This window comes from Micromonospora sp. NPDC047762 (assembly GCF_043204655.1).
Taxonomy (GTDB): Bacteria; Actinomycetota; Actinomycetes; order Mycobacteriales; family Micromonosporaceae; genus Micromonospora.
In genome coordinates, this window is the sequence record NZ_JBIDCQ010000005.1 from 339,771 (window position 1) to 396,028 (window position 56,258).

Genomic DNA, 56,258 nt, shown 5'->3' on the forward strand with positions numbered 1-56,258 from the left:
CACTGTCACCGTGTCTGTGGTCATGACCGTTACGGTCCCGAACGCGGGGGGTACGGCGCGTCGTGCCGGAGCGGGCACTTTCCGGCCCTCCCCCGGGTGGATTCGCAGGCCCGGCAGCACCGGTACGTCGTCCTCGGGGATGACGGCCCACAGGCGGACGCGGTCGATCCAGCCGGTCGTTACCGTTCGACTGGTGACTGCTCTCCTGTTGACCCGACGGATGCGGCCGGTGGACCTGTACACGGTGGACGCCCTGCTGGCGGTTGCCGTCGGTGGGTTGCTCTGCCCGTACGCCGCGCTGGAGTCGCCGCTGCACGGTGGCGTACGCGAGCCGCTCTGGGTGTCGGTGCTGGTCGGGATGGCCCTCGGGCTGCCGTTGGCCGTCCGGCGACGGTGGCCGATGGCGGTGGCCGTCGTGATCAGCTCCGTCGCCACCGTCGCCCTGATCACCGGGGTGATCCCCAACTACGCCGCCGCCGCTCCGGCGCTCGCCATCGGACTGTCCTTCTACACGGTGGCCGTGGCGACGCCCACCCGCCGGTCGCTGCTCTGCGCCGCCGGTTGCCTGGCGCTGGTGAGCGTCGGCCTGGTGCTGACCGCGGGGGACCTCTGGTCGCGGACCGGCGCTGTCGCCTACGCCGCCGTCATGGTCGCGCCGGCCTGGGTGATCGGTTGGCAGATCCGGGAGCGACGAGCCCTCGCCACCCGGCAGAGTGACCAGCTCGTTCGTCAGGCCGCCACCGAGGAGCGGTTGCGGGTGGCGCGTGAGCTGCACGACGTGGTCGCGCACACGCTCAGTCTCATAGTGGTCAAGGCGGCCGTCGCCAACCACGTCGCCGAGGCCGACCCCCGTGAGGCGGGTGCCGCGCTCCGGGTCATCGAGGAGACCGGCCGCACCGCGCTGACCGACGTGCGTCGGGTGCTCGGCGTGCTGCGCGAGGACAGCCCGTACGCGCCGACGCCAGGGCTGGACGAGTTGCCCCTCCTCGCCCGGCAGGCGGCGATCGGCGGCGTCGACGTGCAGCTCGACGTGCGGCGGGACGAGCCGGCGGGCGCGGTACCGGAGTCGGTGGGCCTCGCTGTGTACCGGATCGTGCAGGAGGCGGTGACGAACGTGGTGAAGCACGCGGCGCCGGCCTCCTGCCGGGCCACGGTGACCGTCCTGCCCGACGAGGTGCGGGTGGAGGTGACCGACGACGGCCAGCGGCCGGTCCTGCTCGGCGGGGAGGGGCACGGGTTGATCGGCATGCGGGAACGGGTGGCGTTGCACGGCGGGGAGTTCCGCGCCGGGCCCCGCCCCGACGGTGGCTTCGCGGTGACCGCCAGCCTCCCCTACCGGGTGGCCGCATGATCCGCGTGCTGATCGCCGACGACCAGGCGTTGCTGCGCGGCAGTTTCCGGTTGCTGGTCGATCTCAGCCCGGACTGCACCACTGTCGGTGAGGCGGGCACCGGCGCGGAAGCCGTCGCGTTGACCGGGCAGCACCGGCCGGATGTGGTGCTGATGGACGTCCGGATGCCGGAGATGGACGGCATCGAGGCGACCCGGCGGATCTGCGCCGACCCGGCGACGGCCGACACCCGGGTCATCATCCTGACCACGTTCGACCTCGACGAGTACGTCTACGGGGCGCTGCGCGCCGGGGCCAGTGGGTTCCTGCTCAAGGACACCCCACCGGCGGATCTGCTGACCGGGATCCGGGTGGTCGCCGCCGGGGAGGGGCTGCTCGCGCCGACGGTGACCCGCCGGTTGATCGACGAGTTCGCCCGGCAGCCGGAGCCGACCCGACCGCTGCCCCGCCAGCTCGACGGGGTGACCGATCGGGAACGGGAGGTCCTCGCGCTGATCGCCCGGGGCCTGTCCAACGCGGAGTTGGCCGCGCACCTCAACCTCAGCCAGGCCACCGTCAAGACGCACGTCGGGCGGCTGCTGACCAAACTGGCGGTACGCGACAGGGCGCAACTGGTCATCGTCGCGTACGAGACGGGCCTGGTGGGTCCCCACCGGTCGGGTTAGCGAGGTCGTGCGTCGATGAGGGCGCGGGAACATCCGATCTGGACGCCCCCGCGCCAACCAAGATCAGCTGACGTACACCGACGCGCTGGTCGCCGACTGGAAGTCGGTAGAGGTGCCGGGGTAGACGACCCGCCAGAACCCAGCCGTCTTCCGGTAGACCGATGTGGCGAAGTCGTAACTGCCGCCAGCGTAGATGGTGGCCTGGGTGCCCCAGGTGTCGTCGTCGCCGGTCGCCGAGAACTGCACCTTCAGCGGCACCGTCCCCGGGGACAACCCGCCGTTGAACTCCATCTCGCCGCTGAGCGTCACAGTCGTCGCGTTCTCCCGGGCCGCCGAGAAACTGCGGAACGCGGCCGGTTGCAGCACGGAGATGTTCGTGCTGGCGATCGCGGTGCTGACGAACTCGTCGTCCATCGAGTAACCCACCTGGAGGCGGCCGGTCTCGTACGGCGAGGTGGTCAGAGAGTACCGACCGTCCGCGTCCGTGGTGGCGGAGCCGAGGTACGTGCGGCAGTAGTCGGCGCTCATGCAGAGGGAAACCCCCGGCTCCACACCAGGCACCGGCACCCAGCCCTCCGGCGTCCGCCAGGTCAGCCGACCGCTCACCGTGACGTTCTCATCCTTGAGGATCTTGGGTCGGTCCGTGTCGATGGTGATCCGCATCGGCCGCTTGGTGATCGCGATGGCGGTCTCGGCCGAACGCGACGAGCCGTGGAAGAGATGGTCGTTGTCATAGCTGTAGGCCGCGTACACCAGCACGTCCTTGCGGCCGATCGTGACCGTGCCGGTGAAGGAACCGTCGGCCCTGGTGGTGACCGCGTCCCAACTGAAGCCGGCGTTCACCGTCATGGGGAATCTCCCCAGGGACCTGATCTCGCCGCTGCCCGGCCAGCGCCCCTTGAGCCATCCCCGCACTGTCACGTTGCGGTTCTCATAGGTCACCGTGGTGCGGTTCAGCGTGACGTTGTCGAAGAACGTGACCACCGAGTAGTCCAGGTCGCCGGCATCGGTCTGGGTGACGTGGTGACCGGCCTCGTCGGTGACCTCCACGTCGACCCGGTAGTAGCCGAGCTTGTCGAGGATGATCGGGTTGGATCGCCACACGCCGTCACGCTCGGTGCCGGACTGGAGGTAGAAGTCCTCCTGGACGGCAACCTCCGCCCCGGTGTTGTACTCGCGGATGTGCGCACGGACATCGGTGACGTCGCTGGGCGACGTGATGGACACCAGCAGCGTGCCCCGATCGAGGTCGTAGTCGCTGTGGGCAGACGTGACGATCGGAATCTCGTCGGCGTGCGCGGTCGCGGGAAGCCCCACGATCGCCGTCGCCGCGGCGACGGCGATCGCCACGGCAAAGCGGGAACGGATCAAAGTTGACCTCCAGGGAAGACCGGCGATTCGCTGGGTGGCAGCCGGCGGTAGGAGCCTATCGATCCCGTCCGACAGCTCCGCCCACACCGCTAGGCTGACGCCGTACCCATGTGGACGGAGGAGCCATGACCCGCTACGTCGCCCTGCTGCGTGGGGTAAACGTCGGCAGCACCCGGCTGGCGATGGCCGACCTGCGTCGGATCGTCACCGACCTCGGGCACGAGGACGCCCGGACGTACCTGCAGAGCGGCAACGTGGTCTTCGGCAGTTCGGTGCGCGACGCGGAGAAGCTGGCCGCCGGCATCGCGCGGGCGCTGACCGACGAGCTGGCGTTGACGGTGCCGGTGCTGGTGCGCAGCGCCCGGGAGTTGGCGGCGATCGCCGGCGGTAACCCGTACGCCGACCGGGAGGACGACCCGACGCGGCTGCTGGTGGCCTTCCTCGCCACCGCTCCGCAGAAGTCCATGGTGGATGCCCTGGCCGTGCCCGGCAGCGAGAACGTGTCGTTCACGGTGACCGGCCGTGAGGTGTTCCTGCACTACGTCGACGGCGGTTACGGGCGGTCGAAGTTCACGAACGCGTACCTGGAGAAGAAGCTCGGCGTGGTGTCCACCTCCCGCAACTGGAAGTCGGTACGGGCCCTGGCGGAGATGGCCGCCTCCTGACCGGGTGGGGGTCGCGGCCCGGCGACCCCCACCGATGCTGCTCAGAAGTGGTACGCGGTCTCGTACTCGGGCACCAGCACCCGGCTGCGCGGCGAGATCCGGCGCACCGCCGCGATCATCTCGTTCAGCCGGGTCCGGTCGGTCGGGGCGACCGGTGGCGGGTTCTGCAACGCCGTCTCGAAGTTGTCGTAGTGCACCGGCACCACGACCTTCGGGTAGTCGAGGCCGGCCAGCAGCCGGGGCAGGTAGTCGCCGGTGGTGGTGGCGTTCTGCATGGCCACCATCGCCACGTCGGGCGCGAGGCCGGTGAGGTTCCGCTCGGCGACGTCACTGGCCCCGGTGAAGTAGACCGACGGTCCGCCGTCGACCCGCAGCAGGTAGCCCAGCGTGTCGCCCTCCGGCAGGTCGGCGATGGTGGCCGGCTGCGGCGGCGGGCTCACCCGCACCCCGGGAAAGGCCACCGAGTACGACGGGTTGCGGCTGTGCAGCGAGCCGACCACCTCGACGCTGTGGTCGCCGAAGTCCAGCACCTCCCCACCCTTCACGGCGCTGAGCTGCGTCGACGGCACGTCGTAGGCCAACCCCAGGTGGTACGCGGTCAGCGTGCCGAACACCCGCGCCCCGGTGCGCTTGGCGATGTACGGCACGTCCATGAAGTGGTCCCAGTGGGTGTGCGTGACGAGCACCGTCGTGGCCCGGTCGACCCGCGGGTCGATCACGTCGGTGCGCACCGTCAACTTGGTGTCGGTCTTGAACGCCCCGGTGAACAGCCCGGTGTCGATCCGGCTGAGAAACGGGTCGACGAGAACGGTGCGGTCGCCGATGTCAACGCGCCAGCCGGCGGTACCCCACCAGCGGAAGCTGACCGCGCCCTTGCGGCGAGCGGTCGGCCCGGGGGCTGCGGCGGTCGAGGGCGCGGCCTGGGCCGGGGTGGCGACGCTGGCGGTGAGGCCACCGGCGGAGACCAGGGCGGTGGTGGCGGCGGCGTCGCGCAGGAAGCGTCGGCGGTCGAGACTGGGCATGCGGATGTACTCCCCGTGGTCGGGTGATGTGTCGACCACGAGCCAATCAGCGGCACCGGGCCACAGTCCAAGATCAAGGGCCGTCGGCTTCGATACGCCGACGGATATCGGTGCTGCTCAGCAGGGGTACGGCGGCGCTCGGCGGGTCGCGAAATCAGTCGCCGCGCAGCGCTTCGACGGCAGTGCGGGCGGCCTCCCCCATCGCCAGGTCCACGTCGATGCGGCGCGGGGTCAACTGTTCGGCGCGGGCGAAGACGGCGATGGCGTACCGGCCGCCGTCGGGGTATTCGGCGACCCCGGCCTCCAGGTGGAACCCGGGCAGGGTGCCGGTCTTTCCGGAGACCCGGACGCCGGGCGGGAAACCGGCGGCCAGCCGGGTCCAGAAGATCTGCCGGGCCATCCACGTGCGGACCATCGCGCAGGCCGCCGCCGGCCCGGCCTCGTCCCGCCAGATCAGCGTGAGCAGCCGGGTGATCTCCCGGGCGGTGCTTGACGTGGTGTGCGCGGGGTCGAAGACCCGCATCGCCCGCACCCGGTCCGCCGGCAGCGTGGGGAAGATCCGGGCGAACTCCGCCTCGGTCCGGGCACCCACGTCGGCGAGCATCATCTCGACCAGTTCCCGAGGACCACCGAGGACCCGGGTACGGGTCAGCCCCAGCTCGACGGCGAGCATCGGCAGCAGGTCCGGGCCGACCCGGCGCAGCAGCAGGTCGGCGGCCGTGTTGTCGGTTACCGACATGGCGAAGTACGCGAGGTCGCGCAGCGACACCTCGGCGTCGTCGTCGCAGCCGGCCAGACCCCACCCACCGAGCCGGTCGGCGGCGGTGACCAGCACCCGCTCGGTCGGGTCCAGCTGACCGGCCTCGACCTGCCGGGCGAACTCCAACACCAGCAGGATCTTGAAGATCGAGGCGATCACCACCTGCTCGTCGGACCGTACCCCGACCTCCCGAAGCCCGCCGCCCTCGACGGCGTCCGGGTCGACGGCGTCCAGGTCCACGACGTGCAGGCTGGCCGTCACCCCGACGGCGGCGAAGATGGCCCCGATGCGTTCCTCCACGTCCACGCCAGCACGGTAACCACTGCCGCCCTGGTAGTGCTGGCGTAGGGTCCCGGCCGTGGATCTGCTCCGGCACCTGCGGCACTTCGTGGTGGTCGCACACGAACTGCACTTCGGCCGGGCCGCTGAACAGCTCGGAATGGCCCAGCCACCGCTGAGCCAGTCGATCCAGCGGCTGGAACGGGAGCTGACCGTCGAGCTGTTCGACAGGTCCCGCCGCCAGGTGCGCCTCACCACCGCCGGTGAGCTGCTGCTCGGCGAGGCGGAGGAACTGCTCGCCGGCGAGGGTCGACTCCGCAGCCTGATGGGGCAGATCCGCGCCGGTGAGCTGGGCGTACTCCGGGCCGGGGTGCCGCCGGAGACGCCCGCCGTGACGTTGCGCTCGCTGCTGGACGGGCTCGCCACCCGGGCGCCCGGCCTGGACGTGGAGCTGCACGAGCTGACCACCGCCGAGCAGGTGCGGATGCTCACCGAGCGGACCCTGGACGTGGGGCTCGTCCACCACCCGGTGGCGGCGGACGGGCTGCGCTTCGGCGCCCCTGTCGACGTACCCCTGGGGGTGCTGCTGCCGCGCACCTCGCCACTGGCCCGCGGCCGCGAGGTGACGCTCGCGTCGCTGGCCGGTCTTGATCTGGTGGCCGCTCCCCGCGCCACCGCCCCCGGCTGGCACGACCACCTGCTGGCGGTGTGCCGGCAGCACGGTTGGCGCCCGGCCCGGGTACGCCCGGCCCGCAACCCGGAGTTCCTCTGCGGGCTGGTGCTGGCCGGCGGCGGGGTGGCAGTGGAGCCGGCGGCTGTGGCCCGCCGGGAACCCCGGATGGCCTGGCGGCCGATCACCGACGCGCCGCTGGCCAAGCGCACCTCGGCGGCCTGGCCGAACCGGTCGGCGCACCCGGCGGCGGCGATGTTCGGCCAACTCGCCGCGGAGGTGCTGGCCGACGCCGAGCCCACAGTGCCCGCGCCGCCCGTGACGTCGGTGCCGGCGGCACGGCCGTGGCCGGTGCTGTTCGACACGACCGGGTGAACCGGTCCGCCGTTGCGTTCGTCACCTCCGGTTGGGCGGTGGATCGTCCAGCCGCCCGGGTATGGATGACAGGTAACGAAGACGCGAAGGAGCCGCAGTGGCAATCACGATTCCCGACATCAGCCTGAACGACGGCACCACCATTCCGCAGCTCGGCTTCGGGGTGTTCCAGATCGAGCCGAAGGACACCGCCTCGGCGGTGACCACCGCCCTCGAGGTGGGCTACCGGCACATCGACACCGCTGAGATGTACGGCAACGAGGCCGAGGTCGGCGAGGCGGTACGGAAGTCCGGCCTCGACCGGGGCTCGGTCTACGTGACCAGCAAGCTCAACAACGGCTTCCACCGCCCCGACGACGCCCGCCGGGCGTTCGACTCGACCCTCGCGGCGCTGAAGATGGACTACATCGACCTGTTCCTGATCCACTGGCCGTTGCCGACCCTGTACGACGGCGACTACGTCTCGACCTGGAAGGTGCTGGAGGAGTTCCAGCGCGACGGCCGGGCCCGCTCAATCGGCGTGTCGAACTTCCAGGTGTCGCACCTGGAGCGGCTGGCCGACGAGGCGAGCGTCGTGCCGGCGGTCAACCAGATCGAGGCGCACCCGTACTTCACCAACGACGAGGTCCGCGCCTACGGCCGTGCGCACAACATCCTCACCGAGGCGTGGTCGCCCATCGCCCAGGGCAAGGTCCTCGACGACCCGACGGTGGTCGACATCGCCGGGCAGCTCGACCGGTCCCCGGCGCAGGTGGTGCTCCGCTGGCACGTGCAGCGCGGCGACATCATCTTCCCGAAGTCGACCACCCCGAAGCGGATCGAGGAGAACACCCGGATCTTCGACTTCGAGCTGGACGACGCGGCGATGGAGCGGATCACCGCGCTGGACAAGGGCGAGGCCGGCCGGCAGGGCCCGAACCCGGACACCTTCGCCTACCTACCCAACTGACCCGAACCGCCGGCCGCCCCGCCGACCTCAGCTCACTGTCGGTGGGGCGGTCAGGTCGAACTGCCAGTCGTTGACCCGCATCATCCGCCCCGGCGGGTATTCGAAACCCGTCTCGCCGAGCAGCGTGAAGCCGGCCTTGCGGCAGACCGCGTTCGAGGCGGGATTGTCGACCGAGGGGTAGGCGTGGGCGTAGTGCCGGTCCCGTCGGGCGCGGACCACGTCGAGGGCCGCGCGCACCGCGACCGTGGCCAGCCCCTGCCCCCGGTACGCGGGCAGCACCGCCCAGCCCAGCTCGTACACCGGCTGGTCGCGCCACTCGCGGGCCCAGTAGCCGACGCTGCCCGCCCGTGCCCCGTCCGGCAGCACCAGCGTGAACATGCAACCCTGCCCGGTGTCGGCGAAGTGCACGTACCGGTCGTGGCGGGCGAGCACCTGCTCGTCGGTCTCCGGGCCACCGGTGTGCTCGCGGGTCTCCGGTGAGTTGAGCTGCCGCAGCAGGTCGAGGTCATCCTCGTGCCACGGCTCGATGCGTACCTGCGCCATTGCGCTCCCCCGTTCGTCGACCCCCAGTCAAGCCGATCCCACCGACATTTTCGCCCCCGAACCACGCCCGCTAGATCGGATCTAGCGGGCATCTGTCGTCACCTCGCGCCTTCACTGTGGAAGGGGGGTGGGCCATGGCACCGTTGCGGATCGCCGTGATCGTCGGCAGCACCCGGGAGGGGCGGGTCGGCGACCGGCTGGCGCACTGGTTCGTCGAGCAGGCCGCGCGGCACGACGACCTGACGGTGACGGTCGTTGACCTGACCGAGTACGACTTCCCGGCCACCTACCCCGCCGAGCCGACCGCGTCCATCCGGGCGTTCGTCAGCGAGGTGGGCCGGGCGGACGCGTTCGTCGTGGTCACCCCCGAGTACAACCACAGCTTCCCGGCACCCTTGAAACAAGCCATCGACTACGCGTACGACGAGTGGCAGGCCAAAGCGGTCGGCTTCGTGTCGTACGGCTGTCGGTCCACCGGCCTGCACGCGGTCGACCAGTTACGTACCGTCTTCACCGCACTGCACGCGATGACGGTGCGCGACGTCGTCGGGATCGACCTGCTGGCCGGCGAGCCGACCGCCCGGTGCACCGACGAGCTGCGACGCGACGTCGGCGTCCTGCTCGACCAGCTGCGCTGGTGGGGTCTGGCCCTGCGCGACGGCCGGGAAGCTCGACCCTACGTCTCCTGAACACGTCCGACACGAAAGGTAAGGATCATGAGTAGACGCACCACCGGTCCGGCCATCGAGGCAGAGGGGCTGACCCGCTCGTTCGGGGACACCCGGGCGCTGGCCGGCATCGACCTCCAGGTGCCCGCCGGCACCGTCTACGGTCTGCTCGGCCCGAACGGCGCGGGCAAGACCACGGCGGTCCGGGTGCTCGCCACCCTGCTGCGACCCGACGGCGGCTCGGCCCGGGTCTTCGGGCACGACGTGGTCACCGAGGCCGACAAGGTCCGTTCCCGGGTGAGCCTCACCGGCCAGTACGCCTCCGTCGACGAGGACCTGACGGGTACGGAGAACCTGGTGCTCCTGGCGCGCCTGCTCGGCCTGCGCAAGCCGGCCGCTCGGGAGCGCGCCGCGGCCCTGCTGGCCGCGTTCGGGCTGACCGAGGCGAGCGACCGCCAGGTGAAGAAGTACTCGGGCGGGATGCGGCGACGCATCGACATCGCCGCCAGCATCCTGAACACCCCGGATCTGCTCTTCCTCGACGAGCCGACGACCGGCCTCGACCCGCGCAGCCGCAACCAGGTGTGGGAGATCATCCGGGCGGTGGTGTCGCACGGCACGACGGTGCTGCTGACCACCCAGTACCTCGACGAGGCCGACCAGCTCGCCGGGCGGATCGCTGTCGTCGACAACGGCCGGGTGATCGCGGAGGGCACCCCGGGTGAGCTGAAGTCGTCGATCGGCTCCGGCACCGTCCACCTGCGACTGCGCGACCCCGCTCAGCGCCCCGAGGCGGAGCGGGTGCTCCGGGAGGCGCTCGACGTGCCGGTGCAGCTCGCCGCCGACCCGGTGGCGTTGACCGCCCGCGTCGGCGAGGCCGGCACCGACCTCGACGCCAGCTCCCAGGCCGCTCGCGTACTCGGCGACCTGGCCCGCGCCGGCATCGTGGTCGACAACTTCTCCCTCGGCCAGCCGAGCCTGGACGAGGTCTTCCTGGCCCTGACCGACCATCCCGCCGTGCCGACCGACGAGCGCGACGACGAGCTGGAGGCAGCCCGATGAGCGACACCACGACCACCACCACCGAGCGGGCGCCGACCGTCTACGTGCCGTCCGCCGAGGCGCTGGCCACTGTGCTCGCGCCCGGTTCCCGACCGCCCCGACCGAGCGCGCTGAGCGCGTCGCTCACCTTCGGCTGGCGGGCCATGCTGAAGATCAAGCACGTGCCCGAGCAGCTCTTCGACGTGACCGCGTTCCCGATCATCATGGTGCTGATGTTCACGTACCTGTTCGGTGGCGCCCTCGCCGGCAGCCCGCGTGACTACCTGCAGTTCTTCCTGCCCGGCATCATGGTGACCAGCGTCGTCATGATCACCATGTACACCGGCGTCGGCCTCAACACCGACATCGAGAAGGGCATCTTCGACAGGTTCCGGACGCTGCCCATCTGGCGTCCGGCCGCCCTGGTCGGCATGATCTTCGGCGACGTGCTGCGCTACATCCTCGCCGCCGTGGTGATCCTGAGTCTCGGGCTGGTGCTCGGGTTCCGCCCCGAGGGCGGGGTGGTCGGGGCTGTTACCGGGATCGGGCTGCTGGTGGTCTTCTCGTTCGCGTTCTCCTGGGTGTGGACGTTCTTCGGGCTGATCCTGCGCAGCGAGAAGTCGGTGATGGGGGTCAGCATGATGGTGCTGTTCCCGCTGACGTTCCTGAGCAACGTCTTCGTCGAGCCGAGCACCATGCCCGGTTGGCTCCAGGCGTTCGTGAAGGTCAACCCGGTGACGCAACTGGTGGCCGCGATCCGGGGAGCGATGAGCGGCGACTCGGACCCGTCGGCGACGATGTGGCTGCTGCTGTGGAGCGCCGGCTTCGTCCTGGTCTTCGGCACCCTGACCATGTACAAGTACAACCGCCGCTAACCCCCACCCCGCCCCGCCCCCGCGATCTTGCACTTTCTGTCCCGACAAGGGTGACGAATCCACCTGAACCGGCGACCGAAAGTGCAAGATCGCGGAGGACTGGGGTGAGGTCAGAGCTGCCAGGGCAGCGCGTTGGGCGGTTGGTAGCGGCAGGTCGTTCCGGTGGAGACTGTTGCGCGCAGGTGGCTCGCCAGCGCCGGGTGCCGGTCGTCGAGCTTGCGGAGCGCGTCGCGGATTCGCGCCGTCACCGTCTTGCGGGCTCGCTCGGCCTCGTCGCCCAGGCGACGGCTCCGGCCGGCGAGGCCCGCCGCGGCACGCAGCTCGTCGAGCAACGCACCCCGCTCGGCGTCCAGCTTGGACACCTTCCGGTCGTCGTCGCGGGCGGCGGCCCGGTCGATCTCCTCGTCGAGGCGGGCCAGGTGCCGCCGGTAGCGGGCCTTCGCCTCGTCGTCGAGGACCGGATCGGCGCCCATTCGCCGGGCGGCCACCAGCTCCGGCCCGGCTGCCGGGTCGAGCAGTTCGACGGCCGGCACGTCGCTGCCGGGCCGGCTGAGCAGCAGGTGCAGGTCATGCAGGCCCTTGGCGTCGGGCAGGTGCGCCACGACACTGTCGTACGCCAGTTGCCAGACCCGCCCGTCGCGCCGAAACTCGTACCCCTTGAACGCAGCGGCGACCGGTGCGGCACGACCGGGCGCGACAACCTGGCCCGACCCGACGGCCTGGCCCCAACCAGCAACCTGACCCAGCGAGACGGCCTGGTCCGGGTGGTGGATGTCGCGGGCTGTCGGGGCGGCGAGCCGGTGGAGCACCTGCGTCATGCCGAGGGCGGTCGCCTCCTGGACGGCGGTGGCGCGCAACGCCGTCGACGTCGTCGAGTCGCCGGGGTGACCTCGGCCGGCGAGGGCGTTCGCGAGGCCGGTACGGGCGAGCAGCGACCAGGTTCGGGAGCCCATCCGGTCGGCGGAGTCCCGGGCGGCGGTGAATCCGGCGATGGCGTCGTCCCAGCGTTTCTGGGCGGCGTCGATCAGTGCCACCCAGTGGTCGACGGGGCCGCTGATGTCGCAGCCGAAGAGCCCCACCATCCACTCCCCACGGTGTGGGGTGAGCGCGGCCCGCGCGGCATCGCAGCGCTTCGGGTCGCCGGACGCGGCGGCGGCCTGAGCGCGGAGTCGGAGCCAGAGCGGTGACACCGGGCGCGGGTACCGGGTGGCGGTGGCCTCGATGCCGACGGTCAACCGGAGCGCCGTCTCGCCGTCGCCGCGCTCCGCAGCGGTGATCGCTCGCAGCAGTTCCCGGTACGGGTAGTCCGTCGGGGCGAGCCCCTCCACGAGCGCGGCGGCCTCGGTGACCCGGCCCTGGAGCAGTAGCCGGGACCAGCGCAGGTGATGGCCCATGAAGCCGAACTCGGCGTAGCTCGGGTCGGCCTGGTCGGTGAGGAAGGCGAACCGCTCGTCGGCCGTGGCGAAGTCGCCCTCGAACGCCGCGATGATCCCGCTGTCGACGGCCGCCGCCATCCGGTGCCGGGCGAAGTCGCCCTCCCGTTCGGCGTCGACGAAGGTGACGAGTTCCTCGACGAAGCGCGGGTCGCCCAGCTCCAGCAGCGCCACCCAGCGCAGCGAGGTGGCCCACAGCTCGGTTTCCCGGTCGCCGGTCCGCCGGGCCACGGCCCGGATCTCGGCGGTGAGCGCGGCTCGGGTCGCGGCGGTGCCGAGCCCCCAGGTCGTGTCGTGGCGGGCCCAGAGGCTGAAGGTGAGCGCCTCGTCGTCCTGCCCTCGACGGGCGATCGTCTCGCTGGCGGTGATCAGGTCGGCGACCAGGGCGCCGACCGGCGCGGTGGCGTCCGGTTCGCTGATCAACCGGCGGTACGCCTCGCGCACCAGCTCCGCCGCTTCGGCCGACTGGGCGGCGTCCACCTGGCGGGCGCGGTTGACGATGAGCGCGACCCGGGCCAGCAGCACCGGGTCGTCGAGTGACCGGGCCAGCTTGGCGGCCTCGGCCAGCAGCCTCGTGACCTCTTCCCGGTCGGCGTGGTGGTAGTGCGACTCGGCGAACTCGACGAGGATCCGCACCCGTTGTACCGGGTCTTCGACCACCTCAAGGGCTCGGCGGAAGTGCAGTGCCGCCTCGTCGCCCGCCAGCCGGGCGAACGCGGCCCGGCCGGCGGCGAGCAGCAGCGTGGCCACCCGGGCCCGGTCGAGCGCAGGACCGGCGAGGTAGGCGTGGCGGGCGAGGTCGGCTGGGATCAGGCGGTCGGTCAGCTCCCGCAGGTCGTCGACCGCCCGGACGACCGCGCCGTGCCGGGCCCGCCGGTCGTCGTCGGTCAGCCCGTCGTAGAGGGTTTCGCGGACCAGGTCGTGGGCGAAGGCGAAGCGGCCACCACCCCGGGCGACCACCAGTCGGGCGGTCACCGCCCGGTCGAGCAGCCGGTCGACCTGCGCCGCGGGAGCGGCCGCGCAGGCCGCGAGGACCTGGCGGTGGAACTCGCGACCCAGTACGGCGGCGACGGTCAGCGCCTCCACCACTGTGGCGGGCAGTTGGGCGAGGCGGCGGCGCACCGCCTCCCGTACGCCGGGTGCGATGGTGCCGACCGCGTCGTCGGCGTGCCACAGCCGCGCGGTCTGTTCGACGAAGAACGGGTTGCCGCCGGTACGCCGGTGCACCTCGTCGACAAGGCTGGCCTCCGGCTCCCGGCCGGCGGTCCGGGTCATCAGCGCGGCCACCTCGTCGCGGGTGAAACCGGTGAGGGTGATCGTGGTGGCCTTCGCGACCAGCGGCATCAGCAGCGGGCGCAGAGGGTGCTCGCCCGACTCGACCTCGGCGTCGCGGTAGGTGCCGATCAGCAGGAGTCGCTCGAACCAGGTGTGCTGGGCGGCGAAGCTCAGCAACCGCAGTGAGGCCGGGTCGGCCCAGTGCAGGTCGTCGAGGACGACCACCACCGGCCGGTGCTGGGAGACGGCGACCAGGGCGGCGGTCACCGCGTCGTACAGCGCGAACGCCTCCTGGTCGGCGGCGTCCGGGCCGGGGTCGACGCCTGCCCAACCGACGAGGCGACCGGCCTGCTCGCCGTCGGCACCGGATTGGCCGAGCAGGGCCGCGAGGGCCGGCTCGGCGGACTGCCGCGCCACCGCCCAGTCGTCGGCGGAGCGCCGCAGGGCACGCAGCACCTGCACCCACGGCCAGTAGCCGGGGGCGCTGTCGGAGTCCCAGCAGGCGGCACCGAGCACCAGCGCGCCCCGCTGGCGGGCCTCCCGGGCTGCCGACGTGACGAGGGTCGTCTTGCCGATGCCCGGCTCGCCGGTGACCAGGGCGAGACCGCCGTGGCTGGTGGTGGCGCGATCCACCTCGGCGCGCAGCAGACCTACGGGGTGATCCCGCCCGATGATGGCGTCGCCGAGCGCGTCCATGGTTCCCAGACGGTACTGGACCTGTCCGACAGCGCGAGCGGGTTAACCGGCGGAACGCCTCGCGGGGCCTCGCCGGCTCAGGTGGGTTCGGAGCCTTTGGAGCTGATGCCGCAAACGAGTCAACCCCATCACTCCCTATGCTTCCCTATCGGGGTAGTATAGGGAACGATGACAGAAGAAATGTACTCAGTCGAGCAGGTGGCCGACCGGCTCAACCTGCACGTACGCACCGTGCGCGGCTACATCCGCTCGGGCCGGCTGCGCGCGGTGCGGATCGGCAAGCAGTACCGGATCGCCGCCGGCGACCTCGACGCGCTCACCGGCCAGGCACCGACCGCGCCCGGCGTCGCCAGGCAGGCGGAGGTGTCGAGCATCGTCCAGGTCGACGGTCTCGACAGGGCCGCCGCCGACCGGCTCGGCACGCTCGTGCTCACCAGCGCCAACACCGGCCACGACCAGGCCAACCCGCTGCGGGTGCAGACCGTGTACGACGAGCAACGCCATCGCATGAAGATCATCATCCTGGGTGACCCGGCGGCCACCGCGGAGTTGCTGCACCTGCTCGACGCCGTACTCAACGCCGACAACGGCCTGCTCGACCGGGAGGTCCACGATGCCTGACGAGATCCAGGAACGCGCCGGAGTGCCCGTGCTGGTCTGCGACCCCGACGGCCCGCCGGTGGCCACCGAGCAGGACGCGCTGGACCTGATCGGCGCGGCGTTCCTCGGCGCCCAGGTGGTCGCCGTGCCGGCCAACCGGCTCGACGCGCGCTTCTTCTCGCTGGGCACCCGTTTCGCCGGCGACGTGATGCAGAAGTTCGTCAACTACCGGGTGCGGCTGGCCGTCGTCGGCGACATCTCGGCGCAGCTCGCGGAGAGTTCAGCGTTGCGCGCGCTGGTGCACGAGTCGAACCAGGGCGGGCAGATCTGGTTCGTCCCCGACCTCGACGCCCTCGACACCCGCCTCCGCGCCACCCGGTAGCCACCTCAGCGGTCGGGCACTACCGCCATCTCCACCGCGTCCGGCTCCACTCCCCTGACCCGGGCCTGCTCGGCCGCCCACCGCAGATAGGCCAGCCACTCCTCGGATGACCACCCGTTGCGCCGGCCGACACCCGCCTCGGCCGGAAGCAGACCGGCCACCACACGGTCGAGGATCAGCGGCTGCACACCGCCCGCCCCGCGCCGGTAGCCGGCGAAGTAGAGAACCTTCGTGAACAGGCCCGGCCCCAACCAGGGCAGACGAGCGTGGTCGGGGTCGCGGAAGCGGCGGTACGCCGTCCGCAACGCCTCCTCGTCGGGCGCGGGCGACGTCTCCGGCGGTAGCCCCGCCCGCCATCGGTCGACGTTCACGGTGACCGCGGCCCGTTCGCCCGGCAACACCACACCGTCGGTCGTCTGCATGGTCGCCTCCCACAGATCGCGCGCTCGCGGAACTCCGTGGTTCGGACGCTATGGTCGGGCGCTTCCACCTGCCGCCCGCCGACGGCAAATCGCGGTATCGATTGCAGGTGCGCCTGTCTCGCGGGCAGCCACCATCCGGCGGGGTCGAGAACGTCGCACGGTTGACCTACGGTTCTCCCGTGCTTCCCCGAAACGTGAAGATCATCGATCAGGTCCGTGCCGAGGCGCTGCACCGCGGCATACCCGCCGCCGACGTGGAGCGCTGGCTGGGGCTCGCCCGCCCCTCCGCCCTCCTGACACAGGGGGGTGACGGACCGGTCGTGGGCGTTATCCGCGGACCCGTGATGCTTCCGGCCGCCGCCGAGGACCCCGAGTATCCCCTGATCGCCACCATCGACTGCGCTGCTCTTCCGGCAGACGTGACCGATCTTCCACTACCGTCCGACGGCCAACTGCTGCTGTTCGGCTGGCCCGAAGAAAGCGGCTGGGGCGAGGCCAGATATGTGCCGGCAGACGTGGCGGTCGAGGAGCGAGCGCAGTATCCGCCCGACTTCCCTCCGGACGACGACGAGTACGCGGAGGTCTATTACGAGATCCCGCAGGGCGATCTGCACCTCACCGTCGACATCTCTCTGCCCTACGTCAAGACGGTCCCGGGGCCCCCGTGGTCGCCGCCGCTGCCGGGAGATCCCCCGTTCGAACAGATGACCGAGGTGTGGCAGGCCGTCCTGCGCAAAGTGCCGGACGGCATGTTCTCCGCCGGGGGCCCGACGCCACTGCTGTTGGGCGGCTACGGCACTGACTGCAACGGTTTCAACCCCGCCTGGTTGGGCGCCCACCCCTCGGGCCGGTCGGGGTACGACAAGTCGGGGGGTGGTGGTGGGGAACCCGACCATGGTGACTGGGTTGTGCTGGCCGAGTTTCACGGCGGCAGACAGGGCGGCGCGAGCATCCACTGGGTGATCCAGCGTGCCGACCTGAAGGAGCGACGTTTCGACCAGGCCAGGGTCCTCGTCTATTGGAATCCGTGAGGCCGCTGGAGCTGACGAGGGTTCAGGACTAGCCGCACAGTGACCGGGTACGCGCGGTCCATGGGTAGCCACAAGCAGAACAAACACGACAGCGGCGGCGAGTCGGCGCGAGGCCGGCGGCATTCGGGCAGCGGCGCTCCGGGCCGCCAGGGCTCGCCCATGGAGCACTCGCCCGACCAACGGCACCGCCGTACCGCGACCGGCCCGGCCGGCACCGAAGGCGGCCTGGGCCGGGCCAAGGTCTCGGGCGACGGGCGGATCCAGCGCCAAGGCAGTTCCTGAGCCGACCACTCAGCCGGTGCAGCGGCTCGCGCTTTCGCACGGCGGCTGCACCGGCTGACTGGTTTCTACGGGGTGGCGCAGATGGCGTACGCCGTGTCGGACCAGTTGCCGGCGAAGGCGTCCTCCTCGTAAGCGCCAGAAGCGGCGGATGTCGGGGCGGTCGCGGGGCCGCCGTTGGGGCGGAAGTCGTCCACGATGCCCTCGCCGGTCACCCCGTTCAGCTCGTAGCCGGCGCCGGTCAGCACCTTCCCGACCGGGCAGGTCGCCGTGACGCTGCGGAAGTCGAGGGAGTTGCTGACCCCCACGGTGGAGGCGCGCACCAGGCCCGCGAGGGGGTTGGCGCAGATCGCGTACGCGGTGGCGGACCAGTTCAGGGCAGTGGCGTCCGCCTCGTACGCGCCGACGGTGACAGCGGTCGGTGCGGTGGCCACGCCCCCGTTGGGGCGGAAGTCGTCGACGACACCCTCACCGGTGACGCCGTTCAGCTCGTAGCCGGTGCCGGTCAGCACCTTGCCGACCGGGCAGGTGGCCGTGACGCTGCGGTAGTCGGCCGAGCTGCTGACGCCGGCCGTGGAGATGCGGACGAGGCCGGGCACCGGGTTGGCGCAGATCGCGTACGCCGTCACCGACCAGTTACCCGCGAACGCCTCGGTCTCGTAGGCGCCGACGGTGACGGCGGTCGGCGCGGTGGCCGGGCCACCGTTGGGGCGCAGGTCGTCGACGATGCCCTCACCGGTGACGCCGTTGAGTTCGTAGCCCGTGCCGGTCAGCACTTTGCCGACCGGGCAGGTCGCCGTGACGCTGTGGTAGTCGGTCGAGCTGCTGACGCTGGTGGCGGCGATCCGCACCAGGCCGGGGACCGCGGCGGACGCCGGGCTCGCCGGGGCGAGCACCGCTCCGGTCGCGACAAGACCGAGCACGAGTACGGACGCCCGAGCGCCGAACCGCCGGCCTGTGTTCTGAGTACGCATAGTTCTCTCCCGTCTGAGGCCGGACGGGGCGGCAGGTGCGACGCCGACGTCGAGGCCGTTCGTGATGACGGGTTGACGCTAGGTAGCCACCTGACCAGGCATTATCTCCAAACCGACTACGTCGCGTAACAGACCAGCAGCATGAACCCGGGTCCACATATTGACTGTTAACTATCAGTTCTGCGGGTGCGGCCCTAGCATTCGCCTCATGTCCGCTCGCCGCGTCACCGCCGCCGTAGCCGTCGCCGCGCTGGCGAGCCTGCTCGCCGTCAACGCCGCCCGTGCCGACGGCCCAGCGATCAGCACCCCCGGCGCCCCGACGGTGGTCACCAACGAACCGCATCAGCTCACGCTCAGCTGGGCGCCCTCCGCCTGGGTCGAACCTGGCACGGGGCAGCCGATCAACTATGAGGTGCAGGTGCCGTTGGGGCCGAACACGTACCGCTTCCTCGGCGCCACCACTGACACCACGATCACGCTGACCGACCTGGCACCCGGCACGACGTACCGGATCGCGATTGCCGCCCGCGCGCTCGGCGGCTACTCGGACACCTCACCCGCCACCACGGTGCGCACCGCCAGCGGACGCGCCACGGTCAGCTACCTCAACCTCGACTGGTCACCGACGAACAACCAGATCCAGCACCTCCTGAAGGTCACCAACACCGGCACCGGGCCGCTCGATTTGAGCACCGTGCAGGTGCGCTACCACCTGCGCTTCGAGGGCGGCAACACCTCGCTGGTGCCGAACTGCGACTGGGCCGCGCTGGGTTGTGACCGGATCCAGCAGACCGTGCAGTTCTTCGTACCCCCGGGTGGGCCGTCCGTGTTGTCGACGCCGGCGCCGCCTTATCCCCCGCCGGGCACTCCCGTCCCCGGCTGGGTGGAGCTGACCTTCACCGACGGCACGCTCGCGCCGGGCCAGTCGACCGGGCCGATCCAGCTTCGGCACCACCGGCACAGTTGGAGCACCATCGACGAGCGCGACGACCCGAGCTGGCTCGCCGCCACCGGCCAGTGGACCTCGAACGACCGGATCACGCTCGATGTGGACGGGGTACGCGAGTTCGGCGACACCATCAGTTGACCCAACGGCACCGCTTGCTCGGACGGTCGAACGCCTCAGCCCTTGGCTTGACCGGTCACCTTACGATCCGCTCATGCGGCGTGAGGAGATAGACGGAGTTACTGTCATCCAACGCACTGTGCCTGGCTCCCTGGCCGCGTCGTTGACCTTCGGGTGCGGCGTCCGCGACGAAGAGATCGACTCCATCGGCCTGACCCATCTCGTCCAGCACCTGGTGGACTGGACCGAGGATCACATCGCGGAGAATCACCAGGACAACATATGGATGAACGACACGTCGTTCCTCGCAGGCGGCCCACCTGATCAGGTCGTGAGGCATTTCGCCACCATCTGCTCGGCTATCAGTAATCTTCCGCCGGAGGATCTGTCCGACGCCGTCGAGGGCCTCGATGCGGACAGCCGGTACATGTCGAACATCGAAGAAGGGCTACGCGACCCGTGGGGGGCGCTGCTGTCGCGGCGTTTCGGGCCGAGCGGACACGGCCTGTCGCGCTGGCCCGCAGTGGACTACAAGCTCTTCACGGCGGACGAGATCCGACGGTACGTCGAAAGGTTCTTCACCAGCGGCAACGCTGTTCTCACAGTGACGGGCGAACCGCCTCAGGCGATGCGACTCCCGTTGCCCGCTGGCCCGCGAGTCACCCGCAGCACGCCACTCGTCAACAACCAGACGGGACCGATCTGGTACGCCGACGAGGTCCGTGGTGTCGCGCTGATAATCAGTGTCGAGCCCAGCGTGGAAGCGGTCTTCCTGATGTGGGCCTTGCGGGCGCGAGTCGCTGAGGCAGTACACCGGGCCGGGGTGGCCATTGGTGCGGAATTCATGTGCGAGGTCGTCGACAGTACGCGGCACGAGCTCGGGTTGAGGGTCACGCCAGACTTCGGCAGGAAGGGCAAGAAGTTCGACGCCACCGTCGCGGCGGAGCTGCTCTGGGCCGAGCTGCGGCGGCTTGTCTCCGACGGAGTTGACCGAGTGGAGATCGCTAACCTGATGCCAACGCAGGACGAGGACCTGACGGTCGAAGTCGAATGGAAAGATGCCATCCACAGCCTCGATTCCTTGACCCACCGGGAGCTGCTCGGCACGGCGGAGATCTACTGCTCGGAATCGCTCAGCGAGCTGGCTGGACTCACTCCGGAGTCGGCGCGGGACGTCGTATCGGGTTGGCTCTCAAGCGCCATGATCGTCGTACCGTACGGGTCGAAGCCCAACCTTCCTCGCGCCACCGAGGACTCCTGCCGGACCACCCGTTTCGTGCCAGCAGGTGAGGTTGTCAGGCCGCCGTTCTCCAAGCGGTTCCACAACAAGGCCAAGCTGGTCATCGGCATCGACGCCATTTCGACAGTGGATGGTGACGGGAACGTGCACACAGTCCCGCTGTCCCAGGCGCTCGTGGTTGAGCGGTTTGGCGTCATCCGGCTCGCCCACCTCGGCCACGGCTGCGTCACCACGATCTCGGACTTCGCTGACGCTGCCGACAAGCTCCGGGCCGTCCTGCCGCCGCGGCGCTTCCGCCAGGCCGTCAAGCAGCTCAGTTCCAGCTGGTAACCGAGCGTCGAGGATCATGAGCGGCGTGCATGCGCGGGCCGGTCGGAGTTCGTCCGGTAGGCACACCATCAGCAGGTGAAGCCCCTGGGCAGGTGGATGCGCGCGGAGGGGATGCCGAGAGCGGACAGCCGTGACCGCGCGGCGGTCAGCATCGCGGGTGGGCCGCAGAGGTAGATCTCCTGATCCGGCTGGTGATGGTCGAGGGCGATGGTCAGGGCGTCGCCTCGCTCGGCCGGCTCGGCGCAGGGGTCGTCGGAGAGGGCCGGCACGATGGTCAGCCAGTCGTGGGCGCACTGCAACTTGTCGAGGGTGATCGGGTCGTACAGGTCGGTGAAGGTGCGCGCGCCGACGATCAGCGTCACCCGCCGGCCGTCCGGTGCGGCGGCGACCTGTTCGACCAGGGCGCGCAGCGGCGCCAGGCCGGTGCCACCGGCGACGAGCAGCAGATCGTTCGTGCTCGCCGGGTCGAGGCTCAGGCCGGTATCGACGGGTGGGCCGAGCCAGAGCAGCTCGCCGGGGCGTACCCCATGAACCAGGCGGTGGGAGACGGTGCCGGCGGCTACGGCGCGGACGTGCAGCTCGACGGTGCCGTCCGCGCGTGGGGCGTTGGCCGGCGAGAGCCAGCGCCAGTGACCCGGCAGGCGCGGCGTGCAGACCGGCACGGCCTGACCTGGCTGGAAGGGCAGTCGCCGCCAGGGACGTACCGTCAGGATGGCGATGTCGGACGACGGCCGGTCATGGCCGATGACCTCGACGTGCCACCAGGCCCGGCCGTCGCCGGCCTGGGCGGCGGCGCGGCGAATGGCGTGCCTGGCGCGGCACAGGGCGCGCTCGGCGGTGACGGTGAGCTGCGGCGTCCACACTGGGCGCGCGTGGCGGGCGACGGTGGCGAGCAACGCGTCGCCGATGGTGGTGGCGTGCGGAAGCAGGTCGAAGTGACGGTACGCGCGGCCGAGCACCCGCAGCAGCGCCGCCCGACTCGCCGGGTCGTCGCCGCCGACCAGGAGGCGGCCCAGCGCGGTGAAGAACAGCGGCGCGTCGCGCTGCGGGAGCAGCCCAGCTCGGCGGTCTTCGACAGTGCACCAGAAGTCAGCGGCGGCCCGCACGTCGACCGACTCCCAGGCGGCGGCCAGGCCCACGCGAGCCGGGTGGTCGTCGTTCACGGTGGGCATGCCGGCTCCAAGTCGACTCGTTGGCTGGCACCGGGGCGGGAGGCGCTGCGCCGTTGAGGGCCGGCGCAACTCCGAGGCCGAGCACCCGCCCCGGGCCATGCGTCGACTGTCGCGGCTGACCAGGCACAACGGCATGTCGCGGTGATCGTTGGCGGCATACCTGATCGGTATGCGCTTCACGCCGCGACTGTCGAATCGGGCAGACTGCGGGCATGACGGAACGCCCGGTGCTGTATCTGGTCGTCTGCGCCGCGGGACCGGCGGAACACATCGACGAGCTGGTCGACCTCCTGATCGCCGACGGGTGGCGGGTCTGCATGATCGTCAGCCCCACCGCCGCGCCGTGGCTCGACCGGGCGGCGTTGCAGGACAAGACCGGCTATCTGGTACGCGTGGAGTGGCGGATGCCCGGCGACCCCGAGCCGCACCCGCCCGCCGATGTGGTGGTGGCCGCCCCGGTCACGTTCAACACGGTGACGAAGTGGGCGCTGGGCATCAACGACACGCTGGCGCTCGGCGTCCTCAACGAGTCGCTGGGGGCGGGGTTGCCAATCATCGCGTTCCCGCATACCAAGGCGGAGTTGGCCGCGCATCCCGCGTACGCAGGCCACCTGGAGGTGCTGCGTGCTGCCGGCGTGGTCGTGGCCGACGGTAAGCCGCTGGACTCGATGAACGGGCCGGCACGTTGGGGCGTGGTCATCGAAGCGCTGCGGGCGGCGCTCCCGTCCTGAGGAGTTGCTTTTCGTTCATGTGTCCGGCGGTCCTTTGACGATATGCGTCGCGCGTATACCAGCGCTCCACGCAGCGTGTTCAATGGATACGCTCGATGAGGCGAGACGGACGGAGCCGCCGGTGACCCACGCGAACTGCCCTCGGTGCGGCGGACGGCTGGCCCGGGACAACGACAGCGGACGGTGTACGCCGTGCCAGGCCGCCGAGCGAGACCGGTTGAGCGCCCCACCGCAGGTGCCAGCGAGCTTCTGGGAGCACGAGCCGGTGCGACTCGCGCTGGCCGAGCGGCATCTGGGGCGGGTCATCCGGGCGTACCGGTGCCATCCGTATCACGGTCGGGTCGCCCTGCCGCAGTCCGTGGTGGCGGGATGGTTGGGGATCACGCAGGCGCAGTTGAGTCGGGTGGAGAACGGCCCGCCGCTGGTGCACCTGGACCGACTGGCGCACTGGGCGCAGCTCCTTCGGGTGCCCGCGGGCAGCCTCTGGTTCACCCTTCCTGGACAGCCTCAGTGGTCGCCCGAGAAAACCGGAAGGGCCCGCGCCTCAACCGACTCACACGGTGCTGGGCCAGATGAGGGTCGCCGGGCCCTGTTAGCCGGTATCGCCGCCGTCGCTGCGGGCGCGGGTCTGCTCGGTGGAAGCGAAGTTGTCCAGCCTCGGCGGATCGGCACAGCGGATATCGCTCGGCTGAACGCCGTGCTGGAGCTGTACCGGTCGGTGGACCGGGAGTCTGGCGGCGGCCTGCTGTATCGGGAGGTGGCTCGGTTCGCGGAATCGGTGTACCGGATGCTTGATTGGTCGCATCCGGCCGGGCTTACATCACCTCTCATCGCAGCGGTGGCAACAGCCCGGCAACTGGCCGGCTGGACCGCGCTCGACGCGGGAAAGCATGACGACGCGCAGCGGCACTTCGTCGCCGGTGAGCGTGCCGCGTTGACTGCTGATGACGCCCCGCTCGTCGCGATGATCCGGTACGCGCAGGCCAAGCAGCTTCAACATCTTCGGCATAACAGGGATGCCCTCGCGACACTGCAACTTACCTGCGCACAGCTCGGGTCGCATGCGACTCCGGCAGCCAAAGCCCTGCTGTGGGGTGCCGAAGCAGCCTCCCTCGCGGCACTAGGTGACGACCAGACCGCTGTGAAAACACTCGGCAGGGCCAGCGATCAATTCGAGCGCATCAACAAGGACCACGAACCTGCCTGGCTGGGCTTCTACGACCGCGGTGAACTGTTGGCTCAGTACGGGCGGGTTTACCGAGACATGGCACGGCGAGACCGGAGGTACGCGTCCGAGGCGGTGCGCTGGGGCAGGGATTCCATCGCCGCGTTCGGCGCCGCCAACGTGCGCAGCACCGTGCTCAACAAGGTCGGGCTGTGCAGCGCACTGTTCTTGGCCGATGAGCCCGAGCAGGCGCTCGGCGTTGGAGTACGGGTGCTGACGCAGGCACAAGCGATGAGCTCTAAGCGGGTCATCGATCGAGTAATCAATCTGCGTCGTGATCTCGCTCGGCATCGAGAGCTTCCGAAGGTGGCCGCGTTCGAGCGGGCTCTCACTACCCAGGCCCTGATGGTCGCATGAGCGGGCGGTTCTCCGAGGAAGCAATGACGGCGGCGATGCGAGAAATTGCCGCCACCCTTGGCGTTTCTACCGAAGCCGCCCAGTTGCTGCAAATGACCAACAACGCCGTCTTCGCATTGCCCCGAGCCGGAATCGTCATCCGGATCGCACGAACCCATCAGCTCCTTGACCGGGTGACCAAGGTAGTGCAGCTTGGGCATTGGTTTGCTCGGATCGACGCACCGACGGTCCGGCTTGCGCCCGGTCTTGAGCAACCCGTGCGAGTCGGCGGCTTCGCTGCCTCAGTCTGGTCCTACGTTCCGCCGTCTCCGTCCCAGTCTGCTCCGACGGTGGAGGACCTCGGCCTTGTGTTGCGCGAGCTCCATGCTCTCGACGCGGCTTCCATCGCGCTCCCGGCTTGGAATCCGGTCGGCGACGCCCGACGGCGCTTGGCTGACGCCGAGGGTCTCGATCCGCATGATCGCGATTTTCTCGTGAGGTGGTGCGATCGCCTGGAGCCGCAACTGGTTGCGCTCAACCACCGGGATGAGCCGAAGCTGGTCCACGGGGATGCCCATGTCGGCAACCTGTTGCGAGAGGCATCGGGCCGGACGGTGATATGTGACTTCGACGCCACGTGCATTGGGCCATGGCAGGTTGACCTGGCAGCGGTGGCGGTAGGCGAGGCACGGTTCGGTTGCACGGGCTTACACGAAGGGTTAGCTACCGCATACGGCTACGACGTGACCTCAGACCAGTCATGGCTAGTCTTGCGAGAAGCCCGCGAGCTGAAGATGATCGCTGCCGCGGCCCCGCTCATTAGCAACTCGCCCAGTGTTGCGGGCGAGTTCGCGGCCCGCCTCCAATCAGTGCGAGAAAATGACCCTGAAGCCCGTTGGAAGCCCTTCGCGGATCTCGTGCCAAGCCGTCGTCAAATGCCCCTGTCGACGAACCGACACATGTGAAGAGACATGAGCCAGAGACGGTCCCGAAGCGCCACAACCGTTTAGATTGCGTGGATGACGGATCTTGAGCGGGGTGTGTACGAGCACCTGATCACCCGTGAGCTGGCTGACCGCCTTCAGCGCGTCGACCCCGCCCTGGTCCAGCACCACAACCTCGACCCGGCCGACGCGCACGGCACCCTCGCACGGCACATCGCCACCTTGGCCGCCCGAGCCCTTCAGTCGGTCCCTAACGGCGACGACAAGCTCCACCACCAGATCGCAATGGCGAACCAGATCGCCGAAGCCATCGCCACCCTGAGCCCCAAGGCAGCCACCGAACAGGACCAGGTCACCGACGCCAAGCACCTGCTTCACGCCATCGCCGCCCCGCCAACCCCACCGGCGTTACCAGTCTTCCCGCAGCGCCCCACCACTCCCCTCTCCACCGGCGCGCTGCTGGTCAACGGCCGCCATCAGCCCCGCATCGGCCACGAGGTCAACCACGAGATGGCGTCGGCCGAGAGCATCGATCTGCTCTGCGCGTTCATCAAGTGGTACGGCCTGCGCATCGTCGAGCACGCCATCCGCGAGCTGATCGCCCGAGGCGGCAAGGTCCGCGTCATCACCACCACCTACCTCGGCGCTACCGATCAGCGAGCGCTAGACCGGCTCAAGGAGCTGGGTGCCGAGGTCAAGGTGTCGTACGAGACGCGGACCACGCGCCTACACGCCAAGGCGTGGCTCTTCCGCCGCACCAACGGCACCACCACCGCTTACGTCGGCTCGTCGAACCTGTCGAAGACCGCACTGGTGGACGGCGTGGAGTGGAACGTCCGCATCTCGAACATCGAGCAACCGCACGTCATCGACACCTTTACGGCGACGTTCGAGGACTACTGGAACGATCCGGCGTTCGAGACGTACGACGCGACCAGGGACGCCGACCGGCTACGGCATGCGTTGAGCGGGGAACGCCGCGACGACGCACCTACCGCGATCTCGAACCTGGACGTGCGCCCGTACCCGTACCAGGCGGAGATCCTTGCCGACCTGGACGCCGAGCGCCTGGTGCACGGGCGCTGGCGCAACCTGGTGGTGATGGCGACGGGCACCGGCAAGACCGTCGTCGCCGCCCTGGACTATCGCCGGCTGCACAAGGCCAAACGAGCAGACTCGCTGCTCTTCGTCGCTCATCAGGAGCAGATCCTGCGGCAGAGCCTGTCCACGTTCCGGCAGGTCATGGGCGACGGTAGCTTCGGCGAGACGCTTGTCGCAGGCGAGAAGCCGAACGGCTGGAAGCACGTCTTCGCCTCCATTCAGTCGCTGCACCGCCGCGAGGTCGACCCCGAGGCGTACGACATGGTGATCGTGGACGAGTTTCACCACGCCGAGGCGCCGACGTACACGCGATTGTTGGAGCGGCTGCGTCCCCGCGTACTCCTGGGACTGACCGCGACCCCTGACCGGGCCGACGGCGGCGACGTGCGCCGGTGGTTCGACGGGCGCGCGGCAGTTGAGCTGCATCTGTGGGACGCGTTGGAGCGGCAGTTGTTGTCGCCGTTCCAGTACTTCGGGCTGCACGACGACGTGGACCTGTCGCACCTCGCCTGGAAACGCGGCCAGGGCTACGACCCGGCGGAGCTGGACGTCGTCTACACCGGCAACCACGCACGGGCGCGGTCGGTGTTGCGCGCGGTCAGCGACAAGGTGGACGTCGGGCGGGTGCGGGCGCTCGGGTTCTGCGTGAGCATCGGGCACGCCGAGTTCATGGCCAAGTGGTTCAACGACCACGGCGTGCCGTCTGCGGCGGTGACCTCGCGCGCTGGCACCGATCGCGCCGGGCTGTTGCGGGACTTCAAGGCAGGCAGGCTGCGGGTGCTCTTCACAGTGGACCTGTTCAACGAGGGCGTCGACCTGCCGATGGTCGACACGATCCTGATGCTGCGACCCACCGAGAGCGCCACGATCTTCCTGCAACAGCTCGGCCGTGGTCTGCGGCTGGACGACGACAAGCCCTGCCTGACCGTGCTCGACTTCATCGGCGGGCAGAACGCCAACTTCCGCTTCGACCTGCGCTGGCGTGCCCTGACCGGGGTGAGCCGGCGGGCGATCACCGAGGCGGTCCGCGACGACTTCCCGAGCCTGCCCAGCGGCTGCCACGTCGAACTGGACCGGGTGGCGAAGGAGGTGGTGCTCTCCAACCTGAAGTCGGCGCTGCCCACCTCGAAGGCCGGCCTGGTGTCTGAGCTGCGGCAACTCGGCGACGTCACCCTAGCGACGTTCCTGCGTGAAACCGGCCTGGAGATCGAGGACGTGTACCGATCAGCCAGCATCGGCGGCTGGACCGGGCTGCGGCGGCTCGCCGGCGTCGAGACGGCCGCGCCCGGCCCGGACGACCGCGAGCTGGGCCGGGCCATCGGTCGCATGCTGCACACCGACGACGTCGACCGGCTAGAGCTACTGACGAAGGTTGCGGCCGGACCGCCTGCGCCAGGTCAGCAGGAGTACGCGGGCAACAGGCGACTGCTCGACATGCTGCACTTCAGCCTCTGGGGGCCGAACGCACCACTGCCAACGCGGGACGAACGGCTGGCGCGGCTGTGGAAGGAACCGGCCCGCTGCGCCGAGCTGCGGCAAGTCGCCGAGGTGCTGCGGGACCGCATCCACCGGGTCACGCCCACGCTCGCGGCGGGGGCGGTGCCATTGCGGGTGCACGCCCGGTACAGCCGCAACGAGGCTTGCGCGGCCTTCGGCATGACCAACCCGGGGTCACTGCGCGAGGGGGTGAAGTGGCTGCCCGACGCCCAGGCCGACCTGTTCTTCGTCACCCTGGTCAAGTCGGAAGCCCACTACTCCCCCACCACCATGTACGCCGACCGGGCCATCACCGACACCCTGTTCCAGTGGGAGTCGCAGAGCACCACCTCTGCGGCATCTGCGACCGGGCAGCGCTACACCTCGGGCGGCTCCACCGTGCACCTCTTCGTCCGGGAGACCCGCATCGCCGACCGCGACCTGGGCGCACCGCCGTACCTGTACGCCGGCACCATGACGTACGACTCGCACACCGGTGACCGACCCATGCGCGTCCTGTGGCAGCTCCACCACGCCCTACCCGCCGACGTGTACGCCACCGCCCGAACCATCGCCGCCTAGCTGACATCCCAGGTCTGCGCATGGGACGCAACTGACGTCCAACCTTCGGCGGGACCCACCTCGGCCTCAACACAGGCCGCAAGGAGCGCTGATCCTGCTTGATCTACTTGATTTTCTCTCCTTGCTGCGCTAACTTCTTTGCGAGGAGGGTCAAGGATGGCAACGATCGAAGTGGACGACAGCACCAAACGCTTCGTGGCGTTCGCGGCACGGATGGCACACGTCACGGAGGGCGAAATCGTACGGCGGTTGGTCGCCGACAGCCCACTCGGCAGCGAGGAGCCGAGCCGCGCTGCCGGCGGCGTACCGATCTACGCTGATTACGAGGGGCACCGAACGCGCGGCCTCTACTTCGCCCCGGCCCGGGTAGAAATCACCGACGGGCCACTCAAGGGCGAGTCCTTCAAGACTCCTACAGGCGCGGCGCGCGCGGTCGTCCGCCACCTTAACCCCAGCGTTAACGACAACCGCAACGGCTGGAGCTTCTGGCAGCTCGACAATGGCGGTCCTCGCGTTTGGCTCCAATCCATCCGCCCAACGAACACCGCGGACTGACGACCAACGAACGACGCTAACGGTCTGCGCACAATGAGCAACGGACCGATTTGGGCCTGCCAGGTCGGCTTCACCAAGGATTAAAGGGGCACCCACCGGCAAGTCCGGTCGCTGCCCCTTTTCCTATTTCTGAACGCTACCCACGTCTTGGTTCTAGCAACTCAACAACAGACAGTGCAGTCTCCCCACCAACCAACTTCAGAGCAAGCTCTGCCCGCGCAGCCAAGTCGAGTGGACGAATTCCCTCGGTAAGCGCAGCGTGCGCCAACCTGTCTAGACCAGCACCGACCAAGGGGGCGCCGATGCGTAAGGTGGCTTGCAAGGCAACGCCCTTGGTTGAACCGCCATGTAGAACGATGTTTCGGGTCCGGTACAACCTTCGTAAAGCGACCCTGAATGTTTTGACCGCCTCGTTCAGCTCGCGACGTGGATCGTCAACGACGCGAGCCATCCGGTCGATTGCTGCCATGTCACTGTGCCGTTGAAGCTTGCGTCCGGACGGTCGGGGGCGCCGCGATCCGGACTTAAGTCCTTCCGCCACTGTTCGCGCTCGCTCGATATTGGTAGTACAGCCGTCCAAAGCTGAGCTGAGCTCATCAGGCTCCGCCGGGCTGTGACGGTGCGCCAATGCCGTCAGCTCGGCTCGCGGCCAGGAGCAGGCAATGATCGCCGCGAGACGATCGGCAGCGACGGCCTTGCCAGAGCGCTCTTCTTCCTGGGGATCGTCAGGGTGGGTCAACAACGATTCCACGGCCGCCCAGCCGCCAGCGACCGCAGGGCCTAGCGCGCCCTGGTTGAGCGGCGCCGCCAACTCCAGCGCGTCATCAATCAGCCTCCGCTCTCCATCGACTCGATATAGGTGCCCCTCGTGCACCAGAGCGAGGATGTTAGCTCCCCGGGCTGGAGGGAGCAGTGAAATCGGTTGAGGATGACCGCCGACCCATATATTTGGCGCAGCGACGATGCCGCCGCGATTGCTCCGCTGGAATGACGAGCGCGCTACCATCCGCTCGACCATCTCACGGGCCTGATTAGCCGCACCATACGCATCCAGCGCGTTGACTTGGTAGCGGAAGCCCCCACCAACCCGGAGGCCCTGAACACTGAAGTTGTGCTCTTTCAGCCATTCGATGACTTTACCTTTGGCGGTCCAGTTCAGCTGCTGCTCGGCGAGGGGTCGCTCCGGCACAGCAAGTAGAACCACAAGCACATCGAACGAATGCTCAGGCGCTTTGGCCAACGTCGCAGCGGATTGCACGACCTCGAGCGCGGTTGCCTGGCGCGCATTGAGCTCGTTGGCCCAGGCCGCAAGATGGTTGGCGTCGTAGCCGAGATCCAAAAGGTGCGAGGCAACCGTCCGGGCAAGCCTCTCCGGCTTGGGCCGTTGAGCGGGAGTTGTATCAACCGCTGCCGCCCAACGATCCACATAGCCCGAACGAGCATGCTCGATAAGCTCCTTAAGCCGCCGCCGAGCTGGGCTCGGATCGGGCAATGGCGCGGCGAGCAGAGTCGTCAACTCTCTGCGGAGCTCCTTCTGCCCTAGTCCCACATCAGGACCAACGATCGTCCGCAGCTCGTTACGCTGCCAGTCACAAGCGGCAGTCGAAAGTACTTTCTGCGCTGCCCACGAGCCAGCCTCCCACAGCTCCTCCAGCCCCAATAGCGAGCCAACGTCCCACAGCCTTCGTGGCCAGGGGGTGCCATCAATGGTGAAGAAGTCGATCATGCGGGCGATGGCATTACGGTCGTAGGTCACGGATGAGCCCGGCGCGGTGGGGGTGGCCACGTGCGTAGGCTAGTTGAGGAGGAGTTCCAGACCACGTTCCGCCATGCACCAGTCGAGTACTGTATGATTATCGGCAGACACAGAGGGGCACCCGCCGCAAGGCTACTGCCCCTCTTTTTCTTTGCCCTGCTTCTGTCGAGGTAGCGACTGGCGGCGGCCGGCAGGCAGGCACTGGCTTGAACCAGCAGGCACCTCGAACAAGTAGCTCCTTCTCGCAAAGATTGTCCGGATCATGCAGTGCGGTGAGCCTCACCTGGATTCAAGCCGACTCCATGTTCGGCGAGAGCCTTACGTCCAGCCTCCGATCCAGGGCACGGGCCAAGCGCGCCAGGAGCGGCAAGGTCGGCACGGTCCCGCCCGCCTCGAACCGGGCCACCGCGGACTGAGTCATCCCAGCAGCGCGCGCCAACTGGCTCTGACTCCAGCCGTGCCCTTCGCGCAGGTGGCGCACCTCCAGCCCAAGCTCGAAGGCGATGCGGGTTGCCTCGTAGGTCTCGGCTGCGCCGGGCTGCGCCATCCGGCGCTCACGCAGGTCGTTCCCGTCCAGGCGATCACTCATCGCTCCACCTCATAGCATCAATGCTATGGGATGAGGGGGTGCGAGAGAGCTCCTAGCGTTAGGTTGAAGCCCATGGAGCAGCGGATCAGCCTGATCACCCTGGGAGTCGCGGACGTGGCCCGCGCGAAAGCCTTCTACGAGCAGCTCGGCTGGCGAGGCCAGGAGGTCGAGGAGACGGTCTTCTTCCAGGCCGGCGGCCTGGCCCTCGTCCTCTGGGGCCGCGACAAGCTAGCCGACGACGCGGGCATCGAAGGTCCGGGCACCGGCGCGCTGACCCTCGCCCAGAACGTCCGCTCCCAAGCAGAGGTCGACGAGGTGATCGCCACGGCGACCAAGGCCGGCGCGACGGTGACCAAGCCGGCCCGGGAGACCTTCTACGGCGGCTACGCCGGCTACTTCGCCGACCCGGACGGCCACCTCTGGGAGATCGCCTGGAACCCGGGCTTCACCCTCGCCGAGGACGGCTCCCTCACCGTCCCCGACTTCAGCGCCATGAACTGAGCAAACGGCAGGCAGAGGCGCCGATCAGGGCGTCGGAGACGGGCAGAGCAGCGGGTCCAGCACCGGCAGCTGAACAGGGTCCAGGCAGATAGCCAGCAATCCCGGATCCGGCGAGAGCGTAGGAGTAGGCGTTGCGGTCGCAGTCGGCACCGGCGAGGCCGACGCGACGGGCGACGTCGGAGGAGCCGAAGCAGGCGGGGCCGTCGTAGGGACCGGCGTCGGCACCGGGCTGGCCGACGGGGTCGGCGCGACGGACGGCGTAGCGGCCGGCGGCAGAGCCACCGCCACCACCGGTGACGGCACTGTGGAGACATCTGCCGGGGCAGACGGCCGGACAACCGGGACGGACGGCGGGTTCCACACGGCGCTGTCGGCCGAGCCGACCCGCGACCTGGGTGCTACCGGACCGGTCGGAACAAGAACCGCCCCAGCCCTCGGCACGTCCAAGGCGACGATCTCCGCCAAGGGCACCGGCCCGCGAGGACCCCATGCGCCAGGCCCCAGAGCGTTGGGCCCCAGAGCGCCCGGCCCGAGAGTCACGATCACCACGGCGGCGACGGCGGCAGCGCCGAGCGCCCGGCGGTCGGGGCGTACCGCCGTCAGCGGCGCGTCGTCGGGGTCCACCAGCAGGGGAGGCGCGGGCGGAGCGGCCCGGTGTGCGGCCAGCAGCGCGTCCATCTGCGCGATGACGGCAGCGCGATCGTCGGCAGCCGCGAGGGTGAGATAGAGGCGGAAGTTCAGCGCGGCACTGGCCGGGACCAGCAGTCCGTCAAGTCGACAGCGGTCCGGCAGCAGGGTGAGCGGCACGTCGGCGTGGTGGGCGGGGCCGACCATGTCGGCGTACCGCCACTCGCGCCGGTGCTCCCGTCCGCCGAAGGCGACGCGTCGACTGGTCACCACGGCCATGCCGCTGTCGACGACCCGCAGGCCCGGCGGCAGGTTCTCCGAAGAAGGCTCAGCGAAGGAACAGGAGCCGCCCGGCCTGGGTAGGCCGGGGACGTGCCGCGCCTCCGCCTCGACCAGCGTGGCGACGGGAAGGACGCGGAAGACGAGTTCGTCGTCGTCGAGCTCCACCGGTAGGCCGGTGCGGGGCTGCGTACACCCGAGGAAGCTGGCGGCTTCGATGCGGAGCCGCGCCAGGTGGTCGCCGCGGTGCCGCCAGGCGTCGGTGGCGTCGCGGTACGCGCGCTGCCGGCGCTCGTTCTCGCGCTCCGCCCAGGCGATTCGCCAGGGGGCACAGGCCACAGAGGTCACGGTCACACGCGGTACAACCGCTCACGTACGTGACAGGCAACGCGACCGGGATCGATGCATCCCGTTGCGCCCGAAAGGAGAGAATTGACGGGCACCGAAGCCCCCGTTGCCGGGCTAGCCTGCGCGTGATCCCTAACAGCGGAGGAGCTTCCTGGTGCTCGATGACATGCGCGTGCTGCGGGCGGCGGTACGCGACTATCGCCTGGCGGCGACGGCTGCCGGCCTCGACTGGCCGGACTACGGCGAGTCGCCCGCCGGGCAGCCACCGGCGCAGGTCATGCGGATTTTCGGAGTGGATCGCATCGCGGAGCAGTTGACCTGGTTGCACGCGCAGCGCTGGCCCGACCGGCAGGTGCTGCCCGACGTGGGGTGGCGGATGCCATGGCCGGAGGACGGTGACGCGCTCCAGTACCTGGGGTTGTCGATCGGCACGCCGTTCCCCTGGCGGCACCAACTGCCCCTGTTCTTCTTCGATGTCGTTCTCTATACGTTCGTGCTGGCCGGCGACCACGAGGGTGAGATCTGGCGCTACGAGATATCACCCGACGCCTGGGACTCGGTTCGCGCCGCCACCAGCCTGGCCACCCTCTTCGATCAGTGGACCAGGGGAATCGCCGCCGGGGTGGTCGTCTACGACGAACAGAGCAAGTGGCTCCTGGTCCGCGACCTGGACTCCGCTCCCGACCTCGACCCGCTGGCCTTCCCGGTGGCCCCGCTGGAGGAGACGCTGCTGCGAGCGCGGCAGCGCGAGTGCGGGGTCGACATGGCCATCGTCGAGGACGGCTTCACGTACACCGAGGAGCTGTCCGACGCCATCGACGCCGCCAAGGCGTCGCTCGGACCGAAGCGCTGACGGCGGTCAGCCGGCGCGGCGGCGGTACGGGTGCGGGCCGTGGGTCGGGAACCGCGACTGGGTACGCGGTGGGTACGCCTCGCAGTGCTCGACCCAGTGTTCGGCGGCGGTGGCCAGGGCGTCAGCGGAGACGGTGAGGATCAGCGGGTAGATGGCGCTGGACGGGCGGCGCATCCACGGTGGCAGTGACTCGGCGGAGAACTCCACTGTCAGCTCCAGCCGGCGGCGGCGCAGCACCCGGCTGCGCAGGGCCAGGTTGGGTTCGGTGAAGCGGACCGTCGCCGGTGGCGCGCTCAGCGCGAGGGCGGCGGTGGCCTGCCCGTGCAGCCAGCCGCCGAGCGCGCGGGCCTCCTCGACCATGAGGCTCGGGTAGTGGTGTGACCAGGTCTGGCCGTCGGCGGTGCGGGCGTCCACCTCGATGAGCAGCCAGTCGTGCCAGCCGGGCGTGGCCCCGTCCAGGTCGTCGGGCGGGTCGATGCCGGGCTGGTAGCCCACCGGGCGTACCCGCACCCGAGCGCCATCGTCAGACCGGATCTCCACTCGATCATTCTGGCCGAGCAAAGCGGACTTCAGGCCCCGAATCGGTCACTTCGTGATGGTCCGCCGCACGCCCTGGTGCCCGGCGCAGGCGTTGGACCGGCCGCCGGCCAGGCTCACCGAACCGTCGCGGCACTGCACGAGGTAGCCGCGTCCGGCCCAGAACTGCGGTACGCAGTCGAACCAGTCGCACACCTCGGCGGCCGGCTTGCGGATCCGCGTGCCGCCACAGAAGTCGTACCCCAGCGGGTTCTCCGGTGCCCCGCAGCGGGGGCCCTGGGTCGCGCTGGGCGACGGGCGTGGTGACTTTGTCGGCTTCGGCGGCGGGGATTTCAGGGCGAGCGCCGGGCCGATCCGCGCGGGTGCGGCGCTGACGGTGGGCGCCGGGGTGGCTGCGGCGGCGACCTCCGCGCCACCTCTCGGGTCGGACGGGTTCGACTCGATGAGTGCCGCCGGCACCAGCAGCGCGATGGCCGCCGCCACCGCGATGCTTCTGCGGCCCCCGGGCACGAACGACGACAGTCGGGCCTGCCCGGGAGTGGCCGCGGCCGGCCGGAACGGCTTGAGCTGGGCGTGCTCGGCGATCAGCTCGTCGAGTTGGGCGATCACCGCGGCGCGCTGTTCGATCGCGTCGGCGAAGGCCAGGGTGAGCTTGAACCGGAAGTCCGGCGCGGCGTCGGTGGGCAGCAACAACCCGGAGATGCGACGCCGGTCCAGCACCTGGATCAGGGTGACCGGGGCCGCCGGGTCGTGGGACAGGCCGGTTATCCGGCCGTACGCCCAGTCGCGCCGGCCCCGCCCGCCGAGCAGCACGAGTCGACGGCTGGTGATCACGGCCATGCCGGCGTCGGTGACGCGTACGCCGTCCGGGCGGCGCGGGCGCAGTGGCCCGGTTCCCGGGGCGACGGTGAGGTCGGGCGCGGGCAGGACAGCGGTGTGCCGTACCTCGACCAGTTGCGCCGCGGGTAGCACCCAGAGCACCACCTCGTCGGCGGCCAACTCCAACGCCAGCCCGGCGCCGGCGGCTGCCGAGCCCTGGAAGTCGGCGGCCAGGGCGCGTAGCCGCCGTAACTCGTCGTCGCGTCGCCGCCACGCCGTCTCAGCGCCGCGGTACGTGCTGACCCGCCGCACGTTCTGCCGGTGCGCCCACTGGTACCGCCATGTGGAACCCGTCGAATCAGTCTTTGCCACGCCGACTCCTTCGCCGCGCAGGCCACCAATCTGGGGTGTCACACGGTTTAACAGGTGCGGCGCGGCACCTGGAAACGCCGAAACGGGCGAACTACCCGATCGGCGGAGCAACCAGCACGATAGGGGGATACTGATGCCGACGTTCATGTTCTCCGAGGGGGTGACGGTCGTGCCGGCAGTCACGCTGCTCGGGGTCGTGATCGGGGTCGACATCGGCACCACCAGCACGAAGGCCGTCGCGTACGACACCGACGGGCGGCAGCTCGGCAGTCACCTGGTCGGCTACCCGCTGAACAACCCGCAACCCGGCTACGCCGAGCAGGACCCACAACTCATCCTCGACGCGGTGCTCAAGTCGATCAGCATGGTCGTGGCGGAGCTGGTCCAGCCGGTGGCCGGGCTGTCGTTCGGCTCCGCGATGCACAGCCTGATCGGGTTGGACCGGGACGGCAATCCGCTCACCCCGTCGGTGACCTGGGCCGACTCGCGGTCCACCCGGCAGGCCGAGCGGTTGCGGGCGGTGCCGTCGGGGTTGGCCCTGCACCGGCGCACCGGCACGCCGATGCATCCGATGTCGCCGCTGCCCAAGCTGCTCTGGTTCGCCGAGCAGGAGCCGAAACTCTTTGAACGGGTGGCGCACTGGGTGGGCATCAAGGAGTGGGTGCTGCTGCGGCTCTGCGGCGCGCTGGTCACCGACCACTCGATCGCCTCGGCCACCGGCCTGCTCGACATCCACGAGCTGAAGTGGGATCACGAGGCGCTGACCATCGCCGGCATCACCCAGGAACAGCTCCCGCAGCTCGTCGCCACCACCGCCGTGCTGCCGAACCTCACCCCGCAGGCCGCGGCCGAGACCGGTCTGCCGCAGCGCACCCCGGTGGTGGTCGGCGCTGGCGACGGGCCACTGGCGAACCTGGGTCTGGGAGCCGTGCACCCGGGCATGGTGGCCTGTTCGATCGGCACCAGCGGCGCGATGCGGGTGATGGTCGAGCGGCCCGGCGTGGACCCGCTCGGCGGGGTGTTCTGCTACGCGCTGACCGAGCACCGCTGGGCGGTCGGTGGCGCGATCAACAACGGCGGCATCGTGCTCAAGTGGGCCGGCGCGGCGCTCGCCCCGGACCTGGGCGAGCACTCCGAGGAGGACCTGGTCGCCCTGGCGGCCCGCGCGCCGGTCGGCTCGGGCGGGCTCATCATGTTGCCGTACCTGCACAGCGAACGGGCACCACACTGGAGCGCCCTGCCGCGCGGAGCGTACGTGGGGCTGACCCACGCCCACCGCCGCGAGCACCTGGTGCGGGCCGCGTTGGAGGGCGTCTGCCAACAGCTCGCGCTGGTGCTCAGCTCGGTACGCGCGGCCGGCAACGAGGTCCGGGAGGTCCGGGCCGGTGGCGGCTTCGCCCGCAGCGGCCTGTGGCGGCAGATGCTGGCCGACGCCCTCGGCCTGCCGGTGAGCTTCCCGGCCGCGCACGAGGGGTCGAGCTTCGGAGCGGCGCTGCTCGGCATGGAGGCGCTCGGGCTGATCCCCAGCATCGACCTCGCCGCCGACCTGGTGCGGATCGAGGAGACGGTCCGCCCCGACCCGGCCGCCGCGGCCACCTACGCGGCGCTGCTGCCGCTCTTCGCCGAGCTGTACGAGGCCCTCACGCCGACCTTCACCTCGATCCGCCGGATGGCACCCGGCCTGCCCACCAGCCCCGAACCGTCGGCGTGACCGGGTGCCGGGTCAGGGCGCCTCGACCCCGGCGATCAGGTAGCGCCGCACGTCGGCGTCGAGGATGGCGACCTCCTGCGCGTCGTCCGGCCCGGAGCCCCGGAACGCGGCCAACTGCTCTGGTGACTCCCAGCGCTCGTAGACGTGGATCCGGCCGGGCTCCAACGGGTCGGCCGCCAGCAGGAAGTCGAGGCAGCCGGCGGTGGCGCGCGCCCGCGCGATGACCTGTTCGCAGTCGGACAGGTACGCCTCGCGGGTGGCCGGTTCGACAGTCAGGCTGCCGGCGATGATCAGCACGGGTCCTCCGGGGTGAGTGGCTGAGTGGCTGACCTTTGCTCTGCACCCGCCCGTGCGCCAGGCACGGTCCGTAACCGGCGCATCGGCGGGTGCAGAGCAAAGCGGTGATTACCTGTGGGTCACAGTTATACCTGCGGGCCACCGCGGAGGGGGACATTGCCGCCCGGACGGGTGACGCCGGTCCCGCCGGTCCCACCCGCCCCCGGCGCTTCATATCGTGCAAACGTGAGAAAAAGCGACAAGAAGCGCTCATCTTCCCTGCTGGGGAACTCTGCCCGCGTACCCCTGAAGGTGTTGACGGCGGCGGTCGCGCTCGCGGTGCTCGCGACGACCGGGCCGGCCACCGCGGACGGCCCGGGCCGCGCGCCCGTCGCGGACCCGGCGCAGACGACCGAGCCGGGGTACGGGGTGGAGTCCGGTGACGGTCAGAGCCACGAACCCGGGGTGGACCCGACGCCGGGGCGCCCCCCGACCAGTGAGGTGTCCTGGCTGTCGTTTCCCGGCGGGGTGTTCGCTGTGGACTCGCTCGGGCACACGGTGCGCTACCGCGCCTGCGACGGCGACACCGGTCGGGTCGCCGACCCGGGTATGCGGGTCGCCGCCGGGGTGGCCAGCGGCGCTGTCGTCGTCGGAGGCACCGCCTACCGCTACCGGGTGCCGCTGGTCGGGCGAAGCGAAGGCACGCTGGAGGTGATCCAGCGGCACCGCCCGCCGACGACGCTGACCGGGGTGGTGGTGACCAGCCCGCAGCCACCCACCGACCCGGTCGCCGGGGACCGGCTGTTCCCGCTCAGCGGCCAGCTCGCCCGGGTCGTCGCCGACGCGAGCCTCAACCCGGCCGGGGTCACGGTGCGCGACCTGTCCGGCCGTTACGGCGACCAGCAGATCGCCGTCAACGGCTCGCTGCGCCCCAAGGCGGCGAGCGTCATCAAGCTGTGGATCCTCGTCGAGCTGCTACGTCGGGTCGACTGTGGACAGGTATTCCTCGACGATGGTGTGCTGGTCACCCCGGAGGACGTGGTCGGCGGCACCGGCCAACTGCAGTTCGAGACGTTCCCGCAGGTGGTCACAGTGCACCGGCTCGCCCAGTACCTGATCAAGTACAGCGACAACGTGGCCGCGAACGTGCTGATCACCTACCTGGGTGGGTTCGCCCCGGTCAACGCGCTGATCGACTCGATGAACCAGCGGTCCACCATCCTGGCCCGGCGGATGCTCGACAGCGCGGCGGCGCAACGCGGCGAGGAGAACTACACCAGCCCGGACGACGTGGTGTCACTGCTCGGCGCGGTCTGGGACGGCGAGATCCTCACCCCCGCCTCCCGCGACCTGATGATCGGCTTCATGCGGGAGCAGACCCTGAACACGAAGATCCCGGCGGCGTTGCCGCCCGGCGTGCCGGTGGCCCACAAGACCGGTGACCTGCCGGACGCCTCACACGACGTCGGCTACTACCTGATCCCCGGCACCGAGACCGCCGTCGCGTTCCTCACCGCCGGCCCCATGGCCACCGGCGACGAGACGGTCCGGCGGATGGCCCGCACCGTCTACGACTTCCTGGTCACCCCCATCGACGGGGCGGTCGAGGAGTGAGCCGACCTCAGGCGCCGGGGATGTTCGCCGGTGGATCCTCGCCCACCAGGTCGGCCGCCGGCGGGTCCGCCGACACCGACAGCCCGAAATCCGAGTACGTCAGGTCGAGCTGGGCGGTCTGCGACTGCTCGCTGGCCAACTCGATGCGGTAGCGGACCAGCCGACCCTGCTCGTCCACGGCGGCGGTGAACGGGACCGTCCCGGCCCGGTCACCCAGTACGTTGCCGACGCCGCTGCCCAGCACCGCGCCGCTCTGGCGCAGGTCCAGCGTGCCCGCGTACTCCCGCTCGGCGGTCAGCCGGACCCCCCGCCGGCGCGCCCAAAGTGCTGGCCAGCCGGGTGTTGTCCAGGCCCTGCTTGGCCGCCGGGGCACCCGCTTTACCGACGTGCCACCAGGTCTTGCCGTCCCAGACCGGGACGCGGCGGTCCGGGGCGGTGACCCGCACGTACACGTCCGGCCCGGTGGTCAACCGCTCGATCTTCACCACGCCCGTGGGCACCTTCAGCGAGGTGGTCTCCAGACCACGCTTCGCCTTCGGGTCCCAGAGCAGCACAGTCGCATCCCCGTCCGTGCCGCCGGTGCCGACCGTCAGCCTGTACGGCTGCTCGTCGGCCTTCGCGGCGGCGGCCTTCAACACACCGACCGGGTCGGCGCTCGCCGACGCCGCCGGACGACCCGGGCCCGGGTCGTCGTCGCCGGAGGCGACCAGCGCCCACGCCCCGGCCCCGACCGCCACCACGAGCACGGCGACAGCGGCGATCAGCTTCGGTTTCGGCACTGTCATCTCCCCCGGGCGGTGCGGTCCGGCCAGACTAGCCGGACCGCACCCCGTCACGCCCGGCTGATCGCGTTGGCGTGGATCGCCTCGTGCAGATACGTGGCCAGCCCCACGGCGATGTTCTCGTAGTACGCCGTGAACCGCTCGTCGGCCAGGTACATGTCGGCCAACCCGGTCTGCATCTCGTAGGAGCACTCGTAGAACCAGCGGCTGATGATCTGCCGGTGCTCCTCGGCCAGGTCCATCACCTCCGGGCTGTCCGCCGGGGCGCCCGAGGCCATCAGCGCGACGATCCGCCGGCCCCAGTCCTCGTTCTCCGCCTTGATCCGCAGCCAGTCGTCCTTGCTGTGGCGGGATGCCCGACGGTTCGACTCCCGGTACGCGTCGGTGTCACCCCAGCGCTGCTCCGCCTCGGCCTGGTGCTCCTCCGGATCGACGTCACCGAAGACCTCGAACCGCTCCTCCGGCGTGAGTTGGATGTTCATCCTGCTCGCCTCCATCGCGAACTCGATCGCCGTGACCATCTCCTGCAACCGCTTGAGCCGTACCGTCAGCAGTTCGTGCTGCCGGCGCAGGTGCGCGGCCGGATCGGCCGCCGGGTCGTCGATGATCGCGGTGATCTCCTCAAGCGGGAAACCAAGCTCCCGGTAGTACAGGACGAGTTGCAGCCGTTGCAGGTCCGTGTCGTCGTAGCGGCGGTAACCCGCCGAGGTGCGCCCGCTGGGCGAGAGCAACCCGATCTCGTCGTAGTGGTGCAGCGTCCGCACCGTCACGCCGGCCACCTTCGCCACCTGACCCACCGTGTACGCCATGGTCCCCCTCCCTTCCGGGAACCAGGCTCCTGCCTGCCGCTACGTGAGAGTCAACTCCGATTCTGGCCCACCATCGCGGGGGCGTCCGGCCGGCCGTACAGATAGCCCTGGCCGCGTGGGCAGCCGATCGCGGTGACCGCCTCGTGCTGACGCTCGGTCTCCACCCCCTCGGCGACCACCGCCAGGTCGAACGCGCCGGCCAGGCGGGTGACCATCTCCACTGTCGCGTACGCCCGGTCGTCGGTGCCCAGTCGGGCCACGAACGACCTGTCGATCTTCAGCTCGGTGGCCGGGATGCGGTGCAGGTAGCTCAGCGACGAGTAGCCGGTGCCGAAGTCGTCGATGGCGATCCGGATACCCAACTCCCGGAGTTGATGCAGCCGCTCCAGCACCGCCTCGGTGCCGTCGATCAGCGCCGACTCGGTCAACTCCAGGGTCAACGCCCGTGGTGCCAGCCCGACGGCGCTGGTCGCCGCGGTGACCGTGGCGATCAGGTCCGGCCGACGCAGGTGCGCGGCGGCGATGTTCACCGCGACGGTCGCCTCCGGTACCCGGCCCCGCCAGGTCGCGGCTGCCCGGCACGCCTCGTGGATCACCCAGCGGTCGATCGGCAGGATCAGCCCGGTCTCCTCGGCCAGCGGCAGGAACCTCGCCGGTGGCAACATCCCCAGCCGGGGGTGCCGCCAGCGCACCAACGCCTCGGCGCTGCGCACCGCGCCGGTGGTCAGATCGACGATGGGTTGGAACTCCAGGTGCAGCTGGTCCTCGTCGACAGCCCGGCGCAGGTCGGCGATCAACTCGGCGCGGGAGACGGCCGACTCGCGCAACGCCGCCGTGCACGTGCGGTACGCGGACTTCCCGGCCGCCTTGGCCGCGTACATGGCTATGTCGGCGTCGCGCAGCAGGTCGGTGTGGGAGGCGTGCTGCGGGCCGTACTCGGCGATACCGATGCTCGCCGACGGGTGCACCCCGACGCCCTCCTCGTCGTCGGAGGGTCGCAGCGCGTCCAGCAGCCGCTCGGCGAGCCGTTCGGGTGACACCGGCCGGTCGCCGTCGACCAGCACGGCGAACTCGTCACCGCCGAGCCGGGCGATGGTGCCGTCACCGTCGACGGCAGTGTGCATCCGGGCCGCCAGCCCGGTCAGCAGGGTGTCACCGGTGGCATGCCCGAACCGGTCGTTGACCTGCTTGAACCCGTCCAGGTCGAGCAGCAGCACCGCCACCGGTCGCCCGTCGCGCAGGGCCAGGCGCAGCCGCCGGTTGAACAACAGCCGGTTGGGCAGCCCGGTGAGCTGGTCGCCGTACGCGAGCCGGCGCAGCCGGGCCACCAACCGCAGGTTCTCGTTGGCCGCCAGCCCCTGCCGGACGGCGAGGGCGGCCAGCAACACCATCATGGTCACGAACACCAGCTGCGGGGTCTGCCCGGTGGGCCGACGGGCGAGCACCACCGCGACGATCGCCCCACCCACCGGCAGGTACGGCAGCGCCACCCGCCACCAGGGCGGCAGCGGCGACTCGGCGGTGTCGTCGGTGCCGTCACAGTCCGGTGGCGGCGGGTTGCGGGTGGCCAGGCCGATCAGCAGGTAGCTCAACGGCCAGCACAGGTCGATCGGGTGACCGGCGGTGTAGTCGGCGCGGGCGACCAGCGACACGTAGACGACGTCGGCGACGACCCGCAGGGTGAGGCTCGCCGCGAGGATCGTCATCGGCCGCCACATCGGCCGGGCCGGCCCGGACACCGCGACCAGGATGGTGAGCTGCATCAGGTCGAACATCGGGTACAGCAGCCCCAGCGTGCGCGCCGGGTCGGCCAGCTCGGCGGCGGCGACCCCACGGAAGACCAGCACCCAACCGATCGGCACCAGGGCCAGGGCGACGATCACCCCGTCCAGCAACGTACGGGCCCGCCCCACCGCGGTCCTCGGTGCCGACGGCGAGCTGAGCAGCGCGGCAGTGCCGGTGAGGATGCCGGCGGTGAAGACCACCCCGACCACCGGCGTGTGCGGCAGGTCACCGCCGACGAGCCGCTGCGCCGTCCAGATCGCCCGACCGATCGCGGCCAGCCCCATGGTGAGAGCGAGCAGCGTCCAGAACCGGCGCAGCGGCGCAGGATGCCGACGGGCCACCCCGACGCACGCGAACGTCGCCCAACCGGCGACGAGCATCGCGCCGATGTCGCTGGCCAGCGCGGCACCGGGCAACGCGGCGACCAGCCAGCCCGCCTCCAGCAGGATGACAGCAGCCGCGACGAAAGCACCGGCGGGGTTCAGCGTCCCCGCAGCCTGCTGTCCGTCCTGTCGGGACACGGTCGCTCCGGCTCTTTCGTCGTGCGTGCACCCTCGGCGGCGCCGGTCCACGGCAAACCCCGAAAGCCTAACCAGCGCCCAGAAACGCCGCCAGAGCCGAACGTTCACCCCGCTGCGGCTCCGGCCTCCGGTCAGCGGCCCGCAGATCGGTTCCAGGGTGAACGGGGCAGGGCGGTGCCGGCCAACGGACGGCGTGCGCGGCGGCGTCTACGCCGACCGGGGGTGCAGGGCGGGCGGGCAACGGTGTGCACAGCCACGTCGACCGAGGACGTCTGTCGACCGATCAGCCAGCAGAGGAAGCGTTCCATCGTCGGATCAGCCGACCGGAAGGCGCTCGGCGTCGGACCTGGCAACCTCGTACTCCGCCCCGCAGAACGTGCACTGCTGCGCGTACCGGGTGCGGATCGGGATGAGGGGAATGAAGAAGAGGGTGAATTTCGTCGAGCGGCGGGTGATCACCTGCGCGGCCTGGTTGCCGCAGTGGCGGCAGACCTGCTGCACGACACCGGACCGGTCGACCTTGGTACGCAGACCAAAGATGAAGAACATCGCCAGGCAGTACCCACCCAACCGCGAAAAGTCACCAGATCCCGGCAGCGGATCAGGGAAAGCCGGGCGACGGACGTACAAGATCGTGCTCGATCCTGGATGTAGTGGCTTCCGGGGCGAACGAGGCCACTACATCCCTGATCGAGCACGATCAAGGCGGGCGATCAACGCATGACGATCACGGTGACACGACCACAGTGCGGCTGTCAGCCTGCCGGCGCGGGCTCCAGGCCGGGGATCTCCTCGGAGAGCCAGATCGGCTGCCAGTTCGGCATCTCGTGGAAGCGACGCAGCTCGAACAGCCCGGCAACCGACCCGCTCCAGGCCCCGTACGGCGGGTTGGCCTCGTCGAAGCCGCTCTGCACGAAGGTCAGCGTGGTCCGGCCACCGGACTCGGCCAGCTCCCAGCTCGTCACGCCGGTCGGACCCCAGTCGACGGACATCCGGCGGCCGGGCTCCAGGTCGACGACCTTGGCCGCGTAACCGGTCTCGAAGCCGCCCATGGCGTACCGGCCGCCGACCCAGGGCTCGATGCCGATCGGGTAGCCGAACCAGGCGCTGGCCTGCTCGGAGTCGGTCAGCGACTCCCACACCTTGTCGACGGGGGCGGCGATGACCAGCTCACCCCGCAGGTCGGCGGAGGTGAAGTCGGTGCGGGGCAGCAGTGGCCTGCCCTCCAGGTGGGCGGCCAGGTTGGCGATGGACAGCGCCCAGTACGTCTGGAGCACGCCCCGGATGGTGGAGCCGCTCATCGCCTCGGCGAAGTCGAAGTGACTCTGGATCAGCGTGAGCACCGTGCTGTCGGTGCCCTCGGCGGTCAACTGGAACTCGGTGGTGGTCTCCACGCCGTCGAGCAGCCAGCTGAAGCGCAGCGTGTCGTCGTCGGCGTGCAGGAGCCGCTGGTGCGGGGCGTCGCCTTCGGGCGTGTAGCGACCCCAGAACTCGTACCGCCGGGGCAGCTCGACCTCGGCGTGCTCGGCCAGCCAGAGACGCAGCTCGGCCGGGTCGGTCAGGGCCTGGCGGACGCGCCCGACGGGCGCGGAGAGACGGGCCTTGACCTTCATCGGCTCACTCATTGTCGTTCCCTTTCGGATAGCAGGCGACGGCCAGCTTGAAGGCATCTCCTTCGCTGCCGCCGTAGCGGGTGAACAGGTCTTGAAGCGCGGTTTGCAGGTCGTGCAGGAACTGCTGACGCTGCTCGGCCGGCACCCGGATCTCGCCGGAGACCCCGATCGAGGGCAGCTCTGGTGCCGCCCGGTCCAGGCCGGCGATGTCGGCCTGGACCTCCTCCATCAGGTCGAGCAGGTAGCCCAGGCTCAGTTCGTCGCGGGCCCGGCGCAGGCCGATCCGGCCGACGAGTCGCGGGGAGAGCCAGTAGGAACGGGCGGCGGCCTGGTAGATGCCTTCGGTGATGCCGCGGACCTTGCGTTCCTTGACCAGCTCGACGAGGCCAGCCGCGACGAGCTGCTTGACGTGGTAGTAGACGCGCTGTGGCGTCTGGTCGAGTCGGGCCGCGACCTCGGTGCAGGTGCGCGGCTCGGCCAGTTGCCGCAGCACCTCGACGCGATGCGGCTTGAGCAGGACTTCGGCCTGCTCGATCTGCTCCAGGTACAGGACGTCTCTCATGGCAAAATCAGTTTGTACGTACAAAACTTCTTTGTCAATCGCTTCGCGAGAAGCCGCGCCGACTTTTCTCGACGCGGCCTCAGGCGACGGTCAGCAGGTGATCAGGGCAACCAGTCCGGCCGCAGCGGGTAGCCGCTCACTCCGTTCGGGCCGTTGTGGGTGGCCAACACCTGGTGCAGCTGAATGCCGTTGCGCTCGAACGCCATCCGCGACCCGGCCATGTAGAGCCCCCACACCCGGGCGGTGCCCGCGCCCACCTCCGAGACGCAGAAGTCCCAGTGCTCGACCAGGTTGCGACACCAGGCGGCCAGCGTCAGCGCGTAGTGCTGGCGCAGGTTCTCCTCGTGATGCACCTCGAACCCGGCGTCGTGCACCTCACTGACCAGTCGACCCGGACCGGCCAGCTCACCGTCCGGGAAGACGTACCGGTCGATGAACGCTCCCGAGCGGTGCGGCGCGCGGTTGTCAGCGCGGGTGATGCAGTGGTTGAGCAGTCGCCCACCCTGCCGCAACCGGCTGCGCAGCGCCCCGAAGTACGCCGGGTAGTTACGCACCCCGATGTGCTCGGTCAACCCGATCGAGGAGATGGCGTCAAACTGCTCGGCCGGCGCGTCCCGGTAGTCGAGGTATCGCACCTCCGCCAGCTCGGTCAACCCCTCCCGCTCGATCGCGGCCTGCGCCCACTGCGCCTGCGCCTTCGACAGGGTCACCCCGAGGGCCTTGACGCCGTACTCGCGGGCCGCGTGACGCACCATGCCACCCCAGCCGCACCCGACATCCAGCAGCCGCATCCCCTGCTTCAGCGCCAGCTTGCCCGCGACCAGGTCGTACTTCGCCGCCTGGGCCTGCTCCAGCGTGTCGTCAGGGGACCGGTAAACCGCGCAGGTGTACGTCATCGACGGGCCCAGCACCTTCTCGTAGAAGGCGTTCGACACGTCGTAGTGGTGCGAGATGGCCGTGCTGTCCCGCACCCGCGAGTGCCGCATCCCGTTCATCACCCGCTTCCAGCGGGGCTGCGCCTCCTGCGGCGGTGCCGGCGGCGGCATCAGCCGCTCCCAGCCCAGCCCACGGACCAGCGCCAACCCCTCGGCAAGCGACGGTGGGCGTAACCGCAGCTCGTCCTTGAGCACCCGCAACGCCTCGTACGGGTCGCCCGGGTGCACACCCTGCAACGCCAGGTCGCCACTGACGTAGGCCCGGGCCATGCCCAGGTCACCGGGCGCGGTGAGCAGATAGGACAAACCCCGCTCGGATTGGATCGCCAGGGTGATGCCGGCGTCGGACGGGCCGACGGAACTGCCGTCGTACCCGGTGATCCGCACCGGCAACGGCCCCGAGGTGACCGCGCGGATGACATCCGCGACGGTCGGAACCGGTTGCCGGCCCCCCGCCGGTGGGGTGGCGGGGACGCTCGCCGCCCCCTGATCTCTGTCGGTCAGGCTCATGCTCGTGCTACCGCCTTTTCGTACAGTCCCGTCAGCCGGTGGTCCGGGTCGTAGCGGTCTTTCACCGCGCGCCACGTGTCGCCGCCGTAGAGGCGATCGAAGGCGTCCCGGTCGTAGTACGCGTCGGAGTAGAGCGACTTGTGCCCGCCCGACTCCGACACCCTGCGTTCGATCGTGCGGTTGACGTCGCCGTCGGCGGCGCCCGGCGCGATCGGCACGCTCCCCCAGAACCCGATGTTGACGTAGTCCTGCCCAGGCCGCAGCGGATACAGCGGCCAGGACCGCGCCGAACCGGGCCCCGCCGGCTCACGCAGTCGCAACGGACACAACCACACCGGGTTCATTCCCACCGCGCCGGCGAACCAGCGCAGGAAGTCGGCCGTACGGTCCAGCGGGATCTCCACGTCCTGCACGACCCGCTCCCGGGCCGGTTGCCCGCGCAGCCGGTCGATCCGGGCCGCCACCTGGTGGCGGTGCTCCAACCGGACCAGTCGGTGGTAGAAGTCGCTGCGCCGGTAACGCGCCGGCCAGAGCCTGCGCACGACCGGGTGCTGCGCGCCGAACGCCGACGAGCACCAGAACCAGTCGGTGTCCCAGCGCCACAGATAGTCGTACGCGGTGAGCACGTCGCGGGTGCGCTCGCGCAGCGACCGGTAGTAGATCGACTGACCGGTGTAGTCGCTGGGCGGGTCGGCCCCGTCGGTGAACGTGGCGAAGACCAGGTACGCCTCGCCGGGGCTGAACATCACCCCGTCCATCGCGTCCACCGGTTCGCCGGCCCAGGACCGGGTGGCGGTCACCTCCGCGATCGCGTCGGTCAGCGCCTCCAGTCGGGTGAACCGGACGTTGCGCAACGCCACGTACCGGCCGACCGGTTGCAGCTCGATGCGCAGCCGGGTGGCGTACCCGAGGCTGCCCAGCGAGTTGGGGAACGCGGTGAACAGGTCGGCGTGCTCGCCGTCGGGTCGGGCGGTGACGATCTCGCCGGAGCCGGTGAGCACGTCCAACTCCTGGACGGACTCGTGCGGCAGGCCGTTGCGGAACGAGGTCGACTCGATCCCGAGGCCGGTCACCGCGCCGCCCAGCGTGATGGTGCGCAACTGCGGCACCACCAGCGGCATCAGCCCGTGCGGCAGCGTCGCGTCGACCAGGTTCTCGTAGGTGCACATGCCCTGGACGTCGGCGGTGCGGCCGGCCGGGTCGACCGACAGCACGCCGTTCAGGCCACTCACGTCGAGCCCCGGAGTCCGGGGAGCGGACCGGGGGCGGAACAGGTTGGAGGTGCGTTTGGCCAGCCGGACAGGCTCGCCAGTGGGCACCGCGGCGTACGACCGCCGCAGCGTGTCCACCGCTTGATCATGGTCAATGGGGTGATCCACACGCTCAGCGCGCATGTGATCACCTTACGCTCGCCTCTTGGAAAGCGTGGGATGTCGGCGGTGGCAGTTTCCCGTCCGGTGGCAGGCCCGACGGCTACCGTGGCGGGCATGCCATCGCCAGCGATCACCGCCCTGGACGCCGCCCAACTGCCGTATCGGCTGGTCAGCCACGGTGCCGTCGGCAGCCTCGCGGAGGCAGCCGCCGCCCGGGGCGTGACCGTCCCCGACGTGGTCAAGACAATTGTGGTCCGGCGCGGCGAAGACGATCACCTGTTCGTGCTCACCCCCGGCGACCGGGTCATCTCCTGGCCCAAGCTGCGCGCCCTGCTCGGGGTGCACCGGCTCTCCATGCCGGACGCGGCGGGAGCACTGGCCGCCACCGGCTACGAACGCGGCACCATCACCCCGTTCGGCGCGAGCACTGCCTGGCCGGTGATCGCCGACGAGCGACTGCGCGGCCGCGAGATCACCCTCGGCGCCGGCGAGCGGGGTCTCGCCATCGCGATCGACGCCGACGCCGCGATCGCCGCCCTCGACGCCACGGTGGCCGACGTCACCGACGAGCAGCCCACCCGCTGAGCCTCGCCGACCCCCGCACCGCCGGGCTGGCTCCGGCGCGACATCGTGGGTGAGGATGGCGCGTATGTCAGCGCCCGAGGAACGCCCCGACCCCGCCGGCACCGTCTACGGCGGTCACCGGGCACCTCGCTCCGGCCCACTGGCCGATCCGTTGCTGCGGGTCGCGGTGGCGGTCGGGGCCGTCGGCGTACTCCTGGGGGTCGTCTTCGCCACCGGGCTGCTCGACGGTGACGACGAGCCGTCGGTGCCGGCGTCGGTCGGTACGCCGTCCAGCGCGGCGCAGCCCAGCGAACCGGCCGGCGAGCCGAGCCCGACCGCACCGGCCGAGCCGTCACCGACCCCGTCGGCAAACACTCCGGCCGCCCCGCCCACCGGGCCCCGGGTGCTGCGCGCCACCTCGGGCCTCTGCCTGGGGCTCGACGGTGACGGTAAGGAGGCCAAGGCCGAGTTGGCCGTGTGCACCGGCACCCCGGAGCAGCAGTGGGTGGTCAGCCCGGCCGGCACGGGCGTGCTGTCGTTGACCAACGCCGCGTACGGGCAGTGCCTCGACGTCGAGGGTGGCAGTCAGGACGACGGCGCGCGGTTGCTGCAGTTCCCCTGCCACGGTGGGGCCAACCAGCAGTGGCGGTTCGGCGGGACCGGCACCAGCGCCGTCCTGCTCATCGCCGCGCACAGCAACAGGTGCGCCCAGGCCGACGACGACGCCGTCGAGGCGGGCGACGACATCCGGCAGCGACAGTGCGACGGCCGGCCGGCCCAGCAGTGGACAGTGAGCTGACCGGCCGACGCGTCGCACGTCCCGTGCGGCCGTCAGGTTCAGCGCGGTTCAACCCCGCAATCTCCACGCCCTGGGCGCGGTCGCGGCGACCAGCACGGCCTCCGGCACCGGTCGGCCCGGTCGGCGGCGCAGCAGCAACGACAGCCCGGCGGCGCCGATCGACAGCGCACCCGCCACGTACCAGGCCATCGCGTAGTCGCCCAGCCGGTCCCGGACCAGCCCCGCGCCGGTGGCGGCGACCGCCGCGCCCAGTTGGTGCGCGGCGAACACCCAGCCGAACACCACAGCTCCGGCGCCACCGAAATACTCCCGGCACAGCGCCACCGTCGGCGGCACCGTGGCCACCCAGTCCAGGCCGTAGAAGACGATGAACACCAGCATGCTCGGCTCGGCGTTGCCGGAGAAGAGGCTCGGCAGCACCAGCAGGGACAACCCGCGCAGCGCGTAGTACAAGCCGAGCAGCAACCGGCTGTCCACCCGGTCGGTGAGCCAGCCGGAGGCGATGGTGCCGACAATGTCGAAGACCCCCACCAGAGCGAGCAACCCGGCCGCCGTGGTCTGGGCCATGCCGTGGTCGTGCGCGGCCGGCACGAAGTGGGTACCGACCAGGCCGTTCGTGGTCGCCCCGCAGATCGCGAAGCCTCCGGCCAGCAGCCAGAACGGTCGGGTCCGGGCCGCGGTGGCCAGCGCGCCGATCGCCCGGGTCGCCGCGCCGCCGGTCGCCGGCGGCGCCGCGACGACCTCGGTCGCCCCGTAGGCGGGCAGACCGAGATCCGCCGGGTGCTCGCGCAGCAGCCACACCACCAGGGGTACGACCGCCAGCGCCGCCGCGGCCACCACGAGTGCGGCGGTACGCCAGCCGTGATCGCGCACCAGGATGGCGATCAGTGGCAGGAACACCAGTTGCCCGGCCGCCCCGCCGGCGGTCAGCACTCCGGTGACCAGGCCCCGCCGGTGCACGAACCAACGGCCGGTGACGGTGGCCACGAACGCCAGCGCCATCGAGCCGGTGCCCAGCCCCACCAGCACACCCCAGCAGAGCAGGAGCTGCCAACTGGCGGTCATGAAGACCGTCAGACCGCTGCCCGCAGCGACCAGCAGCAACGCCACCGAGACCACCCGGCGGATGCCGAACCGGTCCATCAGGGCGGCCGCGAACGGCGCGGTGAGCCCGTAGAGCAGCAGGTTGACCGAGACGGCCGCGGAGATCGTGGCCAGCGGCCAGCCGAACTCCTCGTGCAGCGGGTGCAGCAGCACCGACGGGGTGGCGCGGAAGCCGGCCGCGCCGACCAGCGCCACGAAGGCGACGGCGGCGACCAGCCAGGCGGGATGCAGACGTCGGTTCTTGGTCACCGGACAAGTCTGAGCTGGTCCACACACCTCGGCGAGTGGCCGGAAAGCCATCATGCGCAATAATCGGGCCATGACCGATCGCCCGCACCGGATCGCCGTACTCGCCCTGCACCAGGTGGTCGGCCTGGACCTCGGCACCCCGTCCCAGGTCTTCGGCACGGCCCGGGCCGCCGACGGGACACCCTTCTACGACGTCCGGGTATGCACCCCGGGTCGGCAGCCCGTACGCAGCACCGCCGGCTTCCAGGTGCTCCCCGACCACGGGCTGGAGTTGCTCGACACCGCCGACACGGTGATCGTCCCCGGCATCCACGACGGCACCGTCCTGTCCTCGGGCATCGTCGAGCCGGAGGTGACCGAGGCGCTGCGCGCGGCGTACGAGCGGGGTGCCCGGATCATGTCGATCTGCACCGGAGCGTTCGTACTCGCCGCCGCCGGGCTCCTCGACGAGCGGCGGGCGACCACCCACTGGGCGTACGCCGAGCAGTTCCGCCGCCTGCACGACCGGGTGGACCTCGACCCGGGCGTGCTCTTCATCGCCGACGACCGGGTGCTCACCTCGGCCGGAGTCGCCGCCGGCATCGACCTCTGCCTGCACGTCATCCGCCTCGACCACGGCAGCGAGGTGGCCAACCGGGCGGCCCGCCGCTGCGTGATGCCGCCGTGGCGCGACGGCGGTCAGGCGCAGTACATCGAGCAGCCGGTGCCGAAGGTGACCGACACCAGCACGGCGGGAGCCCGGGAGTGGGCGCGGCAGCGGCTGCACGAGCCGATCGCGCTGCGCGACCTGGCCGAGCAGGCGCGGATGAGCGTGCGCACCTTCACCCGACGCTTCCGTTCGGAGACCGGCCTCAGCCCGGCGCAGTGGCTGCTGCACCAGCGCACCGACCACGCGAGACTGCTGCTGGAGACGACCGACCTCACCGTCGACCAGATCGCCAACCGCTGCGGTTTCGGCACCACCGCCGCCCTACGCCAGCAACTTCACCAACGCATCGGCGTGGCCCCGTCCACCTACCGCCGCACCTTCCACCCCCGCCCCGAACTAATCAAAACCTGACCGCACCCCAGCGCCCCGCGCTGCGCCCCCGCAACCCGCGCTGCGCCCTCGCGATCTTCCACCCCCCGCACCGCACCCCCGCGCCCTCCGCCCCCGCGCCCCCGCACCCCGCACCCCGCACCCCGCACCCCGCACCCCGCACCCCGCACCCCGCGATCTTGCACTTCCGGTCGCCCGTATGCACGGTTTGACCCAATTACGGGGACAGAAAGTGCAAGATCGCGTGGAGCAGGGGCAGGGGGCACGGGGTAGGGCTGGGCCGATCTCGTCCCGGTCCGGGCAGCACTACTTGCGGGCTTGATGACTGTGGGTCATCAAGATGACCCACAGTCATCACGCTCAACGGAGCACGGCACCCGTGCCGGGTCACACTGATCAGCCGCCGCCCGTACCGCTGCCGCTCAGGACCGGAGCAGGTGCAGTTGGGACTGGTGCTTCGGCAGGTGCACCCGGGTGTGCAGGTCCAGGGTGCGGGACCAGGGCAGTGGCTCGTCGACGACGAGGTCGAAGCCCTCGCGTAGGTGCGTCTCGACCGGGGTCTCCGCTGCCAGGCCGAGCTGGTCGACCAGCCCGCACAGCCGGTCGCTGGTGCCGTGCAGCAGCGCGGTCAGGCCACGCAGGCCACCCTGCTCGGCGGCGAGCGCGTCGAGCTGCGGGCGGTGCACGTCCTCCTCCAACTCGTAGTAGGCGAACGGCGACCCGGCCAGCAACGCCTCGGTGGCGTGGATCATCAGCTCGTCGTTGGCGACCAGATGCGCGACGATCTGCTCGGCACTGAGCTGGCCCTCCGGGGCCGGACCGAACCCGCCAGCGTCGACCTCCGCGAACAGGGCACCGTAAGCCCGCCGCAATCCCCCGCTCTCCATCCCCCCAGTCAACCCGCCGCGGCAGGAGTTAGCGGCGGGATTGGCGGGAGCGGAGGTAGTCGCTGACCACGTACTCGCCCAGGTCGCCGGTGTCCGGCGTGAACATGCGACCCCGGCTGCGGCGGGCCACCGCGTCGACGAATCGTCGCAGGCCCGGATCGTCACCGAGCATGAACAGGTTGAGCGTGGCACCGTAACGGCTCAGCCGGTCCACCTCGCGGACCGTCGCCTCGATCGTCTCCGGCAGCGGCGGCCAGTGGAACAGCGCCTCCCCGTCGTCCGGATCCAGGTGCGCGGTCGGCTCGCCGTCGGTGACCACCAGCACGATCGGCTCGGCGTCCGGGTGCCGGCGCAGGTATCGGCCCGCCAGCCGCAACGCGTGCTGGAGGTTGGTGCCCTGCTCCATGTCCGGCTCCACGGCCGCCAACTCCTGCTGGGTGAGCGTCATCGCCTCCCGGCCGAAGCCCACGATCTGCAGGGCGTCCTGTGGGAAGCGCGTCTCCATCAGGTGCGCCAACGCCAGCGCCGTCTGCTTCATCGGCCCCCAACGACCCTGAGAGATCATCGAGTACGACAGGTCGACGCAGAGCACCACAGCGGCCGAGGCGCGCCTCTCGGTCTCCACCACCTCGAAGTCGTCCACCGCGAGCTGCACCGGGACCGTCGGCCCGGCCCGACTGACCGCCCGGGTCAACGTGCGGACCACGTCCAACGGTTGCTCGTCGCCGTACTGCCAGGGCCTGGACGCGCCGCTGACCTCGCCCGCCGCACCGGCCGAACGCAGGTCGTGCTGGCCACGCGGCCCGGCGGTCAGCTCCGCGAAGACCTGCCGCAGCGCGGTCCCGCCGAGTCGGCGCAGCGCCTTCGGGCTCAGTGTGAGCCCCTCCGCGTCCCGGCTGACCCAACCCTGGCGGCGCAACTCCCGCTCCAGGTCACGCAGACGGCGAACGTCATCGGCCGCGTCCCGGCCCAGCGTGCGCGCCACCGCGTCGACGTCCACGTCGTCGAGGGTCGCCCCCGGGTGTTCCTGGTCGAGCTGGTCCAGCAGGTCGTCCAGGTCGCCGATCTCACCCAGCGCGCCGGCCGCGTCGGCGTAGTCCAACGGCTGGTCGCCACGGACCCGCTCGCCCCGCCCCCAGCGCAGATCGGGTCGCAGCGCGCGCAGGTTCGCGTCGAGCGCGGACAACTCCCCCGCGAGGCGGTCGCCGAGCGACTGCTGCATGAGGCCGGCCAGCTCGGCGCGCTGCCGCTCGGAGAGTGAGTTCATCAGCCGCTCACCGGCCGCCGCCCGACGGGCCAGCACGTCGATCAACTCGTCGACGTTCTCCGGCTTCTCCGGGAAGAAGTCACCATGTCGGCGCATGAACTCGGCGAACGCGTCGGTGGTGTCCTCCGCGCGACCGTGCCGGGCCAGCAGGTCGTTCAGATCGCCCATCATCTCGGCGAGCCGCTGCTGGGCGGCCGGGTCGGCGGAGGCGCGCACCGCGTCGCGCATCCCGGCGAAGCGCTGGCCGAGCACGTCGTCGCGGAGTTGGTCGAGGATCTGCTGGTACGCGCGGCGGGCGTCGTCGCTGGCCCACTGGTAGCCGGACAGCTCCTCCACCGCCCGCGCCGTCGAGCGCGGCAGATTGTCCAGCACCGCCTCGGCGAACCGCGCGGCGTCGTCGTCGCGACCCCGCAGCTCGTCCCGCTCGGCGGCGAGGGCCTGGTCGAGCAGGGCCTGGGCCCGGGTCACCGCCCCGTCCAGGTCGCCCCTGCGCAGCGCCTCCCGGCGCAGCCGCCGAGCCCGGGCGGCCAGGTCGTCCAGGCCACCCCGTCCCTGCGGGCCACGGCGCAGCAGGTCACGCAGTGCCTCCCGCAGGCTGCCGCCGGCCAGCACCTCGGCACCGACCGCGTCCACCGCCTCGCGCACGTCGTACGGGGGTGCGAGCGGGTCGGGCCCGCCGTTCCACTGCCCGTAACGGAACCGGTTGCCGGCCACGGTCAGCCCCGGCCGCCGTAGACGGTGCGCCCCGAGTCGGTGACGTCCTTGCCGAGCCGGCGGGTCAGGTGCAGCCCCTCCAGCACGAACTCGACGGCGGCAGCGGCCTCCTCCGAGGTGGGCGCGTCACCCAGGTCGAGCCGGTCCAGGACCTTCGCCAACCCGGGTACGGTGCCGACCTGGCGCAGCAGCTCGGCGGCGCTGACCAACTCGCCGGTCTCGATCGCGGCGCCGTCCTCGACCAGGGCGGTGAACCCGGACAGGTCCAGCCCGGCCAGGCGGGCCCGGAACGTCTCGGCGGTCGCCGTACGCAGCAGGTGCGCGAGGATCTCGGTCTCCCGACCCTCCTCGCCGCTCTCGAACTCGACCTTGCCGCGCAGCGTGCTCGTCACCGACACCGCGTCACCGACGCGGGCGACGGCGGCCTCGGGGCGTCCGTCCGGGGTGTCGGAGGCGGCGAGCAGACCGGCGCGACGCAGCGCGGCACCGGCGACCGTCTCGGCGGCGGCGATGGCGAAGCGGGCGGAGACACCGGAGCGCGGGTCCACCGACGGCGACTCCCGGACGGCGCGGGCGAAGCGGGCCAGCACCTCCAGCACGTGTTCGGGCACCTCGGCGACCACGTCGGCCTCCTGGCGGATCAGCGCCAGCTCCAGCTCCAGCTCGACCGGGTAGTGGGTGCGGATCTCCGCGCCGAAACGGTCCTTGAGGGGAGTGATGATCCGGCCCCGGTTGGTGTAGTCCTCCGGGTTGGCGCTCGCCACCAGGAGCAGGTCCAGCGGCAGGCGCAGCTGGTAGCCGCGGACCTGGATGTCCCGCTCCTCCAGCACGTTGAGCAGGGCCACCTGGATCCGCTCGGCCAGGTCGGGCAGTTCGTTGACGGCGAAGATGCCCCGGTTGGTGCGTGGCACCAACCCGAAGTGGATGGTTTCCGGGTCGCCGAGGGTACGACCCTGGGCGATGCGGATCGGGTCGACGTCGCCGATCAGGTCCCCGACGCTGGTGTCCGGGGTGGCCAACTTCTCGCCGTACCGCATCGAACGGTGCAGCCAGCCGATCGGCAGGTCGTCACCGGCCTCGGTGACCTGGGCGACCGACGCCGGGGTGAGCGGGTGCATCGGGTGCTCGTTGAGCACCGAGCCGGGCAGAACGGGGGTCCACTCGTCGAGCAACGCGCCCAGTGAGCGGATCAGTCGGGTCTTGCCCTGGCCGCGCTCGCCGAGCAGCACCATGTCGTGCCCGGCGAGCAGGGCCCGCTCGACCTCGGGCAGCACTGTGTCGTCGTAGCCGACGATGCCGGGGAAACGGGTCTCGCCGGAGCGCATCCGGGCGAGGAGGTTGTCGCGGAGTTCCTGCTTGACGGTGCGGTACTGGTGACC

54 protein-coding genes (2 of these 54 cut by a window edge) are annotated in these 56,258 nt (G+C 70.5%); 26 read left to right on the forward strand and 28 right to left on the reverse strand.

All coding sequences use genetic code 11. The features are described from left to right. Positions 1-24, reverse strand: the start of a protein-coding gene (locus ACGF3C_RS18655; RefSeq protein ID WP_393223372.1) for an ABC transporter ATP-binding protein. Its footprint begins 726 nt before the window's first position; 24 of the gene's 750 nt are visible here — the first part of the coding sequence; the start codon lies at positions 22-24; its stop codon lies beyond the left edge, outside the window. A gap of 169 nt (positions 25-193) precedes the next feature. Here ACGF3C_RS18655 and ACGF3C_RS18660 point away from each other — a divergent pair, with 169 nt between their 5' ends. Next, positions 194-1,351 carry a sensor histidine kinase gene (locus tag ACGF3C_RS18660; protein ID WP_357224870.1) on the forward strand — a complete coding sequence of 386 codons (1,158 nt, stop codon included), beginning with the start codon at positions 194-196 and terminating at the stop codon, positions 1,349-1,351. Next, positions 1,348-2,016 (forward strand): response regulator, encoded by a 669-nt coding sequence (locus ACGF3C_RS18665; protein WP_393223376.1) that lies wholly within the window; start codon positions 1,348-1,350, stop codon positions 2,014-2,016. Before ACGF3C_RS18660 ends, ACGF3C_RS18665 begins: the two co-directional genes overlap by 4 nt. 63 nt (positions 2,017-2,079) lie before the next feature. Here the strand turns inward: ACGF3C_RS18665 and ACGF3C_RS18670 are convergent, their stop codons facing one another. Further along, positions 2,080-3,387 carry a hypothetical protein gene (locus ACGF3C_RS18670; RefSeq protein ID WP_393223379.1) on the reverse strand — a complete coding sequence of 436 codons (1,308 nt, stop codon included), beginning with the start codon at positions 3,385-3,387 and terminating at the stop codon, positions 2,080-2,082. A gap of 125 nt (positions 3,388-3,512) precedes the next feature. Here ACGF3C_RS18670 and ACGF3C_RS18675 point away from each other — a divergent pair, with 125 nt between their 5' ends. Next, positions 3,513-4,052, forward strand: coding sequence for a DUF1697 domain-containing protein (locus tag ACGF3C_RS18675; protein ID WP_393223382.1), 540 nt, complete (start codon positions 3,513-3,515; stop codon positions 4,050-4,052). 41 nt (positions 4,053-4,093) lie between these two features. Here the strand turns inward: ACGF3C_RS18675 and ACGF3C_RS18680 are convergent, their stop codons facing one another. Both ACGF3C_RS18680 and ACGF3C_RS18685 read right to left on the reverse strand, forming a co-directional pair. After that, entirely contained in the window at positions 4,094-5,074 is a 981-nt protein-coding gene (locus ACGF3C_RS18680) for an MBL fold metallo-hydrolase (protein WP_393223385.1), read from the reverse strand. Between the two features lie 154 nt (positions 5,075-5,228). Continuing rightward, complete coding sequence (locus tag ACGF3C_RS18685) at positions 5,229-6,140, reverse strand: serine hydrolase (RefSeq protein WP_357224887.1); 912 nt, start codon at positions 6,138-6,140, stop codon at positions 5,229-5,231. A 52-nt stretch (positions 6,141-6,192) separates the two neighbouring features. On the opposite strand from ACGF3C_RS18685, the gene ACGF3C_RS18690 reads away from it, so the two are divergent. Continuing rightward, on the forward strand, positions 6,193-7,158 hold the full coding sequence (locus ACGF3C_RS18690; protein WP_393223388.1) for a LysR family transcriptional regulator: 966 nt from the start codon (positions 6,193-6,195) through the stop codon (positions 7,156-7,158). Positions 7,159-7,255: 97 nt separating this feature from the next. Then, complete coding sequence (locus ACGF3C_RS18695) at positions 7,256-8,107, forward strand: aldo/keto reductase (RefSeq protein ID WP_393223390.1); 852 nt, start codon at positions 7,256-7,258, stop codon at positions 8,105-8,107. A 27-nt stretch (positions 8,108-8,134) separates the two neighbouring features. On the opposite strand, the gene ACGF3C_RS18700 is transcribed toward ACGF3C_RS18695, so the two are convergent. After that, complete coding sequence (locus ACGF3C_RS18700) at positions 8,135-8,650, reverse strand: GNAT family N-acetyltransferase (RefSeq protein ID WP_357233375.1); 516 nt, start codon at positions 8,648-8,650, stop codon at positions 8,135-8,137. 134 nt (positions 8,651-8,784) lie between these two features. On the opposite strand from ACGF3C_RS18700, the gene ACGF3C_RS18705 reads away from it, so the two are divergent. From ACGF3C_RS18705 to ACGF3C_RS18715, 3 genes are read left to right on the forward strand one after another with little or no spacing between them, the layout of a single operon-like run. Next, complete coding sequence (locus ACGF3C_RS18705) at positions 8,785-9,339, forward strand: NAD(P)H-dependent oxidoreductase (RefSeq protein ID WP_357233373.1); 555 nt, start codon at positions 8,785-8,787, stop codon at positions 9,337-9,339. A 27-nt stretch (positions 9,340-9,366) separates the two neighbouring features. Further along, positions 9,367-10,380, forward strand: coding sequence for an ATP-binding cassette domain-containing protein (locus ACGF3C_RS18710; protein WP_357233371.1), 1,014 nt, complete (start codon positions 9,367-9,369; stop codon positions 10,378-10,380). Continuing rightward, complete coding sequence (locus ACGF3C_RS18715; protein ID WP_357233369.1) at positions 10,377-11,234, forward strand: ABC transporter permease; 858 nt, start codon at positions 10,377-10,379, stop codon at positions 11,232-11,234. The genes ACGF3C_RS18710 and ACGF3C_RS18715 overlap by 4 nt, the downstream gene beginning before the upstream one ends. A gap of 110 nt (positions 11,235-11,344) precedes the next feature. Here ACGF3C_RS18715 and ACGF3C_RS18720 read toward each other — a convergent pair whose 3' ends face one another. Continuing rightward, positions 11,345-14,638, reverse strand: a complete 3,294-nt coding sequence (locus tag ACGF3C_RS18720) for an ATP-binding protein (protein WP_393223395.1) — start codon at positions 14,636-14,638, stop codon at positions 11,345-11,347. A gap of 168 nt (positions 14,639-14,806) precedes the next feature. Between ACGF3C_RS18720 and ACGF3C_RS18725 the strand changes: the two genes are divergently transcribed. Together ACGF3C_RS18725 and ACGF3C_RS18730 are read left to right on the forward strand one after the other, a co-directional pair. Further along, positions 14,807-15,259: a helix-turn-helix domain-containing protein gene (locus tag ACGF3C_RS18725; RefSeq protein WP_357228076.1), complete on the forward strand. Its 453-nt coding sequence runs from the start codon at positions 14,807-14,809 to the stop codon at positions 15,257-15,259. Then, the gene (locus tag ACGF3C_RS18730; RefSeq protein ID WP_393223399.1) at positions 15,252-15,620 is read left to right on the forward strand and encodes a DUF4180 domain-containing protein; all 369 of its coding nucleotides are present in this window, start codon (positions 15,252-15,254) and stop codon (positions 15,618-15,620) included. The genes ACGF3C_RS18725 and ACGF3C_RS18730 overlap by 8 nt, the downstream gene beginning before the upstream one ends. A gap of 5 nt (positions 15,621-15,625) precedes the next feature. On the opposite strand, the gene ACGF3C_RS18735 is transcribed toward ACGF3C_RS18730, so the two are convergent. After that, on the reverse strand, positions 15,626-16,042 hold the full coding sequence (locus ACGF3C_RS18735; RefSeq protein WP_393223402.1) for a hypothetical protein: 417 nt from the start codon (positions 16,040-16,042) through the stop codon (positions 15,626-15,628). Positions 16,043-16,092: 50 nt separating this feature from the next. Here ACGF3C_RS18735 and ACGF3C_RS18740 point away from each other — a divergent pair, with 50 nt between their 5' ends. Beyond that, on the forward strand, positions 16,093-17,073 hold the full coding sequence (locus ACGF3C_RS18740) for a hypothetical protein (protein ID WP_393223405.1): 981 nt from the start codon (positions 16,093-16,095) through the stop codon (positions 17,071-17,073). 60 nt (positions 17,074-17,133) lie between these two features. Beyond that, the gene (locus ACGF3C_RS18745; protein ID WP_357228066.1) at positions 17,134-17,355 is read left to right on the forward strand and encodes a hypothetical protein; all 222 of its coding nucleotides are present in this window, start codon (positions 17,134-17,136) and stop codon (positions 17,353-17,355) included. A gap of 65 nt (positions 17,356-17,420) precedes the next feature. Here ACGF3C_RS18745 and ACGF3C_RS18750 read toward each other — a convergent pair whose 3' ends face one another. Next, complete coding sequence (locus ACGF3C_RS18750; protein ID WP_393223408.1) at positions 17,421-18,326, reverse strand: hypothetical protein; 906 nt, start codon at positions 18,324-18,326, stop codon at positions 17,421-17,423. A 208-nt stretch (positions 18,327-18,534) separates the two neighbouring features. Between ACGF3C_RS18750 and ACGF3C_RS18755 the strand changes: the two genes are divergently transcribed. Together ACGF3C_RS18755 and ACGF3C_RS18760 are read left to right on the forward strand one after the other, a co-directional pair. Further along, positions 18,535-19,413 carry a fibronectin type III domain-containing protein gene (locus ACGF3C_RS18755; RefSeq protein ID WP_357228061.1) on the forward strand — a complete coding sequence of 293 codons (879 nt, stop codon included), beginning with the start codon at positions 18,535-18,537 and terminating at the stop codon, positions 19,411-19,413. Between the two features lie 73 nt (positions 19,414-19,486). After that, positions 19,487-20,962: a hypothetical protein gene (locus ACGF3C_RS18760; protein WP_393223411.1), complete on the forward strand. Its 1,476-nt coding sequence runs from the start codon at positions 19,487-19,489 to the stop codon at positions 20,960-20,962. 68 nt (positions 20,963-21,030) lie between these two features. Here the strand turns inward: ACGF3C_RS18760 and ACGF3C_RS18765 are convergent, their stop codons facing one another. After that, complete coding sequence (locus ACGF3C_RS18765) at positions 21,031-22,134, reverse strand: FAD-binding oxidoreductase (RefSeq protein ID WP_393223414.1); 1,104 nt, start codon at positions 22,132-22,134, stop codon at positions 21,031-21,033. A gap of 212 nt (positions 22,135-22,346) precedes the next feature. Between ACGF3C_RS18765 and ACGF3C_RS18770 the strand changes: the two genes are divergently transcribed. The 5 genes from ACGF3C_RS18770 (at position 22,347) to ACGF3C_RS18790 (ending at position 29,084) form a co-directional block, all read left to right on the forward strand. Further along, positions 22,347-22,865, forward strand: coding sequence for a flavoprotein (locus tag ACGF3C_RS18770; protein ID WP_393223417.1), 519 nt, complete (start codon positions 22,347-22,349; stop codon positions 22,863-22,865). A gap of 265 nt (positions 22,866-23,130) precedes the next feature. Beyond that, positions 23,131-24,447, forward strand: coding sequence for a helix-turn-helix domain-containing protein (locus tag ACGF3C_RS18775; RefSeq protein ID WP_393223420.1), 1,317 nt, complete (start codon positions 23,131-23,133; stop codon positions 24,445-24,447). After that, complete coding sequence (locus ACGF3C_RS18780; RefSeq protein ID WP_393223423.1) at positions 24,444-25,391, forward strand: aminoglycoside phosphotransferase family protein; 948 nt, start codon at positions 24,444-24,446, stop codon at positions 25,389-25,391. The genes ACGF3C_RS18775 and ACGF3C_RS18780 overlap by 4 nt, the downstream gene beginning before the upstream one ends. 54 nt (positions 25,392-25,445) lie before the next feature. Next, positions 25,446-28,529 carry a DUF3427 domain-containing protein gene (locus ACGF3C_RS18785; RefSeq protein WP_393223426.1) on the forward strand — a complete coding sequence of 1,028 codons (3,084 nt, stop codon included), beginning with the start codon at positions 25,446-25,448 and terminating at the stop codon, positions 28,527-28,529. 156 nt (positions 28,530-28,685) lie between these two features. Then, entirely contained in the window at positions 28,686-29,084 is a 399-nt protein-coding gene (locus tag ACGF3C_RS18790; protein WP_393223429.1) for a hypothetical protein, read from the forward strand. A 136-nt stretch (positions 29,085-29,220) separates the two neighbouring features. On the opposite strand, the gene ACGF3C_RS18795 is transcribed toward ACGF3C_RS18790, so the two are convergent. Both ACGF3C_RS18795 and ACGF3C_RS18800 read right to left on the reverse strand, forming a co-directional pair. Further along, complete coding sequence (locus ACGF3C_RS18795) at positions 29,221-30,870, reverse strand: integrase (protein ID WP_393223432.1); 1,650 nt, start codon at positions 30,868-30,870, stop codon at positions 29,221-29,223. A 259-nt stretch (positions 30,871-31,129) separates the two neighbouring features. Further along, positions 31,130-31,429: a multiprotein-bridging factor 1 family protein gene (locus tag ACGF3C_RS18800; RefSeq protein ID WP_393223435.1), complete on the reverse strand. Its 300-nt coding sequence runs from the start codon at positions 31,427-31,429 to the stop codon at positions 31,130-31,132. A gap of 72 nt (positions 31,430-31,501) precedes the next feature. Between ACGF3C_RS18800 and ACGF3C_RS18805 the strand changes: the two genes are divergently transcribed. Continuing rightward, positions 31,502-31,930, forward strand: a complete 429-nt coding sequence (locus ACGF3C_RS18805; RefSeq protein ID WP_393223438.1) for a VOC family protein — start codon at positions 31,502-31,504, stop codon at positions 31,928-31,930. A gap of 24 nt (positions 31,931-31,954) precedes the next feature. Here the strand turns inward: ACGF3C_RS18805 and ACGF3C_RS18810 are convergent, their stop codons facing one another. Next, positions 31,955-33,190 carry a hypothetical protein gene (locus tag ACGF3C_RS18810; protein WP_393223441.1) on the reverse strand — a complete coding sequence of 412 codons (1,236 nt, stop codon included), beginning with the start codon at positions 33,188-33,190 and terminating at the stop codon, positions 31,955-31,957. A gap of 148 nt (positions 33,191-33,338) precedes the next feature. On the opposite strand from ACGF3C_RS18810, the gene ACGF3C_RS18815 reads away from it, so the two are divergent. Next, a complete protein-coding gene (locus ACGF3C_RS18815) occupies positions 33,339-34,037 on the forward strand; it encodes a hypothetical protein (protein WP_393223444.1) in 699 nt (232 codons plus the stop codon). 6 nt (positions 34,038-34,043) lie between these two features. Here ACGF3C_RS18815 and ACGF3C_RS18820 read toward each other — a convergent pair whose 3' ends face one another. Next, a complete protein-coding gene (locus tag ACGF3C_RS18820; RefSeq protein ID WP_357234747.1) occupies positions 34,044-34,577 on the reverse strand; it encodes a hypothetical protein in 534 nt (177 codons plus the stop codon). A gap of 45 nt (positions 34,578-34,622) precedes the next feature. Next, positions 34,623-35,765: a hypothetical protein gene (locus tag ACGF3C_RS18825; protein ID WP_357234749.1), complete on the reverse strand. Its 1,143-nt coding sequence runs from the start codon at positions 35,763-35,765 to the stop codon at positions 34,623-34,625. A 133-nt stretch (positions 35,766-35,898) separates the two neighbouring features. Between ACGF3C_RS18825 and ACGF3C_RS18830 the strand changes: the two genes are divergently transcribed. Continuing rightward, positions 35,899-37,476 carry a gluconokinase gene (locus ACGF3C_RS18830; RefSeq protein WP_393223449.1) on the forward strand — a complete coding sequence of 526 codons (1,578 nt, stop codon included), beginning with the start codon at positions 35,899-35,901 and terminating at the stop codon, positions 37,474-37,476. A gap of 12 nt (positions 37,477-37,488) precedes the next feature. Here ACGF3C_RS18830 and ACGF3C_RS18835 read toward each other — a convergent pair whose 3' ends face one another. Further along, the gene (locus ACGF3C_RS18835; RefSeq protein WP_355005518.1) at positions 37,489-37,773 is read right to left on the reverse strand and encodes an antibiotic biosynthesis monooxygenase; all 285 of its coding nucleotides are present in this window, start codon (positions 37,771-37,773) and stop codon (positions 37,489-37,491) included. Positions 37,774-37,998: 225 nt separating this feature from the next. On the opposite strand from ACGF3C_RS18835, the gene ACGF3C_RS18840 reads away from it, so the two are divergent. Further along, entirely contained in the window at positions 37,999-39,366 is a 1,368-nt protein-coding gene (locus tag ACGF3C_RS18840) for a serine hydrolase (RefSeq protein WP_393223453.1), read from the forward strand. 7 nt (positions 39,367-39,373) lie between these two features. On the opposite strand, the gene ACGF3C_RS18845 is transcribed toward ACGF3C_RS18840, so the two are convergent. The 9 genes from ACGF3C_RS18845 to ACGF3C_RS18885 all read right to left on the reverse strand — a co-directional run bounded on the left by ACGF3C_RS18845 (position 39,374) and on the right by ACGF3C_RS18885 (position 48,277). Next, a complete protein-coding gene (locus ACGF3C_RS18845; protein ID WP_393223456.1) occupies positions 39,374-39,610 on the reverse strand; it encodes a hypothetical protein in 237 nt (78 codons plus the stop codon). Then, complete coding sequence (locus tag ACGF3C_RS18850; protein ID WP_393223459.1) at positions 39,576-40,145, reverse strand: hypothetical protein; 570 nt, start codon at positions 40,143-40,145, stop codon at positions 39,576-39,578. The genes ACGF3C_RS18845 and ACGF3C_RS18850 overlap by 35 nt, the downstream gene beginning before the upstream one ends. Before the next feature lie 53 nt (positions 40,146-40,198). After that, a complete protein-coding gene (locus tag ACGF3C_RS18855; RefSeq protein WP_393223462.1) occupies positions 40,199-40,957 on the reverse strand; it encodes a MerR family transcriptional regulator in 759 nt (252 codons plus the stop codon). 50 nt (positions 40,958-41,007) lie between these two features. Then, complete coding sequence (locus tag ACGF3C_RS18860; RefSeq protein ID WP_357228555.1) at positions 41,008-43,263, reverse strand: bifunctional diguanylate cyclase/phosphodiesterase; 2,256 nt, start codon at positions 43,261-43,263, stop codon at positions 41,008-41,010. Positions 43,264-43,578: 315 nt separating this feature from the next. Continuing rightward, a complete protein-coding gene (locus tag ACGF3C_RS18865; protein ID WP_357228558.1) occupies positions 43,579-43,812 on the reverse strand; it encodes a zinc-ribbon domain-containing protein in 234 nt (77 codons plus the stop codon). A gap of 206 nt (positions 43,813-44,018) precedes the next feature. Then, complete coding sequence (locus tag ACGF3C_RS18870; RefSeq protein WP_357228561.1) at positions 44,019-44,888, reverse strand: SRPBCC family protein; 870 nt, start codon at positions 44,886-44,888, stop codon at positions 44,019-44,021. Then, on the reverse strand, positions 44,881-45,438 hold the full coding sequence (locus tag ACGF3C_RS18875) for an ArsR/SmtB family transcription factor (protein ID WP_393223466.1): 558 nt from the start codon (positions 45,436-45,438) through the stop codon (positions 44,881-44,883). Before ACGF3C_RS18875 ends, ACGF3C_RS18870 begins: the two co-directional genes overlap by 8 nt. A gap of 101 nt (positions 45,439-45,539) precedes the next feature. Further along, complete coding sequence (locus tag ACGF3C_RS18880; protein WP_357228567.1) at positions 45,540-46,883, reverse strand: class I SAM-dependent methyltransferase; 1,344 nt, start codon at positions 46,881-46,883, stop codon at positions 45,540-45,542. Further along, complete coding sequence (locus tag ACGF3C_RS18885; protein ID WP_393223470.1) at positions 46,880-48,277, reverse strand: FAD-binding oxidoreductase; 1,398 nt, start codon at positions 48,275-48,277, stop codon at positions 46,880-46,882. The genes ACGF3C_RS18880 and ACGF3C_RS18885 overlap by 4 nt, the downstream gene beginning before the upstream one ends. A gap of 93 nt (positions 48,278-48,370) precedes the next feature. Here ACGF3C_RS18885 and ACGF3C_RS18890 point away from each other — a divergent pair, with 93 nt between their 5' ends. Beyond that, positions 48,371-48,841, forward strand: a complete 471-nt coding sequence (locus ACGF3C_RS18890) for a YbaK/EbsC family protein (protein WP_357228573.1) — start codon at positions 48,371-48,373, stop codon at positions 48,839-48,841. Between the two features lie 64 nt (positions 48,842-48,905). Then, complete coding sequence (locus ACGF3C_RS18895; protein ID WP_357228575.1) at positions 48,906-49,619, forward strand: RICIN domain-containing protein; 714 nt, start codon at positions 48,906-48,908, stop codon at positions 49,617-49,619. Positions 49,620-49,667: 48 nt separating this feature from the next. Here ACGF3C_RS18895 and ACGF3C_RS18900 read toward each other — a convergent pair whose 3' ends face one another. Continuing rightward, positions 49,668-51,023 (reverse strand): MFS transporter, encoded by a 1,356-nt coding sequence (locus ACGF3C_RS18900; protein ID WP_393223475.1) that lies wholly within the window; start codon positions 51,021-51,023, stop codon positions 49,668-49,670. Position 51,024: 1 nt separating this feature from the next. Between ACGF3C_RS18900 and ACGF3C_RS18905 the strand changes: the two genes are divergently transcribed. Beyond that, positions 51,025-52,032: a helix-turn-helix domain-containing protein gene (locus tag ACGF3C_RS18905; protein ID WP_357228755.1), complete on the forward strand. Its 1,008-nt coding sequence runs from the start codon at positions 51,025-51,027 to the stop codon at positions 52,030-52,032. Between the two features lie 401 nt (positions 52,033-52,433). Here ACGF3C_RS18905 and ACGF3C_RS18910 read toward each other — a convergent pair whose 3' ends face one another. The 3 genes in view from ACGF3C_RS18910 to ACGF3C_RS18920 are tightly spaced (at most 28 nt apart) and all read right to left on the reverse strand, a layout consistent with a single transcriptional unit that may run on beyond the window. Next, entirely contained in the window at positions 52,434-52,898 is a 465-nt protein-coding gene (locus tag ACGF3C_RS18910; RefSeq protein WP_355005532.1) for a hypothetical protein, read from the reverse strand. Positions 52,899-52,926: 28 nt separating this feature from the next. Further along, on the reverse strand, positions 52,927-54,879 hold the full coding sequence (locus ACGF3C_RS18915; RefSeq protein WP_357228750.1) for a VWA domain-containing protein: 1,953 nt from the start codon (positions 54,877-54,879) through the stop codon (positions 52,927-52,929). Between the two features lie 2 nt (positions 54,880-54,881). Continuing rightward, positions 54,882-56,258: the 3' portion of a sigma 54-interacting transcriptional regulator gene (locus ACGF3C_RS18920; protein ID WP_357228747.1), read on the reverse strand. It continues 84 nt past the right edge of the window; 1,377 of the gene's 1,461 nt are visible here — the last part of the coding sequence; the start codon falls outside the window, past its right edge — the gene reads right to left on this strand; the stop codon is at positions 54,882-54,884.

Coding starts and splice junctions, on each gene's coding strand:
- ACGF3C_RS18665 (WP_393223376.1), top strand. CDS start 1,348: ATGATCCGCGTGCTGATCGCCGACGACCAGGCGTTGCTGCGCGGCAGT.
- ACGF3C_RS18675 (WP_393223382.1), top strand. CDS start 3,513: ATGACCCGCTACGTCGCCCTGCTGCGTGGGGTAAACGTCGGCAGCACC.
- ACGF3C_RS18680 (WP_393223385.1), bottom strand. CDS start 5,074: ATGCCCAGTCTCGACCGCCGACGCTTCCTGCGCGACGCCGCCGCCACC.
- ACGF3C_RS18700 (WP_357233375.1), bottom strand. CDS start 8,650: ATGGCGCAGGTACGCATCGAGCCGTGGCACGAGGATGACCTCGACCTG.
- ACGF3C_RS18705 (WP_357233373.1), top strand. CDS start 8,785: ATGGCACCGTTGCGGATCGCCGTGATCGTCGGCAGCACCCGGGAGGGG.
- ACGF3C_RS18710 (WP_357233371.1), top strand. CDS start 9,367: ATGAGTAGACGCACCACCGGTCCGGCCATCGAGGCAGAGGGGCTGACC.
- ACGF3C_RS18715 (WP_357233369.1), top strand. CDS start 10,377: ATGAGCGACACCACGACCACCACCACCGAGCGGGCGCCGACCGTCTAC.
- ACGF3C_RS18720 (WP_393223395.1), bottom strand. CDS start 14,638: ATGGACGCGCTCGGCGACGCCATCATCGGGCGGGATCACCCCGTAGGT.
- ACGF3C_RS18725 (WP_357228076.1), top strand. CDS start 14,807: ATGACAGAAGAAATGTACTCAGTCGAGCAGGTGGCCGACCGGCTCAAC.
- ACGF3C_RS18730 (WP_393223399.1), top strand. CDS start 15,252: ATGCCTGACGAGATCCAGGAACGCGCCGGAGTGCCCGTGCTGGTCTGC.
- ACGF3C_RS18735 (WP_393223402.1), bottom strand. CDS start 16,042: ATGCAGACGACCGACGGTGTGGTGTTGCCGGGCGAACGGGCCGCGGTC.
- ACGF3C_RS18740 (WP_393223405.1), top strand. CDS start 16,093: ATGGTCGGGCGCTTCCACCTGCCGCCCGCCGACGGCAAATCGCGGTAT.
- ACGF3C_RS18745 (WP_357228066.1), top strand. CDS start 17,134: ATGGGTAGCCACAAGCAGAACAAACACGACAGCGGCGGCGAGTCGGCG.
- ACGF3C_RS18750 (WP_393223408.1), bottom strand. CDS start 18,326: ATGCGTACTCAGAACACAGGCCGGCGGTTCGGCGCTCGGGCGTCCGTA.
- ACGF3C_RS18755 (WP_357228061.1), top strand. CDS start 18,535: ATGTCCGCTCGCCGCGTCACCGCCGCCGTAGCCGTCGCCGCGCTGGCG.
- ACGF3C_RS18760 (WP_393223411.1), top strand. CDS start 19,487: ATGCGGCGTGAGGAGATAGACGGAGTTACTGTCATCCAACGCACTGTG.
- ACGF3C_RS18765 (WP_393223414.1), bottom strand. CDS start 22,134: ATGCCCACCGTGAACGACGACCACCCGGCTCGCGTGGGCCTGGCCGCC.
- ACGF3C_RS18770 (WP_393223417.1), top strand. CDS start 22,347: ATGACGGAACGCCCGGTGCTGTATCTGGTCGTCTGCGCCGCGGGACCG.
- ACGF3C_RS18780 (WP_393223423.1), top strand. CDS start 24,444: ATGAGCGGGCGGTTCTCCGAGGAAGCAATGACGGCGGCGATGCGAGAA.
- ACGF3C_RS18785 (WP_393223426.1), top strand. CDS start 25,446: ATGACGGATCTTGAGCGGGGTGTGTACGAGCACCTGATCACCCGTGAG.
- ACGF3C_RS18790 (WP_393223429.1), top strand. CDS start 28,686: ATGGCAACGATCGAAGTGGACGACAGCACCAAACGCTTCGTGGCGTTC.
- ACGF3C_RS18800 (WP_393223435.1), bottom strand. CDS start 31,429: ATGAGTGATCGCCTGGACGGGAACGACCTGCGTGAGCGCCGGATGGCG.
- ACGF3C_RS18805 (WP_393223438.1), top strand. CDS start 31,502: ATGGAGCAGCGGATCAGCCTGATCACCCTGGGAGTCGCGGACGTGGCC.
- ACGF3C_RS18830 (WP_393223449.1), top strand. CDS start 35,899: ATGCCGACGTTCATGTTCTCCGAGGGGGTGACGGTCGTGCCGGCAGTC.
- ACGF3C_RS18855 (WP_393223462.1), bottom strand. CDS start 40,957: ATGGCGTACACGGTGGGTCAGGTGGCGAAGGTGGCCGGCGTGACGGTG.
- ACGF3C_RS18865 (WP_357228558.1), bottom strand. CDS start 43,812: ATGTTCTTCATCTTTGGTCTGCGTACCAAGGTCGACCGGTCCGGTGTC.
- ACGF3C_RS18870 (WP_357228561.1), bottom strand. CDS start 44,888: ATGAGTGAGCCGATGAAGGTCAAGGCCCGTCTCTCCGCGCCCGTCGGG.
- ACGF3C_RS18875 (WP_393223466.1), bottom strand. CDS start 45,438: ATGAGAGACGTCCTGTACCTGGAGCAGATCGAGCAGGCCGAAGTCCTG.
- ACGF3C_RS18880 (WP_357228567.1), bottom strand. CDS start 46,883: ATGAGCCTGACCGACAGAGATCAGGGGGCGGCGAGCGTCCCCGCCACC.
- ACGF3C_RS18885 (WP_393223470.1), bottom strand. CDS start 48,277: ATGCGCGCTGAGCGTGTGGATCACCCCATTGACCATGATCAAGCGGTG.
- ACGF3C_RS18890 (WP_357228573.1), top strand. CDS start 48,371: ATGCCATCGCCAGCGATCACCGCCCTGGACGCCGCCCAACTGCCGTAT.
- ACGF3C_RS18895 (WP_357228575.1), top strand. CDS start 48,906: ATGTCAGCGCCCGAGGAACGCCCCGACCCCGCCGGCACCGTCTACGGC.
- ACGF3C_RS18900 (WP_393223475.1), bottom strand. CDS start 51,023: ATGGCTTTCCGGCCACTCGCCGAGGTGTGTGGACCAGCTCAGACTTGT.
- ACGF3C_RS18905 (WP_357228755.1), top strand. CDS start 51,025: ATGCGCAATAATCGGGCCATGACCGATCGCCCGCACCGGATCGCCGTA.
- ACGF3C_RS18910 (WP_355005532.1), bottom strand. CDS start 52,898: ATGGAGAGCGGGGGATTGCGGCGGGCTTACGGTGCCCTGTTCGCGGAG.